The organism is Rhizobium sp. OAE497 (assembly GCF_040546565.1).
Taxonomy (GTDB): Bacteria; Pseudomonadota; Alphaproteobacteria; order Rhizobiales; family Rhizobiaceae; genus Rhizobium.
The window spans coordinates 729,972-785,329 of sequence record NZ_JBEPOA010000001.1 but is presented as its reverse complement, the minus strand read 5'-3'; the positions used below and the strand labels follow the sequence as shown (position 1 = coordinate 785,329).

The 55,358-nt window shown below is 63.4% G+C and carries 53 protein-coding genes (2 of these 53 cut by a window edge); 21 read left to right on the top strand and 32 right to left on the bottom strand.

Annotated features, from left to right (window positions below):
- The 3 genes in view from ABIE40_RS03960 to ABIE40_RS03950 are tightly spaced (at most 24 nt apart) and all read left to right on the top strand, a layout consistent with a single transcriptional unit that may run on beyond the window.
- A protein-coding gene (locus tag ABIE40_RS03960; protein ID WP_199626290.1) for an energy-coupling factor ABC transporter ATP-binding protein crosses the window boundary here: on the top strand, positions 1–580 show its 3' portion. 95 nt of this gene lie to the left of the window's left edge; only the last 580 of its 675 coding nucleotides appear in the window; its start codon lies beyond the left edge, outside the window; the stop codon is at positions 578–580.
- Positions 580–1,188: an energy-coupling factor transporter transmembrane component T family protein gene (locus ABIE40_RS03955; RefSeq protein WP_199626288.1), complete on the top strand. Its 609-nt coding sequence runs from the start codon at positions 580–582 to the stop codon at positions 1,186–1,188. Before ABIE40_RS03960 ends, ABIE40_RS03955 begins: the two co-directional genes overlap by 1 nt.
- A gap of 24 nt (positions 1,189–1,212) precedes the next feature.
- Positions 1,213–1,776: a biotin transporter BioY gene (locus tag ABIE40_RS03950; protein WP_199626287.1), complete on the top strand. Its 564-nt coding sequence runs from the start codon at positions 1,213–1,215 to the stop codon at positions 1,774–1,776.
- Here ABIE40_RS03950 and ABIE40_RS03945 read toward each other — a convergent pair.
- Positions 1,773–2,174 carry an acyl-CoA thioesterase gene (locus ABIE40_RS03945; RefSeq protein WP_199626285.1) on the bottom strand — a complete coding sequence of 134 codons (402 nt, stop codon included), beginning with the start codon at positions 2,172–2,174 and terminating at the stop codon, positions 1,773–1,775. The genes ABIE40_RS03950 and ABIE40_RS03945 overlap by 4 nt on opposite strands.
- Positions 2,175–2,336: 162 nt before the next feature.
- On the opposite strand from ABIE40_RS03945, the gene ABIE40_RS03940 reads away from it, so the two are divergent.
- Both ABIE40_RS03940 and ABIE40_RS03935 read left to right on the top strand, forming a co-directional pair.
- The gene (locus tag ABIE40_RS03940) at positions 2,337–3,272 is read left to right on the top strand and encodes a histone deacetylase family protein (protein ID WP_112712951.1); all 936 of its coding nucleotides are present in this window, start codon (positions 2,337–2,339) and stop codon (positions 3,270–3,272) included.
- 2 nt (positions 3,273–3,274) lie between these two features.
- Positions 3,275–3,526 (top strand): exodeoxyribonuclease VII small subunit, encoded by a 252-nt coding sequence (locus ABIE40_RS03935; protein ID WP_025582353.1) that lies wholly within the window; start codon positions 3,275–3,277, stop codon positions 3,524–3,526.
- Positions 3,527–3,531: 5 nt separating this feature from the next.
- Here the strand turns inward: ABIE40_RS03935 and ABIE40_RS03930 are convergent, their stop codons facing one another.
- Entirely contained in the window at positions 3,532–3,882 is a 351-nt protein-coding gene (locus ABIE40_RS03930; protein WP_130278932.1) for an HVO_A0114 family putative DNA-binding protein, read from the bottom strand.
- Positions 3,879–4,169, bottom strand: coding sequence for a toxin-antitoxin system TumE family protein (locus ABIE40_RS03925; protein WP_199626282.1), 291 nt, complete (start codon positions 4,167–4,169; stop codon positions 3,879–3,881). Before ABIE40_RS03925 ends, ABIE40_RS03930 begins: the two co-directional genes overlap by 4 nt.
- Before the next feature lie 112 nt (positions 4,170–4,281).
- On the opposite strand from ABIE40_RS03925, the gene ABIE40_RS03920 reads away from it, so the two are divergent.
- Both ABIE40_RS03920 and dxs read left to right on the top strand, forming a co-directional pair.
- Positions 4,282–5,205 carry a pirin family protein gene (locus tag ABIE40_RS03920; protein ID WP_199626281.1) on the top strand — a complete coding sequence of 308 codons (924 nt, stop codon included), beginning with the start codon at positions 4,282–4,284 and terminating at the stop codon, positions 5,203–5,205.
- A 103-nt stretch (positions 5,206–5,308) separates the two neighbouring features.
- Positions 5,309–7,225: a 1-deoxy-D-xylulose-5-phosphate synthase gene (gene dxs, locus ABIE40_RS03915; protein ID WP_199626280.1), complete on the top strand. Its 1,917-nt coding sequence runs from the start codon at positions 5,309–5,311 to the stop codon at positions 7,223–7,225.
- Positions 7,226–7,389: 164 nt separating this feature from the next.
- On the opposite strand, the gene ABIE40_RS03910 is transcribed toward dxs, so the two are convergent.
- Positions 7,390–7,716, bottom strand: a complete 327-nt coding sequence (locus tag ABIE40_RS03910; RefSeq protein ID WP_199626279.1) for an Atu4866 domain-containing protein — start codon at positions 7,714–7,716, stop codon at positions 7,390–7,392.
- 2 nt (positions 7,717–7,718) lie between these two features.
- Positions 7,719–8,456: an SDR family oxidoreductase gene (locus tag ABIE40_RS03905; protein ID WP_199626278.1), complete on the bottom strand. Its 738-nt coding sequence runs from the start codon at positions 8,454–8,456 to the stop codon at positions 7,719–7,721.
- A gap of 169 nt (positions 8,457–8,625) precedes the next feature.
- Here ABIE40_RS03905 and ABIE40_RS03900 point away from each other — a divergent pair, with 169 nt between their 5' ends.
- A complete protein-coding gene (locus tag ABIE40_RS03900) occupies positions 8,626–9,501 on the top strand; it encodes an AraC family transcriptional regulator (protein WP_199626277.1) in 876 nt (291 codons plus the stop codon).
- 202 nt (positions 9,502–9,703) lie between these two features.
- Here ABIE40_RS03900 and ABIE40_RS03895 read toward each other — a convergent pair whose 3' ends face one another.
- Together ABIE40_RS03895 and ABIE40_RS03890 are read right to left on the bottom strand one after the other, a co-directional pair.
- Positions 9,704–11,647, bottom strand: coding sequence for a methyl-accepting chemotaxis protein (locus ABIE40_RS03895; RefSeq protein WP_354540963.1), 1,944 nt, complete (start codon positions 11,645–11,647; stop codon positions 9,704–9,706).
- A 214-nt stretch (positions 11,648–11,861) separates the two neighbouring features.
- Entirely contained in the window at positions 11,862–12,863 is a 1,002-nt protein-coding gene (locus ABIE40_RS03890; RefSeq protein WP_502944798.1) for a DUF4424 domain-containing protein, read from the bottom strand.
- A 128-nt stretch (positions 12,864–12,991) separates the two neighbouring features.
- Here ABIE40_RS03890 and ABIE40_RS03885 point away from each other — a divergent pair, with 128 nt between their 5' ends.
- Positions 12,992–13,738, top strand: a complete 747-nt coding sequence (locus ABIE40_RS03885) for a TlyA family RNA methyltransferase (protein ID WP_199626275.1) — start codon at positions 12,992–12,994, stop codon at positions 13,736–13,738.
- Positions 13,735–14,985, top strand: a complete 1,251-nt coding sequence (locus tag ABIE40_RS03880) for a class I SAM-dependent RNA methyltransferase (RefSeq protein ID WP_199626274.1) — start codon at positions 13,735–13,737, stop codon at positions 14,983–14,985. Before ABIE40_RS03885 ends, ABIE40_RS03880 begins: the two co-directional genes overlap by 4 nt.
- Before the next feature lie 400 nt (positions 14,986–15,385).
- On the opposite strand, the gene ABIE40_RS03875 is transcribed toward ABIE40_RS03880, so the two are convergent.
- From ABIE40_RS03875 to ABIE40_RS03855, 5 genes are all read right to left on the bottom strand, one after another.
- A complete protein-coding gene (locus ABIE40_RS03875) occupies positions 15,386–15,856 on the bottom strand; it encodes an SRPBCC family protein (RefSeq protein WP_199626273.1) in 471 nt (156 codons plus the stop codon).
- 4 nt (positions 15,857–15,860) lie between these two features.
- Positions 15,861–16,208: an ArsR/SmtB family transcription factor gene (locus tag ABIE40_RS03870; RefSeq protein WP_199626272.1), complete on the bottom strand. Its 348-nt coding sequence runs from the start codon at positions 16,206–16,208 to the stop codon at positions 15,861–15,863.
- 120 nt (positions 16,209–16,328) lie between these two features.
- Positions 16,329–18,398, bottom strand: coding sequence for a methyl-accepting chemotaxis protein McpU (gene mcpU / locus ABIE40_RS03865; RefSeq protein WP_199626271.1), 2,070 nt, complete (start codon positions 18,396–18,398; stop codon positions 16,329–16,331).
- Between the two features lie 214 nt (positions 18,399–18,612).
- Positions 18,613–19,365, bottom strand: a complete 753-nt coding sequence (locus ABIE40_RS03860) for a crotonase/enoyl-CoA hydratase family protein (RefSeq protein WP_199626270.1) — start codon at positions 19,363–19,365, stop codon at positions 18,613–18,615.
- 7 nt (positions 19,366–19,372) lie between these two features.
- Complete coding sequence (locus ABIE40_RS03855) at positions 19,373–21,151, bottom strand: acyl-CoA dehydrogenase family protein (protein WP_199626269.1); 1,779 nt, start codon at positions 21,149–21,151, stop codon at positions 19,373–19,375.
- A 216-nt stretch (positions 21,152–21,367) separates the two neighbouring features.
- Between ABIE40_RS03855 and ABIE40_RS03850 the strand changes: the two genes are divergently transcribed.
- The gene (locus tag ABIE40_RS03850) at positions 21,368–22,363 is read left to right on the top strand and encodes a transporter (protein WP_130278947.1); all 996 of its coding nucleotides are present in this window, start codon (positions 21,368–21,370) and stop codon (positions 22,361–22,363) included.
- Between the two features lie 53 nt (positions 22,364–22,416).
- On the opposite strand, the gene ABIE40_RS03845 is transcribed toward ABIE40_RS03850, so the two are convergent.
- Both ABIE40_RS03845 and ABIE40_RS03840 read right to left on the bottom strand, forming a co-directional pair.
- On the bottom strand, positions 22,417–22,866 hold the full coding sequence (locus ABIE40_RS03845; protein ID WP_112712983.1) for a BA14K family protein: 450 nt from the start codon (positions 22,864–22,866) through the stop codon (positions 22,417–22,419).
- A 161-nt stretch (positions 22,867–23,027) separates the two neighbouring features.
- The gene (locus ABIE40_RS03840) at positions 23,028–24,272 is read right to left on the bottom strand and encodes an aromatic ring-hydroxylating oxygenase subunit alpha (protein WP_130278948.1); all 1,245 of its coding nucleotides are present in this window, start codon (positions 24,270–24,272) and stop codon (positions 23,028–23,030) included.
- Between the two features lie 401 nt (positions 24,273–24,673).
- Between ABIE40_RS03840 and ABIE40_RS03835 the strand changes: the two genes are divergently transcribed.
- The 3 genes from ABIE40_RS03835 (at position 24,674) to ABIE40_RS03825 (ending at position 27,781) form a co-directional block, all read left to right on the top strand.
- Positions 24,674–25,279: a DUF6656 family protein gene (locus ABIE40_RS03835; protein WP_112712987.1), complete on the top strand. Its 606-nt coding sequence runs from the start codon at positions 24,674–24,676 to the stop codon at positions 25,277–25,279.
- Between the two features lie 77 nt (positions 25,280–25,356).
- Positions 25,357–26,331: an L-threonylcarbamoyladenylate synthase gene (locus tag ABIE40_RS03830; protein ID WP_199626268.1), complete on the top strand. Its 975-nt coding sequence runs from the start codon at positions 25,357–25,359 to the stop codon at positions 26,329–26,331.
- Positions 26,332–26,350: 19 nt separating this feature from the next.
- Positions 26,351–27,781, top strand: coding sequence for an FAD-binding oxidoreductase (locus ABIE40_RS03825; protein WP_199626267.1), 1,431 nt, complete (start codon positions 26,351–26,353; stop codon positions 27,779–27,781).
- Here the strand turns inward: ABIE40_RS03825 and ABIE40_RS03820 are convergent.
- The gene (locus ABIE40_RS03820) at positions 27,778–30,609 is read right to left on the bottom strand and encodes a DUF1217 domain-containing protein (RefSeq protein ID WP_199626266.1); all 2,832 of its coding nucleotides are present in this window, start codon (positions 30,607–30,609) and stop codon (positions 27,778–27,780) included. The genes ABIE40_RS03825 and ABIE40_RS03820 overlap by 4 nt on opposite strands.
- Before the next feature lie 312 nt (positions 30,610–30,921).
- Here ABIE40_RS03820 and ABIE40_RS03815 point away from each other — a divergent pair, with 312 nt between their 5' ends.
- Positions 30,922–31,488 carry a DUF6101 family protein gene (locus ABIE40_RS03815; protein ID WP_112714342.1) on the top strand — a complete coding sequence of 189 codons (567 nt, stop codon included), beginning with the start codon at positions 30,922–30,924 and terminating at the stop codon, positions 31,486–31,488.
- A gap of 71 nt (positions 31,489–31,559) precedes the next feature.
- Here ABIE40_RS03815 and ubiA read toward each other — a convergent pair whose 3' ends face one another.
- The 7 genes from ubiA to ABIE40_RS03780 form a co-directional block, all read right to left on the bottom strand.
- Positions 31,560–32,519 carry a 4-hydroxybenzoate octaprenyltransferase gene (gene ubiA / locus ABIE40_RS03810; RefSeq protein WP_199626265.1) on the bottom strand — a complete coding sequence of 320 codons (960 nt, stop codon included), beginning with the start codon at positions 32,517–32,519 and terminating at the stop codon, positions 31,560–31,562.
- 101 nt (positions 32,520–32,620) lie between these two features.
- Positions 32,621–33,217, bottom strand: coding sequence for a GNAT family N-acetyltransferase (locus ABIE40_RS03805; protein ID WP_354540962.1), 597 nt, complete (start codon positions 33,215–33,217; stop codon positions 32,621–32,623).
- Positions 33,218–33,230: 13 nt separating this feature from the next.
- On the bottom strand, positions 33,231–33,950 hold the full coding sequence (locus ABIE40_RS03800) for an HAD family hydrolase (protein ID WP_130278954.1): 720 nt from the start codon (positions 33,948–33,950) through the stop codon (positions 33,231–33,233).
- A 23-nt stretch (positions 33,951–33,973) separates the two neighbouring features.
- Complete coding sequence (waaA, locus tag ABIE40_RS03795) at positions 33,974–35,290, bottom strand: lipid IV(A) 3-deoxy-D-manno-octulosonic acid transferase (RefSeq protein ID WP_112712999.1); 1,317 nt, start codon at positions 35,288–35,290, stop codon at positions 33,974–33,976.
- 175 nt (positions 35,291–35,465) lie between these two features.
- Positions 35,466–35,714 carry a DUF4170 domain-containing protein gene (locus tag ABIE40_RS03790; RefSeq protein ID WP_112713001.1) on the bottom strand — a complete coding sequence of 83 codons (249 nt, stop codon included), beginning with the start codon at positions 35,712–35,714 and terminating at the stop codon, positions 35,466–35,468.
- Positions 35,715–35,775: 61 nt separating this feature from the next.
- Complete coding sequence (locus ABIE40_RS03785; protein WP_130278956.1) at positions 35,776–36,585, bottom strand: 3'(2'),5'-bisphosphate nucleotidase CysQ; 810 nt, start codon at positions 36,583–36,585, stop codon at positions 35,776–35,778.
- A gap of 14 nt (positions 36,586–36,599) precedes the next feature.
- Complete coding sequence (locus ABIE40_RS03780) at positions 36,600–37,946, bottom strand: TldD/PmbA family protein (RefSeq protein WP_199626264.1); 1,347 nt, start codon at positions 37,944–37,946, stop codon at positions 36,600–36,602.
- A gap of 106 nt (positions 37,947–38,052) precedes the next feature.
- Between ABIE40_RS03780 and ABIE40_RS03775 the strand changes: the two genes are divergently transcribed.
- Positions 38,053–39,867 (top strand): monovalent cation:proton antiporter-2 (CPA2) family protein, encoded by a 1,815-nt coding sequence (locus ABIE40_RS03775; protein ID WP_199626263.1) that lies wholly within the window; start codon positions 38,053–38,055, stop codon positions 39,865–39,867.
- Here ABIE40_RS03775 and ABIE40_RS03770 read toward each other — a convergent pair whose 3' ends face one another.
- The 3 genes from ABIE40_RS03770 to ABIE40_RS03760 all read right to left on the bottom strand — a co-directional run bounded on the left by ABIE40_RS03770 (position 39,868) and on the right by ABIE40_RS03760 (position 43,353).
- Positions 39,868–40,701: a patatin-like phospholipase family protein gene (locus ABIE40_RS03770; protein WP_502944797.1), complete on the bottom strand. Its 834-nt coding sequence runs from the start codon at positions 40,699–40,701 to the stop codon at positions 39,868–39,870.
- Between the two features lie 92 nt (positions 40,702–40,793).
- On the bottom strand, positions 40,794–41,354 hold the full coding sequence (gene rsmD / locus ABIE40_RS03765; protein WP_130278959.1) for a 16S rRNA (guanine(966)-N(2))-methyltransferase RsmD: 561 nt from the start codon (positions 41,352–41,354) through the stop codon (positions 40,794–40,796).
- A complete protein-coding gene (locus ABIE40_RS03760; protein WP_199626262.1) occupies positions 41,335–43,353 on the bottom strand; it encodes a pseudouridine synthase in 2,019 nt (672 codons plus the stop codon). The genes rsmD and ABIE40_RS03760 overlap by 20 nt, the downstream gene beginning before the upstream one ends.
- A 91-nt stretch (positions 43,354–43,444) precedes the next feature.
- Between ABIE40_RS03760 and ABIE40_RS03755 the strand changes: the two genes are divergently transcribed.
- Positions 43,445–43,882, top strand: a complete 438-nt coding sequence (locus ABIE40_RS03755; protein ID WP_199626785.1) for a nucleoside deaminase — start codon at positions 43,445–43,447, stop codon at positions 43,880–43,882.
- Positions 43,879–44,172 (top strand): SdpI family protein, encoded by a 294-nt coding sequence (locus ABIE40_RS03750; RefSeq protein ID WP_199626261.1) that lies wholly within the window; start codon positions 43,879–43,881, stop codon positions 44,170–44,172. The genes ABIE40_RS03755 and ABIE40_RS03750 overlap by 4 nt, the downstream gene beginning before the upstream one ends.
- 8 nt (positions 44,173–44,180) lie before the next feature.
- Here the strand turns inward: ABIE40_RS03750 and ABIE40_RS03745 are convergent, their stop codons facing one another.
- Both ABIE40_RS03745 and ileS read right to left on the bottom strand, forming a co-directional pair.
- A complete protein-coding gene (locus ABIE40_RS03745; protein ID WP_199626260.1) occupies positions 44,181–44,810 on the bottom strand; it encodes a hypothetical protein in 630 nt (209 codons plus the stop codon).
- Positions 44,811–44,950: 140 nt separating this feature from the next.
- The gene (ileS, locus tag ABIE40_RS03740) at positions 44,951–47,851 is read right to left on the bottom strand and encodes an isoleucine--tRNA ligase (RefSeq protein WP_199626259.1); all 2,901 of its coding nucleotides are present in this window, start codon (positions 47,849–47,851) and stop codon (positions 44,951–44,953) included.
- Positions 47,852–48,130: 279 nt separating this feature from the next.
- Here ileS and ABIE40_RS03735 point away from each other — a divergent pair, with 279 nt between their 5' ends.
- On the top strand, positions 48,131–48,541 hold the full coding sequence (locus tag ABIE40_RS03735) for an Xre family toxin-antitoxin system antitoxin (RefSeq protein ID WP_112713023.1): 411 nt from the start codon (positions 48,131–48,133) through the stop codon (positions 48,539–48,541).
- Between the two features lie 2 nt (positions 48,542–48,543).
- Positions 48,544–48,978: an RES family NAD+ phosphorylase gene (locus ABIE40_RS03730; protein ID WP_199626258.1), complete on the top strand. Its 435-nt coding sequence runs from the start codon at positions 48,544–48,546 to the stop codon at positions 48,976–48,978.
- A 31-nt stretch (positions 48,979–49,009) separates the two neighbouring features.
- Here ABIE40_RS03730 and mctP read toward each other — a convergent pair whose 3' ends face one another.
- Positions 49,010–50,485, bottom strand: a complete 1,476-nt coding sequence (mctP, locus tag ABIE40_RS03725; RefSeq protein WP_199626257.1) for a monocarboxylate uptake permease MctP — start codon at positions 50,483–50,485, stop codon at positions 49,010–49,012.
- Positions 50,475–50,672: a DUF3311 domain-containing protein gene (locus ABIE40_RS03720; RefSeq protein WP_112713029.1), complete on the bottom strand. Its 198-nt coding sequence runs from the start codon at positions 50,670–50,672 to the stop codon at positions 50,475–50,477. Before ABIE40_RS03720 ends, mctP begins: the two co-directional genes overlap by 11 nt.
- Positions 50,673–50,916: 244 nt before the next feature.
- Here ABIE40_RS03720 and ABIE40_RS03715 point away from each other — a divergent pair, with 244 nt between their 5' ends.
- The gene (locus ABIE40_RS03715; RefSeq protein ID WP_199626256.1) at positions 50,917–52,128 is read left to right on the top strand and encodes an MFS transporter; all 1,212 of its coding nucleotides are present in this window, start codon (positions 50,917–50,919) and stop codon (positions 52,126–52,128) included.
- A 98-nt stretch (positions 52,129–52,226) separates the two neighbouring features.
- Here ABIE40_RS03715 and ABIE40_RS03710 read toward each other — a convergent pair whose 3' ends face one another.
- The 3 genes from ABIE40_RS03710 to chrA all read right to left on the bottom strand — a co-directional run.
- A complete protein-coding gene (locus ABIE40_RS03710) occupies positions 52,227–53,210 on the bottom strand; it encodes a bifunctional riboflavin kinase/FAD synthetase (protein WP_199626255.1) in 984 nt (327 codons plus the stop codon).
- A gap of 15 nt (positions 53,211–53,225) precedes the next feature.
- Entirely contained in the window at positions 53,226–54,074 is an 849-nt protein-coding gene (locus ABIE40_RS03705) for a TIGR01459 family HAD-type hydrolase (RefSeq protein ID WP_112713035.1), read from the bottom strand.
- Positions 54,075–54,175: 101 nt separating this feature from the next.
- Positions 54,176–55,358 carry the 3' portion of a chromate efflux transporter gene (gene chrA, locus ABIE40_RS03700; RefSeq protein WP_199626783.1) on the bottom strand. The gene runs 200 nt beyond the window's last position, so the window shows 1,183 of its 1,383 coding nt (coding positions 201–1,383); its start codon lies beyond the right edge, outside the window; the stop codon is at positions 54,176–54,178.

Here is a 55,358-nt window from a genome sequence, read left to right as displayed (position 1 = left end):
CATCGGCCTGAACGGCTCCGGCAAGACCACCTTCGCACGGCTGATCAACGGCTTGGCGAAGCCGACGGCCGGACGCGTTCTCGTCAATGGCCGCGATACGGCGGGCGAGCGCGGCGCGCTTTCCGATGTCGGCTTCATCTTCCAGCAGCCGCAGAACCAGATCATCCTGCCTGTTGTGAAGGACGACATCGCCTTCGGGCTGAAGAGCCGCGGCGTTGCGAAGGGCGAGATCGAGGCGAAGGTCGAAGCCGTCCTCTCACGTTTCGGCGCCGCGCATCTGGCGCCCCGCCGGGCGCATGAACTTTCCGGCGGCGAGTTGCAGATTGCGGCTCTGGCAGCGGTGCTGGTCACCGGGCCTGATATTCTCATACTCGACGAGCCGACCAACCAGCTCGACCTCAAGAACCGGGCGCTGGTGCAGCGGCTGATCGAGGGGCTGCCGGAAAATGCGCTCGTCATTACCCATGATCTCGAGCTTATCGCCGATTTCGGCCGGGTGCTGGTCTTCCACGAGGGCACGCTCGCCGCCGATGCGCCAGCCGCGGAGGCAATCGCGCGCTACAGGGAGATCGCCGGCTGATGCAGTCGCTCTATGTCGAGGGAGAGAGCTTCATGCACCGCCTGCCGGCGCGCGCCAAGCTCGCGGTGCTCGCGATCCTCGGCGTCATCCTGTTCACGACGCGCGACATACCGCTGCTGTCGCTGGCGGTGCTGGCGACGGCGGCGATCTATTTCCGGCTCGGCATTCCGCTTGCGCAGGCGCTCGACCGGCTGAAGCCGGTATTGCTGACGATCGCCATCGTCGCGCTCTTCAGCCTTGCCTTCAATCCCTGGCATGGCGCCGTCGTGGCGCTGCTGCGGCTGACATCGCTGATGTTCTTTGCGGCGGCCGTGACCGCCACGACGACGATTGCCGAGTTCATCGACGAGATTACCCTGCTGGCGCGGCCGCTCGAGCGGATCGGGCTGGTGCAGGCCAATGATGTCGGTCTCGCCGTCGGGCTGGTGGTGCGTTTCGTGCCTGAGATCCTCGGCCGCTATCAGGCGATCAAGGAAGCGCATGCGGCACGCGGCATCAAGGTGCGGCCGGTGACGCTGCTGGCGCCGCTGATCATCCTCACCCTCAGAGATGCGGATAACATTGCCGCGGCGATTGACGCGCGGGGCATTCGGCGGCATGTCAGTTAACCGATCGTAAACACGGAGCCCATAATGAGCACCCGCGACCTCGTCTTGTCTGCCCTTTTTGCCGCGATCATCGTGGCGCTCGGCATTCTGCCGCCGATCACCCTCGGCTTCATTCCGGTGCCGATCACCGCGCAGTCGATGGGCGTGATGATGGCCGGTGTCGTGCTCGGCGCGCGCCGCGGCTCCATCGCCGTGCTCATCGTCTGGGTGCTCGTCGCCATCGGCCTGCCGGTTCTTTCGGGCGGCCGCGGCGGACTTGCCGCCTTTGCGGCGCCGACCACCGGCTTCCTGATCGGCTGGCTGTTTGCCGCCTTCACGACCGGCTATCTCAGCGAGCGTCTCGTCAAGGCCGAACAGTCCGGTCTCGTCCAGACTGTCGGCTTCTTCCTGTCGGCGATGATCGGCGGGATCGTCGTTCTCTATGCCTTCGGGATCATCTATCTGGCGATTGCCGGTGGTATCAGCCTCGAGCAGGCCTTTGTCGGCTCCATGGCCTTCGTGCCCGGCGATGTGGCCAAGGCCTTCGTCGCAGCCCTCGTCGGCCGTGCCGTCATGGTCGGCTATCCGCTGTTGCCGGTTCGCGCCTAATCGAGAAACGTGTAGAGCCAGTCGCGCGTCTCTTCAGGCAGCGAGACTGGCTCGCCGATCTCGCGGCTGCGGGCCTGCCAGGTGACCTCCACCTCAGCGGCACGCTCTCCATCCGCATCGACGGCGACCACGAAGCCGACGGACCTCAGGCCGATCTTGTCGACGGCCGCGGTGAAGACCGCGTCCTCTTCGTATCGCAGCGGGCGGTGCAGCGTGCAGGAGACCTTGCAGGCAATGTAGAGCGGCTCATCGGCGAGTTCCGGCCGCATCGACCAGAAACCGGCGAGCGCGGATTCGGCATAGGAAATGTATGAGGCGAGAAACATCTGCCCGTTCATGTCCACGTCACGGAACGGAATGCGGATTTGCTCTCTGTTCGAGCGCGCTGCCTTCACCATCGTCTGCCGGCTCCCCTGCCATCACGAGCAAGACTAGGCCCGGCCCGAGGTGAAGTAAACGCTTGCCGTGACGTGGTTGCGACAGCATGTGTCTGTTGAAATAGCCCGCCCCAGCACCATCTGCTGTGGATCATGACAGGGCCAGAGGATAAGTATTTCGCCATGAGCACCCGTCTTTACGAACATCCGATCTTCCTCGAACATGTGACACCGGAGGGCCATCCGGAACGGCCGGACCGCATGCGCGCCATCAATGTCGCGCTCGGCCATCCGAATTTCGAGCGGCTGGACCGCAAGGAGGCGCCGCAGGCCAATGAGGACGCGGTGCTGCTGGCGCATCCCGAAGAGCACCTCTTCGCCGTGATGCGGCAGATCCCGGAAGAAGAAGGCGAGATCAACCAGCTGGAAGCCGACACCTATGCCAGCGCCAAGAGCCTGCAGGCGGTCTTGACCGGCGTCGGCGGGGCGATGGCTGCCGTCGACGACGTCTTCACCGGCAAGGCCGACAATGTCTTCGTCGCCGCTCGCCCGCCCGGTCACCACGCCGAGAAGAACAAGGCGATGGGCTTCTGCTTCTTCAACAATGCCGCGATTGCCGCCCGCCATGCGCAGAAGCGCTACGGCGCCGAGCGCGTCGCGATCGTCGACTGGGACGTGCATCACGGCAATGGCACGCAGGACATCTTCTGGGACGATCCCTCGGTGCTGTTCTGCTCGACGCACCAGATGCCGCTCTATCCGGGCTCCGGCGCCAAGGACGAAAGCGGCAAGCACGGGACGATCGTCAATGCGCCGCTCTCGCCGAATGTCGGCAGCGATCATTTCCGCGAGGCCTTCAAGTCCCGCGTGCTGCCGGCGCTCAACGACTTCCGCCCGGACCTGATCATCATCTCCGCCGGCTTCGACGCCCATCACCGCGATCCCCTGGCGCAGATCAATCTCGTCGGCGAGGATTTCGACTGGGCGACCGGAAGATTGCTGGAGATAGCCGACAAAAGCGCCTCCAACCGGGTCGTCAGCCTGCTGGAAGGCGGCTATGATCTCGAAGGCTTGGCCGAATCGGCTGGGCTACATGTGCTTCGATTGATGAAGGGTTGAGTATGACTGACAGCGCCAAGCCTGAGGTATCAGGTCTTTCCTTCGAAAAGGCCGTGGCCGAACTCGAAAGCATCGTCGCGCGCCTGGAACGCGGCGACGTGGCGCTGGATGAATCCATCGAGATCTACGAGCGCGGCGAAGCGCTGAAGAAGCATTGCGAAACCCTGCTCTCGGCAGCTGAAAACCGCATCGAGAAAATCCGCCTCGACCGCTCGGGCAAGCCGCAGGGCGTGGAGCCTCTCGACGGGGCTTGATTGGCCTAGAGGGCGATCACCGTTCTGATTTCGTCATAGCCGGTGCGCAGACCGTTTCCGTCCCGCTCGATCAATCCGGCTTCGGAGAGAATTTCGACATCCTCGTGCACCCGGCGATAATCGCGCTTCAGGCTTTTCGCCAGTGCCGAAATGCTCGTCTGCGGATGCCGGTGGAGGTGACGCAGCAACTCCAGCCGCTTGGCCGTCATCGTGCGCGAGAAGGCGTCCCAGCCAACGAAGGTGAGATGATCCTCGGAGACCGTCTCGCCTGCTTCGGCTCGATGCCAGGCATCGGCGACGCGCTTGGCCGCGTCCGCGAAGGAGCCGCCGATATGCAGTTCGATATCCTTGTTCATATCCGTTCTCCTCTCAGCCTTTCGACGTCGGCCTGAAAATCCAGAAGCGTCTGCTCGATCGAGACGAAGGTGTAAGCCTCCTCGCGCTCGCCATAATGGCGATGGTCGCCCTTGCCGCGCTCGTTGTCATAGCCAATCAGCCGCTCGCCTGGGCTGCCATAGAAAAGCGAGTATTTCAGCATGTGCCTGGAGCCGGGCACCTGCACGGGAACACGCCAGACCTTCATTTCGAGTATCGCGCCGTCACCGAAAACGATGCGTTCGCGAATGACGCGCTCGGCTTTCATCGTATAAATATGTCATCATGTGACATATGTCGTCAAGCGACATAGAAACTTTCGCTACCACCGCCTCGCCGAACTGTTTAGGTTGGCGGCAAATCCCGCTTGGAGAACCGCCATGTCCTTCTTCCCCGGTAAAGATCCCCTGCCCGGCGATGCCTTTGCCTGTGATGCGATCGAGAATCTGATCATTCCGCGCACCAGCGATATCGGCGGATTCCAGGTGCGTCGCGCGCTGCCGACCAGGCAGCGGCGGCTGGTGGGGCCGTTCATCTTCTTCGACCGGATGGGGCCGGCGATCCTCAGGCCCGACGAGGCGCTGGATGTGAAGCCGCATCCGCATATCGGGCTTTCGACGGTGACCTATCTCTTCGACGGCGAGATCCGCCATCTCGACAGCCTCGGCACCGAGAAGGTGATCCGCCCCGGTGATATCAACCTGATGACCGCGGGGCGCGGCATCGTGCATTCGGAGCGCACTCCAGACAATCTGCGCGGACATCCGCTGGCGATGTCCGGGCTGCAGACCTGGCTGGCGCTGCCCGATGAAAAGGAAGAGATGAACCCGGAGTTCACCCATACCGAAAAGGGCGACATGCCTGTTATCGACGATGGCGGGGTGACCGGGCGCGTGGTGATCGGCTCCTTCGAGGGGCTGAAGTCGCCGGTGAAGGTTTTCACCGATACGCTCTATGCCGATATCAGCCTGCAGCCGGGATCGAAATTCCCCTTCGGTGCTGCGCATGAAGAGCGCGCCGTCTATGTTCTCTCCGGCGAGGTGATGATTGCCGGCGACCGGTTTGCGCCCGATCAGCTGCTGGTCTTCCGGCCCGGCGATGCGATCACGCTCGAAGGGGGCGAACAGGGCTGTCACCTGATGCTCTTCGGCGGCGCGGCGCTGAATTCCAAGCGCTATATCTGGTGGAACTTCGTTTCGTCGTCGAAAGAGCGGATCGAGAAGGCCAAGGAAGAATGGCGCACCGGCCGTTTCGACATCGTTCCGGGGGATGAAGAGGAATTCGTGCCTTTGCCTGAAGGCTGAACTTCTCTAGAATGGAGCGGTTGCGGTTCTTGAAACGCACTTGTTTCGCCGCAATTTAATCGGAATAAGCATCTCCGAGAATGATAAGAAAGAGCGCCCGCCCGTGACACAACCGCCGAAGACACCGCTGCTCGATCAGGTCAAGCTTCCAGCCGACCTGCGCAAGCTCGATGACCGCGAGCTGCCACAGCTCGCACGCGAGGTTCGCGACGAGATGATCGACGCCGTGTCGCGCACTGGCGGACATCTGGGTGCAGGGCTTGGCGTCGTCGAGCTGACGATCGCCATCCACAGCGTTTTCAACACGCCCGACGACCGGCTGATCTTCGATGTCGGCCACCAGTGTTATCCGCACAAGATCCTGACCGGCCGCCGCGACCGCATTCGCACGCTGCGCCAGGAGAACGGCCTCTCCGGCTTCACCCGCCGTGCCGAGAGCGAGTACGACCCCTTCGGCGCCGCACATTCCTCGACCTCGATTTCCGCCGGTCTCGGCATGGCCGTCGCCGCCGAGCTCGACCAGACCGACAAGCGCGTGATCGCCGTCATCGGCGACGGCGCGATGTCGGCCGGCATGGCCTATGAGGCGCTGAACAACGCCGGCGCTCTCGACGCCCGGCTGATCGTCATCCTCAACGACAACGACATGTCGATTGCTCCGCCGACCGGCGCGATGAGCGCCTATCTGGCGCGTCTCGCGTCCGGGCGCACCTATATGGGCTTCCGCGACTTCGGCAAGAAACTGACGGCCTATCTAGGCAAGAAGGTCGACCGGGCGATTACCCGCGCCGTCGAGCATGCCCGGGGCTATGTGACCGGCGGCACGATGTTCGAGGAGATGGGCTTCTACCATATCGGCCCGATCGACGGCCACTCCTTCGAGCATCTCCTGCCGGTGCTGCGCAATGTGCGCGACCATGCCGAAGGCCCGGTGCTAATCCATGTGGTGACCCAGAAGGGCAAGGGCTATCCGCCGGCCGAAGCCGCTGCAGACAAGTATCACGGCGTCAACAAGTTCGATGTCATCACCGGCGCGCAGGCGAAGGTGAAACCGAATGCGCCGAGCTATACGAGCGTCTTCGCCGAAGCGCTGGTGCAGGAAGCCGAGCTCGACGACAAGATCGTCGGTATCACCGCAGCCATGCCGAACGGTACCGGCCTCGACAAGCTGGCGAGCCTCTATCCGGCACGCTGTTTCGATGTCGGCATCGCCGAGCAGCATGCGGTGACCTTCGCTGCCGGCCTCGCCGCCGAAGGCTACAAGCCGTTCGCCGCACTTTATTCCACCTTCCTGCAGCGCGCCTATGACCAGGTCGTCCACGACGTGGCAATCCAGGGCCTGCCGGTGCGCTTCCCGATCGACCGTGCCGGTTTCGTCGGCGCTGACGGGCCGACGCATGCCGGATCCTTCGACACGACCTTCCTTGCGGCACTGCCGGGCTTCGTCGTCATGGCGGCGGCCGACGAGGCGGAGCTGAAGCATATGGTGCGCACGGCCGCTGCCTATGATGCCGGTCCGATCTCGTTCCGCTATCCGCGCGGCGAAGGTGTCGGCGTAGAAATGCCCGTTCGCGGTGAAATCCTGCAGATCGGCAAGGGCCGGATCGTCAAGGAAGGCACCAAGGTCGCTCTCCTCTCCTTCGGCACGCGCCTTGCGGACAGCCTGCTCGCCGCCGAAGATCTCGATGCGGCCGGTCTTTCGACGACGGTCGCCGATGCGCGCTTTGCCAAGCCGCTCGATCACGACCTGATCCGCCAGCTCGCCGCCCACCACGAGATTCTGATCACCATCGAGGAAGGTTCCGTCGGCGGCTTCGGCAGCCACGTCATGCAGTTCCTGGCGATGGAAGGCCTGCTCGACAACGGGCTGAAGGTTCGCTCGCTTGTGATGCCCGATATCTGGATGGAGCAGGCGAAGCCCGAGGCGATGAATGCCCATGCAGGGCTCGATCGCGCCGGGATCGTTTCGACGGTGTTCCGGGCGCTTGGCCGCACAGTTGCGGTTGGGGTTGCTGGGTAAGTCTGAAACTCCCTACCCGGAGCCCCCTCATCCGCTCTTCGGGCACCTTCTCCCCGAGGGGAGAAGGGAATTGCCGCAACGTCTCCGATCCCTTCTCCCCCGCGGGGAGAAGGTGGCCCATAGGGCCGGATGAGGGGGCCGCGGGCACCACCTCCGCTTGAGAACTATTCCACCTTCCCATCCCGATAAAACACCATCCCGCCATGGTGCAGTACGCCGTCGATGAAGTCGCCGTCGGCGGTGAAGCCGGTGTCGTCCCAGTATTCGATATGGTCGCCGTCTACCTCGTAGCGTCCCTGATAGGCGCTCTTGCGGGTGCCGCGAGCCTCGTCGTAGCGGCCGTTCGGCAGGAGTTCCTGGCGGATATGGCCGTCGGCGGTGATCCACGTGCCGATATAGGGATGGGTCTGCATTGTCGTCTCCTGGTCATTGGCGAAGGCAAGGGTGGCGCCGCAGAGAGCGGCGCCCGTTATCAGAGAGAGCCCGCGCATGGTCAGATCGCCGCGTTGGCGGTGGGGCGGATGGTGATCTCGTTGGTATCGACATCGCCGGGCTGCTCGATCGCGAAGCGGATGGCGCGGGCGATCGCATCGCCCTTCAGCGCGATGGCGCGGTAGGTGGCCATGGCATCCTTCGCGAAGGGCTCAGTGATGGTGCCGGCGAGCTCGGATTCGACGACGCCGGGATTGATGCAGGTGACGCGGAGTCTTCGGTTCTCCTGGCGCAGGCCGTCCGAGATCGCCCGCACCGCGAATTTGGTGGCGCAATAGACCGCGGCGGTCGGCGACACCGCGAGGCCGCCGATCGAGGAAACGTTGATGATCTGGCCGCTTTCCTGCGCATTCATGACGGGCAAGACGGCCGCGATGCCATAGAGCACGCCCTTGATATTGACGTCGATCATCCGGTCCCATTCCTCGACCTTCAGCGACGACATCAGCGACAGCGGCATGACGCCGGCATTGTTGACGAGGACGTCGATGCGGCCGAAGGCATCGATCGCCGCCCTGGCGAAAGCCTCCATATCGGCGCGGTCGGTAACGTCGAGGGCGCGGAATTCGACAGTGCCGCCCTCATTGCGGATCTCGGTTGCCAGCGCCTCCAGCCGGTCGGTGCGCCTTGCGCCGATGACGAGCCTGGCGCCGGCTGCGCCGAGTTCGCGGGCGGTTGCCGCGCCGATGCCGCTGCTGGCGCCAGTGATCAGAACTGTCTTGCCTTGGATGCCGGTCATGTCTTCTTCCTCATGCTGTGACTGTGACGGCCGCCGATCGCGGCCCCGGCAGAAGATGGTTGCTTGATCGCACCGGCCGGTAGCAGGCTTCTCCGGATTTCTTGCACGATCTTCCGGAAGCGGTGCATCACGGCTTGGCATTTGCGCCGCTGCCGTTCATGCTGTTCCCATGGAAAAGATTGCCCAGCTTGCAGAATTGATCGATCGCCATGCCGGAACTGATGGCAGCTTCGACACCGCCCTGCCGCGCGTCGGGATCATACGATCCTCGGCGAAAACAGAGCCGATCCACACGATGTACGAGCCCTCCTGCTGCATCGTCGCGCAGGGGCGGAAGCGCGCGGTGGTCGGCGACCGGGTGCATGTCTATGACAGCGCCCACTATCTCGTCGTCGGCGTCGACCTGCCCGTGATCGGCGCCGTCGTCGAGGCGAGCGCCGACCGCCCCTATCTCTGCATGCGGGTGCAGCTCGATCGCGGCATGCTGGCGGAGCTGATGCCCGCGGCGGAGAACAAGGCGAACGAAAGTGCGGCAGCCGGCGTCAGCGCTTCGACGCCGGAGCTGCTCGATGCTGCCGTGCGGATGCTGCAGCTGCTGGATGCGCCCGAGGATGCTGGTATCTTGGCGCCGATGATCGAGCGCGAGATGCTCTACCGCCTGATCCGCGGCCCGCAGGCGCCGCTGCTGAGGCAGATCGCCAATCGCGAAAGCCGGCTGAACCAGATCGGCCGTGCCGTCGATTTCATCCGCAAGAATTTCAGCGAGCCCTTCGCGATCGAGCATCTCGCCTCGGTGGCGGGCATGAGCGCCTCGACCTTCTACGAGCATTTCAAATCGGTGATGGCGATGAGCCCGCTGCAGTTTCGCACGCAGCTGAGATTGCAGGAGGCGCGGCGGCTGATGGTGACCGAGGGGCTGACGGCAGCGGAGGCGGGCTTTCGGGTAGGCTATGATAGCCCTTCGCAGTTCAGCCGGGATTATGTGCGGGTCCACAACGTGCCGCCGCGGCGGGATGTGGAGCGGATGCGGGTGGTGGCGGGGTAGGCCTCGGTAGTTACTTTCGCGCCCCGGAGCCCCTCACCCTGCCCACCGGGGTCGAGCCAACGGTCTCGACCCGTCCTTCGGACCCCCTCGGGGAGAAGGTGGCGGCAGCCGGATGAGGGGGCCACACCCGCAAACGCCCAAAACAAAAAAAGGGCCCCCGAAGTTCCCTTCGGAGGCCCCGTCTCAGACAATCAGGCTAGTCTCAAAACTCTTCCCAATCTTCCTGCACAACAGCAGCGGCCGTTGCAGCGCGGCCGCCAAAGGCGCTGGCGACGCGGTTGTTGAGCGCGCGGGCCGGCGAGGCGACCGGGCGGGAGGCCGGCTGGGCGATGACGGCGCGCGGGGCGACGGCAACGGCTGCGGCGGCACCGAGCCTGAACTGGTGCAGGAGGGCATCGAGCGATGCGGCTTCCTGGGCCAGCGAGTGGCTGGCGGCCGTCTGTTCCTCGACCATGGCGGCGTTCTGCTGGGTGCCCTGGTCCATGTTGTTGACCGCAGTGTTGATCTCCTGCAGGCCGACGGACTGTTCGCGGGTGGCGGTGACGATCGCGCCGACGTGGCGGTTGATCTCCTGGACCTCGGTAACGATCTCGGCCAGCGCCTTGCCGGTCTGGTCGACCAGCGAAACGCCGGTGCTGACCTGCTCGCCTGAGGTGTTGATCAGCGCCTTGATTTCCTTCGCGGCGTTTGCGGAACGCTGGGCGAGTTCGCGGACTTCCTGGGCAACGACGGCAAAGCCCTTGCCGGCTTCACCGGCACGCGCGGCTTCGACACCGGCGTTCAGCGCAAGCAGGTTGGTCTGGAAGGCGATGTCGTCGATGACGCCGATGATGTTGCCGATCTCGCCCGAAGACTTCTCGATCTGCTCCATGGCGGTGACGGCCTTGCGGACGACGTCGCCGGAGCGCTCGGCGCCGAGGCGGGCGCGCTCGACAAGCTGGCCGACATCTTCGGCGCGCTTGGCGCTGTCGCGAACGGTGGTGGTGACCTGTTCGAGAGCTGCTGCGGTCTCTTCGACGGCTGCGGCCTGCTGCTCGGTGCGGCGGGCGAGATCATCGGCTGCCGAACGGATTTCACCGGCGCCGGCATTGATCGCCGAAGCGTTGCGGCCAACCGACTGCAGGGTCGCCTGCAGCTTGCCGGCGGCATTGTTGAAGTCGGTGCGCAGACCGTCGAACTGGGCGGAGAACGGCGTGGTGATGCGGCTTGCGACATCGCCGTTTGCGAGGTTCGAGAGGCCGGTTGCCAGGCCATCGACGACGAAGCGGATGTCGGCGGCTTCGCGGGCCTTCTCCTCGTCGGAGAACTGGCGCTGACGCTCGGCATCGCTGCGCATGCGATCGGTTTCGCCAGCGAGGCGGAGCTTTTCGGCAGCCGCATCCTTGAAGACCAGAACCGACTGGGCCATGCGGCCGACTTCGTCGCGGCGGTCGAGGGCGGGAACGTCGACATTGTGATGGCCATCGGCAAGGCGGCTCATCGCCGTGGTCATGCCGATGATCGGCTGGACGATGGCGCGCGACAGGAGCCATGCGAGAACGGCAGCGGCGAGCGAGGCGCCGATACCGCCGAAGAGCAGCGTGTTATTGAGGTCGCTGTCGGCATCGGCCTGGATGGCGGCGAGCTCAGCGGACTTGTCGCGGGCGGCGGCCTTGATCTTGGCGGAAGCCTGACGGAAGCCGTCGAGCTGGCCCTTGGTGGCGTTGACGCCGATCTTGACGACATCGGCGATCGGGGTTTCGGTTTCCTTGCGGGCCTTGGCCTGCGGCTCAGCTAGCTCATGGAAATAGAGATCGGCGGCCTTCTGCATGCCGTCGATCATCTCGAGCACGGCAGGCTCGCCGGATGCGGTTTCCTTGGCGGCGGCAATGGCCTTCAGCATGCGCTCGCGGTTGGCGAAGATATCGCCATAGGTGCTGTCGGAGCGGAAGAGGATGAAACCGCGCAGGTTGACGGCCTGCTCAAGCATGGCCTGCAGCGCGTCGTCGATCTGGTTGACGAGCAGTTCGGACTTTTCCTGCTGGGCGGCAGCGTCCGACGAAGCGTTGGCCTTCACGTAAACATAAGACGAGACGGCAACGAAGATGACGATGAGGGCTGCGAACGTGGCCGCAAGCTTCCCCTTGAGTGAGATATTGGCGAACACCGGTAATTCTCCTGGCAAATAATCGGCGCGGCAAAAACGCGGCCGCTGGGAGGTACGGCCACATGTTTTGGAAATCGAGACAACATGAACTGCGGGCAGGGAAATGCGTGCCATCATGGCGGAAGCGATTCAGGCGAACCGCTGCAATCGGCCCGAACCTAGTGGCCGCCACTTTAAAATTGCTTAAGTTTGCGCCGCACAAATAGGGGTGGCGCTATTCTTCCGGCGCATTGAGGATGAGGATATCTAGGTCGCGCTCCGGCCAGAAATCGGTGGCCGTCATCTCGAAGGTCGTCGGGCCGGTCTTCTTCACTCCGGTACCGCAGAAGCTGATGAGGTTCTTCGCATTGCCCTTATCCAACGTCAGCTTGAAGCTTTTGATCGGGCCGTTCCAGTTGGCGCCGGTCTTCAGGATGTAGGAAATCCAGCTTTCGGTATAGTTCGCGCCGCCATTCGTCTCAGCCTTCGCAAGTTTCTGCGCCGTTTTGACGAAGCCTCCGTCCATGCAGTAGCGGCTGCTATATTCGACGAAGCGATCGCCCTTGGCCTGGCCATCCTCCAGGAAGCTGATCGCCACGGTGCCGCCGACGCTCGGCGTGTAGCGATGCGAGACTGTCACCTTCGCCCTTGCCGGAAAGACGGTCTTCCACCAGTAGGTGGAGCGCAGCGTCCAGAGCGGTGTCATGTGATGCTTCATGCCGCTGCCGTCATTGTCATAGACGTCGTCGTAGAGCAGGCCGCGGGAGAGCCAGTCCTGCTTGACCGCGTCGGGCAGCTTTTCGAGCGCTGCGGCCGTGCCTTCGGCATAAGGGAGCGGCGGAATGTTCTGCGCCTTCAGGTCATCGGTGACGTCGATGCTGGCGGCGATCGCCCGCTGCTGCAACGTCGGCGAAATCGGCTTGCCATCCTGCGTCACCGTGAAATCGAGGAAATTGTCCTTGCCGGAATCGGCAATGGCGATATCGCTCTCCACATGGCCCGGCAGATCCGGCATCGGGAAGGCGACAAGCGTCTCGACATCCTTGTCGGCGCTGTTTTCGAAGACGTAATCGACGCGCACTTCCTTGGCCGAGATGAACAGCGCCTCGCTCTCCATGCTGACGTCAGGGGATTCGATGAAGGTCAGGCCGCCGGTCTTCAGCTCGGCCATCGTATCGTTGGCGAGCGCCGGGGCAGCGTTCAGGACGGCGGCGATCACAGCCACGCTTCTCGATATCGGCATGCCGTCTCACTCCCCTACCCCATGACCGGAGCCGGAATTATCGCCGGGTTCCGGCGGGCGTCAACGGCGGCGGCGCAAACAAAAGGCTTGCAAGCGCGGGTTTTGCCAGTCATGGACTGCCAATGTCCGATCAGAACCCACAACGTCTCGACCAGCTGCTCGTCAGCCTCGGTCTTTTTGCCAGCCGCTCGCGGGCGCGCGATGCGATCGACCGCGGCACCGTGAAGGTGGGCGGCAAGATCGTCACCAAGCCGGGCGCGCTGTTTGCCGAAACGGCCGAGATCGAAATCGACGATCCGGCCCAGGATTACGTCTCGCGCGCCGCACTGAAGCTGACGGCGGCGCTCGATCACTTCCGGCTCGATCCGGCCGGCCATCACTGTCTTGACGTCGGCGCATCGACCGGCGGCTTTACGGAAGTGCTGCTGGAGCGCGGTGCCACGCATGTGACGGCGATCGATGTCGGCCACGGGCAGATGCATCCGCGCATTTCGGCCGATCCGCGCGTGACGAATATAGAGGGGCTGAACGCCCGCAATCTGACGGGCGACGATATCGGCCATGCCGTGACCTTCCTGGTTTCCGACGTCTCGTTCATTTCGCTGAAGCTGGCGCTTGCCCCGGCACTCGACATCGCCGAGCCGGGCGCCAAGGCGGCCCTTCTGGTCAAGCCTCAGTTCGAAGCCGGGCGCGAGGCGATCGGCAAGGGCGGCCTGTTGAAAGACCCCTCCTCCGCGCCGTCAGTGGCTGCCGAGCTGGAGCGCTGGTTTACCGAAGACATGGGCTGGAAGAGCCTCGGCCTCATCGCCTCGCCGATTGCAGGCGGCGACGGCAATCAGGAATATCTACTTGCAGGAATAAAGCCGTGAGCACCGAAACAGTCACGATCAAGAAACTCGGCGGACAGGGCGACGGCATTGCCGAAGGCAGGGATGGCGCGATCTACGTGCCTTTCGCACTGCCGGGCGAGGAGGTCGCGATTGCGCGCGTCAAGAACCAGGGCACGATCATGTCGATCGCCAAGGCCTCGCCCGACCGGCAGGAGCCGGCCTGCCGCCATTTCGGCCCCGACGGCGTCAACGGCACCTGCGGCGGCTGCACACTGCAGCATCTTTCAGACGCGCCCTACCGCGCCTTCAAGCGGCAGCTGGTGGTCAACGCGCTGAAATCGCAGGGGATCGATGCCGAAGTCGGCGAACTCGTTGCTGCCCATCCCGGCGAGCGCCGCCGCGTCGTCTTCGCGGCGCGCAAGACCGAGAAGGACATGCTGATCGGTTTCAACCAGGCCGAAAGCCACCACATCGTCTCGATCGAGGAATGTCCGATCTCGTCGGCAGGGATCATGGCCCGGCTGCCGGCGATCAAGGCGATCGGCGCGGCGATGGCAACGAATGCCGAAGCCTTCCGTATCTCGGTGCTGGAGACGCTGTCGGGTCTCGATCTCGCCGTCGACGGCATCAAGAAGCTTCCCGACCAGCAGCGCCGCAAGGCCGTCGAGACCGTGCTCGGCATGCGCGGCATCGCCCGCGTCTCGCTGAACGGCGAAATCCTCGTGGAGCCGCAGAAGCCGGTCGTCGATTTCGGCGGCGTGCAGGTCTCGCCTCCGGCCGGCGGCTTCACCCAGGCGACGAAACCTGCCGAAGAGGCGATGGCGGAGCTCGTCGTTGCCCATGTCGGCAAGGCAAAGCGCATTGCCGATCTCTTCGCCGGTTCCGGCACCTTCTCGCTCCGGCTCGCCCGCATCGGCCGCGTCCATGCTGTCGAAGGCGACGACAAGGCGCTCGCCGCCCTCGATCACGCCGCCCGCAAGGCGCAGGGGCTGAAGCCGGTGAGCGTCGAGAAGCGCGACCTCTTCCGCCGCCCGCTGATGACCGCGGAATTCAAGCATTACGACGCCGTTGTCTTCGACCCGCCGCGCGCAGGCGCCGAATTTCAATCGCAGGAACTTGCGCGCTCGGCGGTCAAGAAAGTCGTCGCCGTCAGCTGCAATCCGCTGACGCTGGCGCGCGACCTCGCGATCCTGATCGAAGGCGGCTACCGCATCACCAGCGTCACGCCGATCGACCAGTTCCTCTGGACGGCGCATGTCGAAGTGGTGGCGACGCTGGAGAAGTAATTCTCCGCCTCCCTCATTCCTGTGCTTGTCACAGGAATCCAGCCACGGCGCGTCTGCGCCGTGAATGACTCGGCAGACATTTGACGCTGGGATTAGTCTCTCGCGCCCCAAGACTGGGGCGCACTGGATCCCTGTGACAAGCACAGGGATGAGGGAGATGTTGTGTGTGCGGCCCCCTCATCCCCGGCGCAACAAGTTGCGCCTGAAACCTTCGGGCCACCTTCTCCCCGAGGGGAGAAGGGAACGCCGCGTCCGCCGCTTACGCCAACTTCCCCTATCCCCCCGGGGGAGAGGGTAGGGTGAGGGGGCTCCGGGCGCGGCAGATTTTCAGCAACGGCCTGGATGGAAGACGAAAATGCCCGCCTCCCCGCAGGCATCTTCAACTCGTGGACAGCCCTCATCAAGCCACCGGCCGGCCCGCCAGGAATACTCCGAGCTGGTCGAGCTGGCCCGCGATCCCCGCCTGGCGGTATTCCACCTTGTCGCCGCCGTCGAGGATGGTGATCTGTTCGGTGAGCACGACATGGGTGCCCTCGGCGACCGGCGTCAGGCTGATCGTCGTCAGCGACGAGGAAATGCGGCGTTCGTTGTGGGACATCGTATAAGCGTAGACGATGCGGCGGTCCTTGACGATATCCTCGTAGCGGGCGTCGGCGACGTATTGGTCGCTCTTGCCGAAATCGAACTTGCTGACATCGCGGCCGCCGACGCGGAAGTCGTTCTGCGTATAAGTGGTGGTGAAGTTGTCGCCGATTGCTTCCCATTGCAGTCTGGCCTTCGGATCCGACCATGCGGCGAAGACGCGGGCGGGCGAGGCTTGGTAGGTGCGTTCGACGGAGAAGGTGGAATGGACGGTGCTGTATTCAGACATGCGCTTACTCCTCTACCTCTGGCATTTCCGGGTTGGCTTTCAGATATTCTCCCAGCCTGTCGAGGCTGCGCTCCCAATGGATGCGGCGCTCGTTGATCCAGCTTTCGGCCGAGCGCAGCGCCGATGGCTCGATGCGGCAGGTCCGCACGCGGCCGAGTTTTTCCGATTTCACCAGGCCGCTCGCTTCCAGCATCTGCAGGTGCTGCAGGACCGAAGGCAGGGCCATGGTGAGCGGCTCCGCCAGTTCCTTGACGGAGGCCGGCCCCTTGCACAGGCGATCGACCATGCTGCGCCGCGCCGGATCGGCCAGCGCCTGAAACATCAGATCGAGTGCATGTGATTGGTTAGGCATACACCTAACTATATGCATCCGCGGCTGCCTGTCAATAATAGTTAGGCAAATACCTATCTATCTATTTAAACAAAAATGCCCGCTTCTCCGCGGGCATCTTCAATTCAGGGACAGACCGTATCAGGCGACGCGGCGGTGAGCCGAAGAGGAGGCGCCGTGGCCGGTGCCGAGGTTGAACTGCGAGAGCAGCTGCATCAGCTTGGCGGCTTCCGCCGCAAGACCGTGGCTGGCAGCCGTCTGCTCCTCGACCATGGCGGCGTTCTGCTGCGTGCCCTGGTCCATGGTGTTGACGGCCGTGTTGATCTCGTGGAGACCGGTCGACTGTTCGCGGGTGGCGGTGACGATCGCGCCGACATGGCGGCTGATCTCCTGGACCTGCGCGACGATCGCTTCCAGCGACTTGCCGGTTTCGCCGACCAGCGTCACGCCGGAGCGGACCTGGGCGTTCGATGCGGTGATCAGCGCCTCGATCTCCTTGGCGGCCTTTGCAGAACGCTGGGCGAGCTCGCGGACTTCCTGGGCGACGACGGCGAAGCCCTTGCCGGCTTCACCGGCACGGGCTGCCTCGACGCCTGCATTGAGAGCGAGCAGGTTGGTCTGGAAGGCGATGTCGTCGATGACGCTGATGATGCTGGAGATCTGCTCCGAGGAGTGCTCGATGCCGGTCATGGCATCGACGGCCTTGCGGACGATCTCGCCGGACTGCTCGGCACCGTTGCGGGTGCGATCAACCAGATTGCCGGCTTCCTCGGCACGGCGGGCCGTGTCCTTGACCGTCGTGGTGATCTCTTCGAGCGCAGCTGCGGTTTCCTCGACGGAGGCTGCCTGCTGCTCGGTGCGGCGGGCGAGACCATCGGCGGCGGTGCGGATTTCGGCGGCACCGGCGTCGATCGCATTGGCATTGCTGCCGACCGTCTGGAGAGCGCCATGCAGCTTGCCGACAGCGCTGTTATAGTCGTTGCGCAAGCGGTCGAGATGGGCGGCGAAGGGCGTCTCGATGCGGTGAGCGAGGTTACCGTCCGAGAGAGCACCGAGAGCGCCGCCAAGGGCATCGACGGCGGTGCGGATTTCGGCGGCTTCACGGGCCTTCTGCTGTTCGCGGTCCTGGCGCTCGCGCTCGGTCAGCGAACGGCCCTCTTCGGCCTCGCCTTCCAGACGCTGGCGGTCGATCGCATTGGCCTTGAAGACCGCGACGGCTTCGGCCATAGAGCCGATCTGGTCGCGGCGCTCCTCGCCCGGAATGGCGACCGAGAAATCACCGGCGGCGAGCTTCTGCATGGCGGCGGTCATGGCGGTGACCGGCTGAACGACGAGGCCGTGCAGCAGCCAGGCCATGGCAGCGATCATCAGGCCGACGGCGAGAAGCGTTGCGATGGTGGCGGCGATGCGGAACTCGTTCAGCGAAGCGAAAGCCTTGTCGCTATCGACGACGAAGGCGAGATACCATTCGACGGTCGGCAGGCCGGTGACCGGCATGAAGCTGACGAGAACCGGCTTGCCGCCGAATTCCGTGGCGACGAGGCCGGAGCCGATCTTCGGCGTTTGCGCCGGGAAGGCATCGGCGAGCGTCTTGGTGACCAGCTTGGCATCCGGGTGGATGAGGATCTGGCCGCTCTTGTTGACGAGGAAGGCCGTGCCCTGGCCGCCGAGATCGATCTCCTTGATCATCTTGACCATGGTTTCGAGCGAGAAGTCGCTGCCGACGACGCCGGCGAGCTTGCCATCGCGCTGGACCGGAACGGCCGCGCTGATGATCAGGTCGCCGCTGGAGGCATCGACATAGGGCTCGGTCATGACGCTGGCAACGGCCTTGACGGCATCCTGGTACCACGGGCGCTTGCGCGGGTCGTAGCCATCGGGCATCGGCAGCTTCGGCCACATGGTGAAGACGCCCTGCTCATCGCCGAAATAGGTGCTGACGAACTGGCTGGTGAGGATATCGTTCTGCAGGACGTTGAGCGTGCCGGCCTGATCGGCGGCGCGGCCGATGGCGTTGGCGACCATGGCGGTCAGCGTCACGCGGCCGTTCATCCAGTTGGCGAGGCTGTGGGCAGCCTGCTCGCCCGACGACTGGATGTTGGCCTCGATCGAAGCCGTCGTCACGTCGCGCTGAACGGAGTTGATGTAATAGGAAAAGGCGGCAAAGGCCGCCAGAACCACGGCTGACGCGGCGACGAGGATGCGCGTCATCAAATTCGTCTTCTTCAAGTGCGTTCTTTCGAAGTATTCCACCGTCTCGTTTGCGCGGATGGACTGCGCGGCAACGCGGATCGGGCGAATGGGGTTGGGCAAAGCTCAGCAAAGCGCGTCATGCGCCCGGACGAATGGGCAATTCGTCACCCTTTGATTAGTAGGCTCGAATTAAAACACGCTTAAAATTTAGCTAAAACCCTATGTTTTTATATTAGCGTCGCATGAAGGCTTCGAAGGCTTTTCTTGCTTCATCGCTTTTCAACTGTGCGGTGAAGTGGTGCGCTTCTTCATCTATACGTGCAATAATCTCTTCGCGCGGGCCGCGGACGAGATCGCGGGCAATCCGCAGCGCGGAAGCGGGCTTGGCGGCGAGCTTGGCGGCGGTTGCCAGCGTCAGATGCTCGACCTCACCCGGCGCGCAGACCTTCCAGATCAATCCGGCATCGCGCGCGTCGGCCGCCGAGAAGTCCTCACCTGCAGCCAGGAGAGCGAAGGCGCGTTGATGGCCCATGATGCGGGGGGCAAGCAGGCTGGAGGCAGCTTCGGGCACCAGCGCCAGATCGACGAAGGGGGTGCGGAACTGGCTGCGGAGGGAGGCGATGGTCAGGTCGCAATGCATGTGCATCGTCGTGCCGATGCCGATCGCCAGGCCATCGACACCGGAGATCAGCGGCTTGCGGGAGTTCACCAGCGCATAGAGGAAATCGAGGAGTTCATGGCCGAGGCTGCCGCCCATCGCAGCCGCGAGGAAATCGGTGATGTCGTTGCCGGCCGAAAACGCTCCGTCGGTGCCGAGGAAGGCGGTGGCGCGGATGGCATCATCGGCATCGGCGGCCTTCAGCGCTTCCGTCATCCGCACATACATGGCGCGGGTGATGGCGTTCTTCTTTTCCGGCCGGTTGAAGCGGATGATCTGGACGCCGGGATGCTCGGCGGATTGCTCGACGATGATGTGATCGGTCATGATGTCCTCAGGCCAGGATGGCGCGGGCTGCGGCAAGGCTCGCGGCACCATTGACGGTGCGGTCCTTCAGGGCAGCGGCTTCGGAAAGCAGGTTTTCGGCGGCGAAGCGGCAGAGCGCGATCCGGCCCTCTTCGGCGCCGTCGCCGGTCTTGGCGAGGCCGCCCTTGGCGAGATAGCCGCTCATCAACACCAAGCCGAACAGGCGCTGGTAGGGCGTGGCACCCGAGAGCGCTTCGGCGATCCTGCCATCGGCCTGCGCCTTCATCAGCCAATCCGTGGCTTCCGTCAGGTCGGCGATCGCGGCATCGAGCCGGGCGGCGGTTTCGCCGAAGGAAGCGAGGTTCGAGCCGCGCACGGCGTCGGCAATGGCAGAGAGCTCGGCGATGAAACCCTTCACATGCTCGCCGTTCGAGAGCGGCAGCTTGCGGGTGACGAGGTCGATCGCCTGGATGCCGTTGGTGCCCTCGTAGATCGGCGCGATGCGGGCGTCGCGCAGGAAGCGGGCGGCACCGGTTTCCTCGATGAAGCCCATGCCGCCATGAACCTGGATGCCGAGCGAGGCGACATCGACACCGGCGTCGGTGGCGAAGGATTTGGCGATCGGGGTCAGCAGGGCGGCGCGCTCCTGCCAGTGCCTGCTATCGCCGCTCCCCTGATGCGACATGTCGATGGCGTGGGCGCAGGAATAGGAGATGGCGCGCGCACCCTGCGTCAGCGCCTTCATCGTCAGCAGCATCCTGATGACATCGGGATGCTCGATGATCGGGCTCATGCCGGAGCCGGTCCAACCGGGCGCCTTGCCCTGGGTGCGTTCCTTGGCGAAGGCGATCGCCTTCTGGGTCGCCGCCTCGGCGATCGCCACGCCCTGCATGCCGACCGTCAGGCGGGCATTGTTCATCATCGTGAACATGCAGTTGAGACCCTTGTTCTCCTCGCCGATCAGCCAGCCGATCGCGCCCTTCTCATCGCCGAACTTGCCGTCGCCATAGATCATCGTGCAGGTCGGCGAGCCGTGGATGCCCATCTTGTGTTCGAGCGAGTGGACGAAGACATCGTTGCGGGCGCCGAGCGAACCATCGGCATTCACGAGAAACTTCGGGACGAGGAAAAGCGAGATGCCGCGCGTTCCGGCCGGCGCATCCGGCAGGCGGGCGAGGACGAGATGGATGATGTTGTCGGTGGCGTCGTGCTCGCCCCAGGTGATGAAGATCTTCTGGCCGAAGATGCGGTAGGTGCCGTCATCGCGGCGTTCGGCGCGGCTTTTCAGCGCTCCCACATCCGAACCGGCATGCGGCTCGGTGAGGTTCATGGTGCCGGTCCATTCGCCGGAGACCAGCTTCGGCAAATAGGCATTCTGCAATTCAGGCGAGCCATGGGCGCTGAGCGCCTCGACGGCGCCCATCGTCAGCGTCGGGCAGAGTGCGAAGGCGGTGGCGCCGGAATTCCACATTTCGAGGGCCGCGACATTGAGCAGGACGGGCAGCCCCTGCCCGCCGAATTCTTCTGGCCCGGTCAGGCTGTTCCAGCCGCCGGCGATCCATTCCTGATAGAGCTTCGCCCAGCCATCCGGGGTCTTCACCTCGCCATCGATCAGGCGCGAACCCTGCCTGTCGCCGATCTCGGCAAGCGGGGCAACTTCTTCCGTTGCGAAACGGCCGGCTTCGTTGAGGATCGCATCGACGAGGTCTTCGCCGAGATCGCCGAAGATGCCGCTATCCAGCGCATCCTTCAGACCAGCGACATGCTTCAGGGTGAAAGCGATATCCTCGACGGGCGCCTTGTACATCTTGTCTCCTCGCATCTCGGCCCTGCCCGCGGCAAAGGCCATCCTCCGCCGCCAGAGCTAATTGATTTTTACGTAAACGTCAATTTTGTTTTCCGATCTGCGCCATGATGTCCCGGCTCAAGTTTATTCGAGCCCTTGCACAAACTGGTGTCATGGAGAATCTCTAGAGCGGATTGCCAAAAAGAGAATGCCCGCGTCGAAGAGGATCCCACGCCGATGGATACATTGCCCGCCAATATTCCCGGCTTGATCTGGGCCTATCGATTTCCGGCAGGATCAAAGACGGCGATCCGGCTGGAAAACAGCGCGCAGGCAGCCGAGCTCACCGCGCAGGACGGCTTCTACTGGCTGCATCTCAATCTCGTCGATGCCCGCGTGCCGGCCCTGCTGGAGCAGCTTACCGGGCTGAACGAGGATGCACGGGCGGCGCTGACGACGCGCGATACGCATGCGGCGCTCACCGTCGACGAGCAGATGCTCTATGGAACGCTGGTCGACTGCCAGCGCGAATTCGATCAGGACACAGCCGATCTCGGCTGGCTGCATTTTGCGATCTCGGGCAAGTTCATCATCACCACGCGGCTGCAGCCGCTGCGCAGCGTCGATCGCGCCCGGATCATGATCGAGAAGAACCCGGCGAAGTTCGATCATCCGGCCGATATCTTCGAGCTCCTGGTCATCGAGTTCCAGCGCACGCTGATCTCCGTCGTCATGGACCTGACGGACGAGCTCAATCTGATCGAGGATTTCGTCTACGACAACACGCCGCGCGACGAGCGGCGGCGGCTGGCGCCTGTGCGCCGGACGATCGTGCGCCTCCACCGGCATCTGAGAAACGTGCTGACGCTGATGCGCCGGGCCTCCGCTTCAGACGAGGACGAGATGCCCTTCGGCTTCGAGGATATCGCCGGGCGGCTGACGAGCCGGCTGGAAGCTGTCGATCACGACATCTACGCCCTGCAGGAGCGCGCCCGCCTGCTGCACGAAGAAATCGACTCGAAGCTCTCCTCGGAGACCAACCGGCATCTCTACATCCTGTCGATCATGACGGCCTTCCTGCTGCCGCCGACGCTGGTGACCGGCTTCTTCGGCATGAACACCGCCAACCTGCCCTTCGCGCAGGGCACCGGCGGCACCGAATATGCGGTGGCGCTGATCCTCGCCTCGATCCTGTTCGCCTGGTGGCTCTTGAAGCGGGTCAACATTCTCTGACAGCAAAAAGCCCGGCATCTCTGCCGGGCTTTTGTCATTCCAATCGCGCGATATCAGTAGGGCGAATAGCACTGCTGACGCGGGCCGCCATAGGGCTGGAAGGTGTTGTCGTAGACGCGATACGAACGGTAGCGATTTTCGCACCAGCGGACATGCGCGGCCGTCAGGCGCGGCGCATAGGCCGGCGGCGGAGCGTAGTAGCGTGGCTGCGAAGCGATCGCGCCACCAATGATCGCACCGGCGCCGAAGGCAGCCAGCGGATACCAGTAACCGTTATAGTGACGGTAGCCACGGCGATAATACGGATAACCGCGATAGCCGCCATACCAGCCCGGACGGCCGTAATAGCGGCGGTACTGGACATCCTGAACGTTCGAAGCCTGCTCCTGCGGCGCGACCTGTGGCGCTGCCGGCAGCGGCATCGCTTCGGAGGGCAGGAAGCTCGTCAGGACAACGGCGGCGGACAGGACAGCGGCCGAAATCTTCTTACTGAGGCCAATCATCGTAGTTCTCCAATCCCAAGAGCAGAATTTGCCTGCCAGCAAACGCGCGAGGGTGGAAATTGTTCCAACTGGCGTTTTCTTCAAGCACGGGTTGAAGTTACGAAAGCGCCGATGAACCGGAGATTAACCGGGTCATCGGCGCTCGTCAGATCACGCGAATGTCAGGCGACGACGGAAAGCTTCGCCTGGTCGCCCTGCAGGCGGTTGACCATGAAGTTGGTGTACCACTCGAGGAACTGCATGACGCCGCCCTCGTGGAGCATCGAATAAGGACCGGGCTCGTAGGCCGGCGAATGGATGCCGAAGGCGTTCTCTTCGACGATGCGGCGGTCCTGATCGTTGGTCTCGGTCCAGACATGCGTCAACTCTTCGAGATCGTAGTCGACGCCTTCGACGGCATCCTTGTGAACGATCCACTTGGTGGTGACGGCCGTCTCGTTGGCGCTGAGCGGGATGACACGGAAGGAGATCGCGTGGTCGCCGAGCAGGTGGTTCCAGGTCGTCGGATAGTGGAAGAGCAGCATGGTGCCGATGCGGTCGATGGTGACGTCTTCCGACAGCTTGCGCTTGACGGCCGGGCGGCCGGACATGGTGTAGCTCTCGGCATCTTCGATCAGCGGCATGCGGGCGGCGCGGAACTGGCCGTCCGGCGAGATCTGGAACTTGCTCGGCAGGCCGGCGGCCTCGCAGCGCGCCCAGTGGCCGGCGATCTCCGGATCGTCGGCGCCGCCATCGGTACCGGTGACGCTCGGGGCTTCCGGATAGGTGCGGCAGAGTTCCGGGTGGTTTGCGGCGCAGTGGTAGCACTCGCGATTGTTTTCCCAGACAAGCTTCCAGTTGCCCTTCTCGATGATCGTGCTCTGGAAGGCGATCTTACCTTCGGCCAGGCGATGCGGCAGCATGTAGGGAGTGACCATGTCGCGAACCGGCTGGAAGTCCGGCGCCTTGTCGGCGAGGCAGATGAAGATATAGCCGCCGAAGCTTTCGCAATGGACCGGCTTCAGGCCGAAGCCGCTCTTGTCGAAATCGTCGCCCATGTGGCGGGCGAAGGCGAGCTTGCCGTCGAGATCGTAGGCCCACTGGTGATAGGGACAGACGAGACGGACCGACGAGCCGTGCTCCTTGGTGCAGACGCGCGAGCCGCGGTGACGGCAGGAATTGTGGAAGGCGCGGATGACATTGTCGCGGCCGCGGACGATGACGACGGGATACTGACCGATCTGCACGGTGAAATAAGCGCCGGCCTTCGGCAGTTCGCAATCGTGGCCCATAAAGAGCCAGTCGCGGTAGTAGATCATTTCCATATCGAGCTTGAAGTAGTCCTCGTCGATATAGAAGGGCTGCTCAAGGCTGAAGCCTTCGCGCCGGTTTTTGAGCTGCCGCAAAACGTTGCTGCGAATGTCCATTTGCATATCCTCGTGCAATCGGCTCAGCCATCAAAGGCATGGCTTTCGGAAGCGTCTGGCTTCCCTCCCTCTCGGGAGCATTGGTCATGGGGGCATTTAAGCACCGGGCATCCCCGGGTCTTGGTTGTAAAGCGACATCGGCTTCGAAATTGACGACAGGATGACGCGTGGCTGCGAAAATCGAGGCCCTGACGGATTTTCCACTCTTTTCCTTCGATTGCGACATTGCGAAAGCCACCGTGCAGACCCGTGCTCCGCTTGCCTTCCCCCGACATTATCCCAAATACGACACCGGGGTACTGCAAGTTTTCAGGGGTTGGCGCGGCTCGCGGCCTTAAGAGCACATTAAGCATGAACTCCTATTCTTGGGCCAAGGGACAAACGCTTACGGAATACGCGCCATGGCGAAACTTCGCTATTTCGACGTCAGGGACGAGACCAAACCGGAGGAGCCGCCAGCGGCGCCGCATTCCGAATTTCTGCGCACCGGGAAGATCACCCGGGAGCGGGCACACTGGCTGGCCGAAGAGCGCCGTTACCTCTCGCATCAGGAAGTCGCCGAAAAGACCGGCCGCAAGCTGCAATCGGCCGGCACCCAGGCGCACCAGCAGATCAACGGCTTTCACCGGGCGATCCAGTTTCCGAAGATGGTGTTTCACCGCACGCTGGCCGACAGCCCGCATCTCGGCTATTGCCATGTGACGGCGTCGCGGACGAAATTCGCCCGCTACGAGGAAGTCAGCTGGGCCTTCTACATCGCCAATTTCTATGCCGATATCGGCGATAACGACAATTTCTTCCACAAGATCAACATGCAGTATTCGCGCATGTATTTCGCCGTGGCGATCAAGCCGGGCGAACATACCGCGGAGAAGATGACAATCGACCGCACGGTGCGCGGCAACGGCGTGCTGTTCCGGACCGACGATCCGCAGGTGGCAATCAAGAACGTGCTGCTGCTCGGCGCACGCAACGAGCAGCTGCGCGAAATCATTCGTCAACTCTGATCGGGATCATTCGCCAGCTCTGATATTGATCGCAGACGCTCAAGGGCCTATGGACTGCCTGACATCAAAGGCGGCCCATGGCACGGATCATCGACATTGCAGAACACAAAGAGGAAGCGCTGAGCGCGGCCTCGGCCGTTCTCGGCGATGGTCATCCTGTCGCGATCCCGACGGAAACGGTCTACGGCCTTGCCGCCGACGCCACCAACCCGGCCGCCATCACACGCATCTACGAGACCAAGGGACGGCCGCAGTTCAATCCGCTGATCTGCCATATGGCCGATCTTGCCATGGCCGAGCGTTACGCGGTGTTCGATCCGCTGTCGCGGGCGCTCGCCCAGGCTTTCTGGCCGGGGCCGCTGACGCTGGTGCTGCCGCTGAAGCCCGAAAGTGGGATCCATGCGCTGGCGACTGCCGGCCTCGATACTGTCGGCATCCGCATTCCCAAGGGTTTTGCCGGTGACCTGATCCGCGCCTTTGACCGCCCGCTGGCCGCGCCGAGCGCCAATACCTCGGGCAAGATCAGCGCCACGAGCGCCGCGCATGTCGATGACGACCTCGGCGGCAAGATCCGGCTGATCCTCGATGCCGGCGCCAGCAAGGTCGGCGTCGAGTCGACAATCGTGAAGGTCGAGAATGGCGAGCTGACGCTGCTTCGCCCGGGCGGTCTTGCCGCTGCCGAAATCGAGCGCGTCGCCGGCAAGCGGCTGCGCCGCCAGAAGAAGGCATCCGCCGCGATCGAGGCGCCGGGTATGCTGGCCTCGCATTATGCGCCGGGCGCCGCCGTGCGCCTGGACGCCAGCACGATCGCTGCAGGCGAGGCGGCGATCCTGTTCGGGCCGCGGGACATCGAAGGCATGGAGAAGGCAGCGATGCGGCTGAACCTCAGCCCGGCAGGCGACCTTACCGAGGCCGCTGCCAATCTTTTCGACTATATGAAGAAAGCCGACGCCAGTGGCGCGGCGACGATCGCCTTTGCGCCGATCCCCGACGAGGGGCTGGGCGAAGCGATCAATGACCGGCTAAGGCGGGCCGCCGCCCCGCGCGAATGACGAACAAGGATCAGGGCCAATGAGTGCTGCCGTTTCTGCCGAACTGCTCGACCGCTTTACCGCCATTGTCGGCGAGAAACACGCGCTGCGCAGCGAGGCCGACCTGGCGCCGCACCTGATCGAGAATCGCGGCCTCTATCACGGCTCCTCCCCTCTCCTCCTGAAGCCCGGCAATGTCGAGGAAGTCTCGGCGATCATGAAGCTTGCGAGCGAGACCGGCACGGCCGTCGTGCCGCAGACCGGCAATACCGGGCTCGTCGGCGGGCAGACGCCACGCGAGGGCAAATCCGACATCATCATTTCGCTCGAGCGGATGAACAGGATCCGCGACGTCGATCCGGTCGCCAATATTCTGGTTGCCGATGGCGGCGCGATCCTGGCCGATGTGCAAAAGGCCGCCGAAGCGCATGGCAGGCTCTTTCCGCTGTCGCTCGGCTCGGAAGGGTCCTGCCGCATCGGCGGCAATCTCTCCACCAATGCCGGCGGCACCGCCGTGCTTGCCTATGGCAACATGCGCCAGCTCTGCCTCGGCCTCGAAGTGGTGCTGCCGACCGGCGAGATCTGGGATGGCCTGCGCCGCCTGAAGAAGGACAATACCGGCTACGACCTGCGCGATCTCTTCATCGGCGCCGAGGGCACGCTCGGGATCATCACCGGCGCCGTGCTGAAGCTCTTACCGCAGCCGCTCGGCAGGCAGGTGGCCTTTGCCGGACTTCAGAGCGTCGAGGATGCGCTCGCCTTCTTCAATCTGGCCGGCAGCCTCTGCGGGACATCGCTGACCGGTTTCGAGCTTATGCCGCGCTTCGGCGTCGAGATCACCAGCAAGCATATCGAGGGCGTGCGCGACCCGCTGGAAAACCCGCATCCTTGGTATGTGCTGATCGACATCTCGACCTCGGATTCAGCCGAGACCGCGGAGCGGATGATGAATGCGCTCCTGGAGAAAGGCTTCGAGGAAGGGTTGGTGCAGGACGCCACCATCGCCGCGTCGGTCGCCCAGCAGCAGGCGCTGTGGCACATGCGCGAGAGCATGTCGGACGCGCAGAAGCCGGAAGGCGGCTCGATCAAGCACGATGTCTCGGTGCCGGTGTCGAAAATCCCGCATTTCATGGCGGAGGCGAGCGAGGCGGTGCTGGCGGCGATGCCGGGCGCACGCATCTGCGCCTTCGGCCACATGGGCGACGGGAATATTCACTACAACATCTCGCAACCGGTCGGTGCCGACAAGGCGGCCTTTATCGGCCGCTGGCGCGAGATGAACAAGATCGTTCACGGTCTGGTGCGTGCCCATGGCGGCTCTATTTCGGCCGAGCATGGCATCGGTCAGCTGAAGCGAGACGAGCTCGCTTCGATCCGTTCCGATATCGAGATGGAGCTGATGCGCCGCATCAAGCACGCTTTCGACCCCGCCGGGATCATGAACCCCGGCAAGGTGGTCAGCCTCGATTAGCCGAGGATGCCGGCCGCCTTGGTGGTTCCGCCATTCGTCAGGATCTGAAGGGCCGGCGCCTGCGTCGTGCTGTTCTGGATGTCGTACATCGCCGTGAAGCGCTTGACGAGCTTGTCGACCTTCGTGGGATCGCCGAGATCCTTGAGATCGATGAATTTCTGCAGCATCGACACCTGCTTGTCGACATCCATGCTGGACATCTGTGTCGGCAGGCTGAAGGCCGTCTGGACGACCTGGAACAGCGCCTTGTCGCCAAGGATCGTGTAGAGCGAGGTGATGTTGGGAGCCTGACGCGCAAAGTAGAGCGCCAGGCGGGTGCCGTCGTTGCTCTGACCCTGCTGGGTTTCCAGCTGCTGCGCGACATAGGCCGACTGGGTGCGGTCGAGCGCGCCCGCGTCCTGAACCGTGCCGAGCTTCGACCGGGTCATGTTGCCGTCCTTGTCGAAGTTGAAGTCGGCGACGATGTCCTTGAACTTGCTGTCGGCCTTGGTGTTCAGATAGCTCTTCTTGTCCTCGGGGTCCGAGGTGAAGATCTTCTTCAGCGTATCCTTGTCGTAGTCCTTCGGATCGAGACCGACGGACTTCAGGATGAAGTCGGTGAGCTTGCTGTTGCCGAGGAAGTCGTCAAGCGACTTCACATCGGCCATGCCCTTGGCGAAGTTGTCGACATCGGTCGTGGCATCCTTGGATGCCTTGTCCTTGAGCGGACCGTCGGCCATGTACATGGTCGCATGCGACTTGTAGTTCGTGGCGTACTTGGCCATCGAAGCGTCCGACAGCGGCGCCAGAGAGGGGCCGATCTTGCCGTCAGCGCCGAAGTTGAAGGCGCGGGCGAAATTGGTGATGCGATCGTCCTTCAGCGAGGCGACATAGCCCTTCGGATCGTAGGCATCGCTTGTCAGCACCTTGCGGGCCATCGACTTCGGAAGATCGGCTTCCGTTAGGCCGTAGGCCTGCAGCGCGACATGGTAGAGGTCCGGCAGGTCATCGTTCTTCTTGTCGAAGTCGATCTGCTTGTTGTCGCGAAGGAAGTCGTTGATATCCTTGATATCCGAGAATGTGCCGGTGCCAACGCTCGAGGTGATCAACTTCTTATAGTTGGAGGTGATATCGTCGATGAAGTCCTTCGCCTCATCATCGTAGCGTGCCATGTACTGCTTCGAGACCTGCGCGGTATTGGCTGCGCTCTGGGCGCCATCGGGCGAAGTGACCGTTCCATCCGCATTGAAATTGAAGGCATCGTGAAGATCCTTCAGGCCGAGCTGCGTCGCGAGACCGCCATTGACGAGCACCTGGCGCAAGCCGGTATTATCGAGGCCGTCGACGAGACCGCTGCCGTAACCATGCTTTCCAAGGCTGTAGGCGGCCTTGATATAGGAAGTCAGGCGGTCATCGGCCATCAGCTGATCGACGCTGGTGATCGTCTTGATGGTCTTTTCGAAATAGGCCTTGTTGAAATCGGCCGCCGCCGGCGTGACGTAATAAACGTCGTCGGGCTCGCCCGGCACGTCGTCATAGTCGACCACCTTCTGCAACGAATTCAGCGTGTATTTCTCGACGATGCCGTTCTTCTGGTCGGTCGTCTGGGCCGAGCCCACCATCGAGCCATCGGCGTTGAAATTGAAATCCGACGGGGCATCCGGGGCGCCGACGGACGCCGCGAAGGTAGGGTCGGTCAGCATCTTCGTGACGTCGTCATCCGACATGGTCAGCGGCACGCCGAAGGCGATCTTGACGTAGGACGACAGCGCGGGATCGGCGACGATATCGTCGGCGCCGGTAACGGTTTCCATGATCCGCTTGTAATAGGCCGTCGACTGGTCGAAGCGCGCGGTCGTGGCGGCAGTCTGGTCCGCGGTCTGCGCGCTGCCGCTGACACTGCCGTCGGCATTGAAGCCAAAGGCGGAGTTCAGCGTCTTGTAGCCGCTCGAGGCTGCCGTCGCCGGATCGGTCAGGTAGGTCTTGAGGTCGGCGTCGGAAACGGTGTTGCTGACATTATAGACGACGCGGACGAAGTTGTTCAGCTTCTGGTCGGACAGGAGGTCGTCGACATTGGCGACGGTGCCGATCGTCGAAGCGAAATAGTCCTTGCCGTTGGCGTTCGCGCGATCGACGAGATCGGCCTGCTGCGCCGCGCTCTGCGGCGGCTGCGGCGGCGTGCCGCCGGTCGTGCCATCGGCGGCAAAATTGAAATACTTGGCCATGTCCTGATATTTGGCATTGGCCTGCGTATTCACGAAGCTGTTGGGATCGTTGACGTCGCTGGTCAGAACGCTCTTCAGGAAGCTGCTCGACACATAGGTGCCGTCGATGCCAAAGGTCGTCAGCACGAAGGCCTTGAGGCGCGGATCGGCGACGAGGTCGGTGACATTGTCGACATCGCGCATCGCGGACTTGAAATAGTTGGATTCCGCGGCCGTATCCTGCCCGCTATCCTCGTAGGACGACGTGTAGAGGCCGATCGTATCGTCCTCCTGCGCCGATGTCTGGGCCTGCGGGGCCGGCGTGTGAAAGTTATAGGCGGCGGCGAATGTCTTGTAGCGGGAATCGGCAAGCTTGTTGGCAAAGCTGTTCGGATCGGTCAGATCGCTTTCCAGCACCTTCTTCATGAAGGCCTTGGCATAGGTCATGTCGCTGAGGCCATAGGCCGTCATCGCATAGCTATAGAGCTTATAGTTGCCGAGAAAATCGTCTACATCTTTGACTTTATTGATATTTTCCGCGTAATAGTCGGCATTCTGCTTGACGGTCGCCTGGGACGAGACGCGATCGAGGCTCGTCTTCATGTCTTTCGACAACATCGCGTAAGCAACAGAAGATGAAATCATCCGGGCGACCCTTTGCGGGAAAATATCTAAAAGAATAACAGGATATCCTGTGCCGATTTTGCCACTTAAAGCTTACCCGAGGCTTACCGCTGCGGGTACCGGAATGGCACATGTGCTTGTGAGACAACGTTCATATTCCAGAAACCCTGCCACATTCGATTTTGATAACCATCAGGAAAGGCAGCGTTTTCTTAACCGCAAATTTTAAGCGGTCCGGAAGAGCCGGCGCCTATTGTCGAGCCATAGAGGGCGAAAAGCCCCGAGGAGAAGACCGGAAACCGGCTCTCAGGTAAGACAAGGGTAGAAATGAACATGAACAACACCGTTATGAAGCCCGCATGGGCCGGTACGACTCTGCGCCTCGATCCGTCGCGCTTTCCCCAGCAGGTAAGCTACGCGATCCATGACGCCGCTGGCGACGTCAGCATAACGATCGACGAACGTGGCGCGATCCTGCGCAAGGTTCTCCCCTCCAGCGGCCTGCCGCTTTCTATCGCCCTGCCGAAGCGCGCCTTCAAGGGCGTTGCAGCCCGGGCGATCGACCATGGCAATGGCGAAGTCACCGTCACTCTCGAGCTTCATCACGAAGATCCCGATCTCTGCGTTCCGCTGCTCGTCGCCCATGATCTCGGCGACATCGCCGCCGACTGGCGCGGCTGGTCGGAAGCCTTCCGCATTCCGATGCTGATGGTGGAAGCCGATGGCGTTGCCCGCCCGCTCGAAGAACATCTCGGCGAATTGCGCACCAGCCACATGAAGCCGCGCCGCCGCCACTCCTATTTCGCCAACCGCCGCCCGCGCTTCCTGGTGCGCCGCACCACCGGCAAGCTTGGCGTTTCGATGAAGATCGAAGGCAAGGAAATTATCGCCCGCAACTGAGCCAACAACTGGGCTTGTGGCGAGATGCGTCAAACTGAAACCCGGCCTTGCGCCGGGTTTTTTCGTTTCGGTCAGGGAAGTGTGACGAGCAGCGAGACGAACAGGCCGGCAAAGATGATCAGCCCGACGCGGTTGTTCGACTTGAAAAGGTAAAGGCACTGGTCGCCATCGTTGATATCGAGCTTGACGATCTGCCAGGCAAACATGCCGGCTGCAATCAGCAGGCCGAGATAGGCGAGCGGGCCGACGCCCGCGAGCACGAAGGCGAGCAGCATCAGGGCGAGCGTCAGGCCATAGAGCCCAATCAGCCACTGGCGGGTGCGGTCGCCGAAGAGACGCGCGGTGGAGCGGACGCCGATCAGCTCGTCGTCCTCCTTGTCCTGATGCGCATAGATCGTGTCATAGCCGATCGTCCAGACGACGGAGGCGATGTAGAGCGAGACGGCGGCGAAGGACAGCGTGCCGAAGGTCCCGGCCCAGCCCATCAGCGCGCCCCAGGAGAAAGCAAGGCCGAGGAAGAATTGCGGCCAGTCGGTGAAGCGCTTGGCGAAGGGATAGAGCGCGACGATGCCGAGCGACAGGATGCCGAGGATGACGGCAAACCAGTTGAACTGCAGAAGCACGGCGAGGCCGACAAGCGCCTGGAGAACGATGAAGATCTTCGTCTGTGTGCGGGTGACGCGGCCGGAGGGCAGCGGGCGCGAGCGGGTGCGCGCCACTTCCATATCGATCTTGTGATCGACGAGATCGTTATAGGCGCAGCCGGCGCCGCGCATGGCGACGGATCCGAGAAAATAGAGGATCAGATGATAGATCGTCTGCCCGCCGGAAAAGCTGCCCGCGGCCGCCGCGGCATTGGCCGCCAACGCCACCGACCAGAAGCACGGCCACATCAGAAGCTGCCAACCGATCGGCCGGTCCCAGCGCGCCAGCTGCGCATAGGGCCAGAGCCAGGGCGGCAGGATCCGGTAAACCCAATTGTCGGAAGGCGCGTCGGCGACTCGCCCGTTCAGTCCGTCGATCTTTTGCATGCGGCCATGTAGCGACGCGTAATGCGGCGGGTCAAGCGGGCATGGTGGCGCGGGTGATCGGGTCGGCGGGAAAGCGCGAGCCTTGAACGCAGCCTCCCGTCTCAGGCGGAAGCGAGCCGCGCTTTCAGCTGATCCTTCACCTGCGGCCATTCCGTATCGATGATGCTGAAGCGCACCGAGTTGCGCTTGCGTCCATCAGGCATGATGCGCTCGTTGCGGATGATGCCTTCCTCGACCGCGCCGAGCCTGACGATCGCCCTGCGCGATCGCTCGTTCAATTCATCGGTGGTGAATTGGACCCGGATGCAGTCCAGCACCTCGAACGCATATTCCAGCATCAGGAACTTCGCCTCGGTATTGACGAAGCTGCGCTGCCATGAGGCGCCGATCCAGGTATGCCCGATCTCGATATTGCGGTTGACGCGGTCGAGCTTCCAGAAGCGCGTGCTGCCGACGACCTGATCCCCGGCGACCGTCACGAAAGGAATGATCGTCCCGGCTTCACGGCCGGCGACCGCAGTTTCGATATAGGTGTCGATCGTCTCGGCGCTCGGGACGGCGGTGACCTTCAAGTCCCAGAGATTGCCGTCAGCGGCTGCGGCCAGGAGCACGTCCCGATGCTGCTTCTCCAACGGAACGAGCGTCAGGCGCTCACCACGCAAGGTCGGCTTCATGGCTGATTGGGGATCGAATGTCATATGGTGGCCTGGACTAGGCCGGCTGGAGGCCGGGCAGCAGGGTTTCGAGCTCGGTGATGTCGTTGAGGCAGTAGTCGGATGCGGCGGAGAGGGATTCGCGGGAACCGGTGCCTGTCAGCACCGCGACCTTGAGGCCGGCATTGGCGTTGTGGCCCATATGCAGGTCGTGATTGTTGTCACCGACGACGGCAATTTCGGAGGGGGCCAGGCCCGTGGCCTTGCAGAAGCCGAGCACCATTCCGGCTTCCGGCTTGCTGCCGAAGCCGCTGTCGTAGCCGGCGATGTAATCGACATACTGGGCGAAGCCGAAGCGCTGGGCCGTCTGGCGGATCGAGCGTTCGTTGTCGCTGGAGGCGATGCCGAGCTTGAAGCCGCGGGCATGGAGACGGGCGAAGAAGCCGGCGAGATCGGTGACCGGTACCGAAAACTCGGCGGCGTTGGAAAACAGCGTGTCGAGCTTGATGGTGAGCTCGGTGACCTCGACCCTGGAGCCGGCAGCGACGAGGCCCTCGGCGATCTGGCGGGTGTTGCCGGCGGCGAGCAGGCTGTCGGGGACGATATGGCCGCTGACGGGGTCCATGCCGGTTTCGCGCAGCAGGTGATCGGCGAGCGCGGCATCGTCCTGCGAGGCGATGCGGGCAAGCTCGCGGTTCACCGGCAGCCAGCTCTCGTCGTAATCGAGGAGCGTGCCGTCCTTGTCGAAGAGAATGCCCCTGATACCGTCGAGTGCCATCGTATCCCTCAGCCTTGTATCCCTCAGCCTTGCGCCGATTTCGGCAGCAGCCTTGCCTTCACCGTCAGCGGATTGATGTAGGGCTCGAGCGCCTTCACCGTTGCCGTCAGTGCTCCGCGCATTTCTTGCACGGCGGCGATGCCGGCCTCGATCATATTGCGGCGTGCTTCGTCGTTGATGAGCAGATAATGCACGCCCTTGGCCAGCATCTCGGTATCGCGCACCATGCGGGCGCTGCCGCGGCGGGCGAGCTTCTGGTAGGCCTCGCGGAAATTCTGGACGTTGCTGCCCGAGAGAACGGCGCAGCCGAGCATGGCCGGTTCCAGCGGGTTCTGGCCGCCTTCGGCATAGAGCGAGCGGCCGACGAAGACCACTTCGGTGAGCCTGAGATACAGCCCCATCTCGCCGATCGTATCGCCGAGGAAGATATCGACATCGGGCGAAATGACGTCGTTGCGGGTGCGGCGCGCCACCTTCAGGCCCTGGGCGACCAGCATCTGCTCGATCTCGTCGGAGCGCTCGGGATGGCGCGGCACGATGATCGTCAGCTGGTTGTTGCGGTCCTTCAGGGTGCGGTGGACGACCGCTGCGGCATTTTCCTCGCCATCGAAGGTGGAGACGGCGGCCCAGGTCTTGCGATCGCCGATCTGCTGCTTGTAGCGGGCAAAGAGATTGGCGTCATAGGGCGGCGCGTCGGTATCGACCTTCAGGTTGCCCGAGGTCATCACATGCCGGGCGCCGAGATCGCGGAAGCGTTCGGAATCGACATCGGACTGGGCGATGACCAGCGCAAGGTTCTCGAACAGCGCCTCGGCGATCGACGGGCGCCGCTGCCAGCGAGCGAAGGAGCGATCCGACATGCGGGCATTGACGAGGATCTGCGGAATGCGGCGGCGGCCGAGCTCCATCATCGTCGCCGGCCAGATTTCGGACTCGGCGATGATGGCGCAATCGGGCTGCCAGTATTCGAGGAAACGGCTGACGGCCGGCTTCAGGTCGAGCGGCACATATTGGTGGATCGCATCGCCGCCCAGGCGGTCCGCGGCGACCTTGGCCGAGGTGATCGTTCCCGTCGTCAGGATGACGTGGATATCGCGGCGGCGGATTTCGCGGATCAGCGGAATGACGGCATTGGTTTCGCCTACGCTTGCGGCATGGAACCAGACGAGCGGGCCCTGGGGCCGGTTGGCGCTCGCATAGCCGAAACGTTCCGTCCGGCGCGCGCGCTCTTCCTTGCCCTTGGCGGTGCGGTAGGCGAGATAGGCGCCGACCAAAGGCGTCGCCATGACACCCGCGGTCCTGTAGACGCCCAGCGCGAAACGCGCTCCCGGCGAACTCATGTAAAATGCCTCCGATCAGCAATGATCGACATCAAACCCATTCCCCAATTATTGTTGCGGCCGCAATGGCCGATTAATTTGTTCAGAATGCGTCATTCGACGGCAGCGGGCGCAATACCCGGGCATGAAACGGCGCCGCCGCGAGGGCGGCTACCATGCTGAAAAGCCTATAAAATCAGTTGCTGCCGGCCTTATCCTGCGGATCGAGCAGGCGGTGCATGTGGACGATGAAGTAACGCATATGTGCGTTATCAACGGTCGACTGTGCCTTGGCCTTCCACGCGGTCAGCGCGGATGCGTAATCCGGGAAAATGCCAACGATATCGAGATCCTTGAGATCGCGGAACTGAACGTCCGTCAGGCTTTCCAATTCGCCGCCAAAAACGAGGTGCAGGAGCTGCTTCTTACCGCCGGATTCCGTCATTTTCTTCTCTTTCTTTTCTGGTCTCCTCCGCGCTTTCATCTGCGGGATTTTGACGAAAACGTCAACTGCTTCGTATCGAAGCCAGTCCTTCCAGAAACTCAGCCATGCGGGGTGCCGCCGCGCCGCACAGTGCCCCATGGCTGACCTCGGCGCGATTGTAGCGCACGGGCACGCCGTCGAGGCCGGTGAGCTCGCCGCCGGCGCGCGCGAGGATGAGGTCGGCGGCGGCGAGATCCCAGTCATGCGAGGTCGGCTTGACGAAGGTGCCTTCTAGGCGGCCATCGGCGACCATGGCGATACGATAGGCGAGCGAGGGCACATGCCGGACGCGCTCGATGCGGCTGCGGAAGGGCGCCGGGAAGGCCTTCAGCAGATCCTCGCCGACGGCAAAGCGGCTCACCGTGTCCGGGCCGCGGGCGGAGACCGAAATCGGCTCGCCATTCTTCAGCGCCGGGCCGCCTTCGACGGCTTCGAACAGTTCGTCGAGCGCCGGGGCATAGAGGACACCGGCGACCGGGCGGCCGCGATGAACGACGGCAACGCTGACGCACCAGAGAGCCTGACCGCCGAGGAAGGCGCGGGTGCCGTCGATCGGGTCGATGATGAAGACGGTTTCGCTGGCAAGGCGCGCGGCGCTGTCCTCGGTCTCTTCCGAGAGCCAGCCGTAAGTTGGGCGGGCAGCACGCAGGATCTTCTCAAGGGTCTCGTTGGCGGCGAAATCGGCGGCGCTGACCGGCGAGCGGCCCTCGTTCTTCCACCAGACCTCGGGCGACTGATTGAAATAGCCGAGCGCCACTTCACCCGCCTGCTTTGCGGCATCGGCGATCAGCGCGAGATCGCTCTGCCAGCGGGCGTTTACGGCGTCAGTCATCTGTCTTCCAATCTTCAGCGCCCTGCGAGCGTCATGCCCTCGATGGCGAGCGTCGGGGCTGCGACGCCATATTTGCGGTCGATATCGTTTGCGGGGGTGACGCGCATGAACATCTCCTTGAGGTTCGAGGCAATCGTCACCTCGGAGACCGCAAAGGTCAGCTCGCCATTCTCGATCCAGAAGCCGGTGGCGCCGCGGCTGTATTCGCCGGTAATCATGTTGACGCCCTGGCCGATCAGCTCCGTCACGTAGAAGCCGTCGCCGACGCTGCGGATCAGCTCCTCGGGCGAGATATCGCCGGGTTCGAGCGCCAGGTTGGTGGAAGCCGGCGTCACCGAATTCCCGCCGCGCACGCCGCGGCCGTTGGTTTCCATGCCGATCTCGCGGCCGGTCGACGTCGACAGGAACCAGTGGTTCAGCACGCCGTTTTCGATCATCACCAGCTTTTCGCCCGAGATCCCCTCGCCGTCGAAGGGGCGCGAGGCCGGGCCACGGACGATCAGCGGATCGTCGGTGATCGACAGGCCGGATTTGAGGACCTGCTGGCCCATCTTGTCGCGCAGGAAGCTGGTCTTGCGGGCAACCGAGGCGCCGTTGATGGCGCCAGCGATATGGCCGACGAAGCCGCGGGCAATGCGCGGGTCGAAGATGACGGTGACGTCCTTGCCTGTCGGCACCTGGCGCGGGTTGATGCGCTTGACGGTGCGCTCGCCGGCACGGCGGCCGATCTCTTCGGGGGCGTCGAGCTCGTTGTAGTAGATGCGGCTGTCGAAATCGTAGTCGCGCTCCATGCCGGTGCCTTCACCGGCGATGACGCTGACCGAGCGGCCGAAGCGCGAGCCCATATAGCTGCCTTCGAAGCCATGCGAGGTGACGAGAACCATGCCGCCCATGCCGCCGGAGGCACTGCCGCCGGAGGAATTGCTGACGCCCTTGACGGCAAGTGCGGCCGCTTCCGTCGCCAGCGCCGCTTCGCGCAGCATGTCCGACGTCACTTCGGTGCGGTCGAACAGCTGCAGATCGGGATAGGACTTGGCGAGGTTCTTCTCGTCTGCCAGGCAGGCGAAGGGATCTTCGGGCGACACCTTGGCCATGGCGACGGCCCGCTCGGCGAGTGCCGTCAGGTCGAAACCGGGATTGGCGGAAACGCTGGCAACCTTCTTGCCGACGAAGACGCGCAGCGAGAAGTCGTCGCTCTCGGAAGACTCCATGCCCTCCACCTTGCCGAGCCGGACGCTGACGGATTGCGACCGCGAGCGGACGACCACCGCGTCTGCGGCATCGGCACCGGCTTTCTTGGCAAGATCGATCAGCTGGCTGGCACGGGAAAGAAGTGTCGAGGAATCAATTTCTGAGGACATGATTTGGCCTTTCCTTCCGGTTCCATTTATTGTGCAGTTCGGAAAGCATCAAGGCCGCGGCCGCCGATTCTTTTTCCCGCCCCATCACCGAACGAGTTTCCGACGCATGTCTGCCCCTAATGCCTTTTTCTCCGAAACGATCCTGCTGCTCGGCGGCGCCGTCGTCGCGGCCCCGATCTTCAAGAAGCTCGGGCTCGGCACCGTGCTTGGCTATCTCGCCGCCGGCGTGGTGATCGGGCCGGTTTTCCACGGCATTACCGATGGCGAGCAGATCCTTGGCGTCGCCGAACTCGGCGTCGTCTTCCTGCTGTTCATCATTGGCCTGGAGCTGAAGCCATCACGCCTCTGGCAGATGCGCCGCGACATTTTCGGCCTCGGCACCGCGCAGGTGCTGCTGACGGGGCTGGCGCTGACAGCGCTTGCCTATCTTTCCGGCGTGCTGGAATGGCGCGGCAGCATCGTTGCCGGCTTCGGTCTGGCGCTGTCCTCGACCGCCTTCGCCATGCAGATCCTCGAGGGTACCGGCGAGGTGAATACCAAATACGGGCAGCGCTCGTTCTCGGTGCTCTTGCTGCAGGATCTGGCAATCGTGCCACTGCTGGCACTGATCACCGTTCTCGGTGGTGGCGGCAGCGAGGGCGGCGATCAGCCGTTCCTGGATTTCGGGATCGCAATCGGCGCGGTCGTGGCGATGATCGTCATGGGGCGCTATCTGCTGACGCCGCTGTTCCAGGTGATTGCCCGCACCGGCGCCCGCGAAGCGATGATTGCCGCCGCGCTCTTCGTCGTCATGGGTTCGGCGACGCTGATGCAGTTTGCGGGTCTCTCCATGGCGATGGGCGCCTTCCTCTCCGGCATCATGCTGGCGGAATCCTCCTACCGGCATGAGCTTGAGGCGGATATCGAGCCTTTCCGCGGCGTGCTGCTCGCTATCTTCTTTATCGCCGTCGGGCTCTCGCTGGAGCTCGAGGTGCTGGTCGACAATGCGCTGTTCATCGTCGCCGCCGTGCCCGTCATCATGGCGGTGAAGGCTGCCGTCATCTATGGGCTCTGCCGCGCTTCCGGCTCGCCGCATAACGACGCGATCCGTATCGCCTTCCTGCTGCCGCAGGGTGGCGAGTTCGGCTTCGTGCTGTTTACCGCCGCGGCGACCGCGGGCCTGATGCCCTCCAGCACTGCCTCGCTGCTGGTCGCCATCGTGACGCTGACGATGGCGCTGACGCCGATCGGCTCGGCGCTTTCGAGGCGCCTGTTGACGGGCGACGAGCATGAGGAGCTGGACGAGGATTTCGTCGGCGCCGGGGCCGATGTGCTGATGGTCGGCTTCTCGCGTTTCGGCCAGATCGCCGCGCAGATCCTGCTTGCCGGTGGCCGCGACGTGACGGTCATCGACTTCTCCGCCGACCGCATCCGCCAGGCATCGTCCTTCGGCTTCCGCATCTATTTCGGCGACGGCACGCGCAAGGATGTGCTGCGCTCGGCGGGCATCGACAAGGCAAAGATCGTCGTCGTCTGTACGCAGAAGCGGGAGATCACCGACAAGGTGGTGGAACTCGTTCAGGCCGATTATCCGCACGCAAAACTTTTCGTGCGCTCCTACGACCGCATCCACTCGATCGCGCTGCGCAACATGAATGTCGACTACGAGCTGCGCGAAACGCTGGAATCCGGTCTGCTCTTCGGCCGCCGGACGCTGGAGGCTCTCGGTGTCGGCGAAGCGGAAGCCTATGAGATCGGCGAGGATATCCGCCGCCGCGACGAGGAGCGGCTGGTGCTGCAGGTCTCGGAAGGATTGCAGGCCGGGCGCGACATGCTGTTTTCGCATCCAGTCCGGCCGGAGCCGCTGGTCAAGCCGAAGCGCGCGATGGAGATGGACGAGGATCCCTTGGCGGGGCCGGCCGATGTTACTGCCGACGCTTAGCTAAGCTTTCAAACGCGCTTCGAACTGACGGTCGAGCTCGCGCTTCAGGTCGTCCTTGACGCCTGCGGACATGGCGAGCACTTCGCGGGCCTTGAGGAAATCCATGACGCCGGTGCGGCCGACCGTGGGGCGCAGGAAGATGTGCGGCGGCTGGATCTTCAGCTTCAGCGTGATCGCCGTCTGCATCATCAGCTGGCCGGAGCCGAAGATGCTTTCCATGCGGTTCGGGATATGGGTGCCGTCGCCTTCGGGGGCGCCGACGACATCGATGCCGATGACGATATCGGCGACATCCATCAGGCATTCATAAGGAACGGGATTGCTGATGCCGCCGTCGATCATGACGCGGTCGTTCATGCGCACGGGCATGAAGACCGCGGGGATCGAGGAGGACGCAGCAAGTGCCGGGAAGAGCTGGCCGTGATCGATGATGACTTCGCTCTGGCCGTAATAATCGGTGGTGATCACCTGCATGGGGACGAGCAGGTCTTCGAAGCGATCCGGCAGGTCTGCGGGCAGGAAAGCCTTGAGGATGCGCTCCAGATTGAACTGGCCGATGCGGATGCCCTTGGCGACGGCATCGCGCACCGTCTGCGGGCGCAGGCCCCAGATGCGGCTGACGACGGCGGTCTTGTTGCCGACGGTCATTAGCGCGTGTTCGCGGATCGCCTCGCCGGTCATCCCGGCCGCCATGCCGGCGCCCATGATGGCGCCGATCGACGAGCCCGAGATCGCCACGGGGCGAATGCCGAGCTCATCCAGCGCTTCGATGACATGGATATGGGCAAGGCCGCGGGCACCGCCGCCGCCGAAGGCGACTGCGACGGTCGGCATGCCGCTGACGGGCGTCAGGCCATCCGTGGCAGGTATCACGCTATTCACAATACCTGCCTGCTGCACTGAACGCTCCCGGTTTTCCGCCCGGCCTAAAGCGGCTGGTAGCGGAAGAAATGGACCTTGGTGTCGCCAAAAATCCTGTCTTCGAGGAAGACATAGGAAGGATCGACCGAAACGGCAACATCGGAGCGCTCTTCGAGAACGGCGATGGCGCCCGGCACCAGCCAGCCGCCCTTGGCGGCCGCTTCCATGGCCTTTTCGCCCAGACCCTTGCCATAGGGCGGGTCGGCGAAGAGCATGTTGAAGGGCTCGAGATTGCCGACCGTGCCGAGGTCCGTGGCATCACGCCGCAGGATGCGCGTGCGGCCATGCAGGCCGAGCGCATCGATATTTTCCCAGAGCAGGCCCCTGCCCTCGACGCTGTTTTCGACGAACAGCGCATGACGGCAGCCGCGCGAGACGGCTTCGAGACCGACGGCGCCGGTACCGGCAAAAAGATCGAGTATCCGGGTGCCATCGACGCATTCCGGATAGGCATGGCTCAGGATGTTGAACAGGCTCTCACGCGTCCGGTCGGCAGTCGGCCGGATGTCGTTGGATTTAGGTACGGCGAGCGACCGTCCGCGAAACTCACCGCCGACGATCCGCACCGCGCGTCATTCCCTTTCCTTTTGGTCCACCACGCGACGGCCCGCCCGAAGGCTTGCCTCCGCCATCCGGCCGGTCGCCTCTCGGCTTGCCGGAGAAATTCTTGGCACCGCCCGGCTTTGCGCCGAAGCTCTTGCCGCGCGGCTTGTCACCCTGCGGCTTGTCGCCGAACGGACGATCGCCGCGGGGACGCTCCGAGCGGGCTTCGCCGGAAGCGCTGCGGGCGGGACGCGGACGGTCACCGAAGGACCGGGGACGCTCGTCACCCTCTTCGCGCGGACGGCGGTCGCCGCGCGGCTTGCCGCCGAAAGGACGGTCGCCACGAGCGGGACGGTCACCGGCAGGACGCTCGCCGCGAGCCGGACGATCGCCATAGGGCCTGTCGCTGCGGGCCGGACGGTCGCCGAAGGAGCGCGTACGCTCGCCATCTTCACGGGGCTTTCGGTCGCCACGCGGCTTGTCGCCGAACGGGCGGTCGCCGCGAGCAGGACGGTCACCGCGAGCGGGACGGTCACCACGGGCAGGACGATCACCGGCGGGGCGTTCACCGCGTTCGAAGCGCTCACCGCGGGCCGGGCGATCACCACGCGCCGGACGGTCGCCGAAACCACGATCGGGACGGTCGCCGAAGGAGCGCTTGCGGCCGAAGCCTTCGCGATCATCCTTGCCACCAGCCGGGGTTTCGCTCGAGCGGATCCATTCGCCCTCTTCGTCGTGAGCGCGGTTGATCACCGTGCGCGGACGGTCGTTGTCGTAGCTCGATGCCTGCGGCTTGCCGGCATCGGGCCCCTCGCCACGGCGGCGGGCAGTCTTTTCGTTCTTGGCAGCCTTGGCCGCAGCCTTCTCGCCGAGCGGACGGGCGCCGGGCGCCATCCAGACATTGGCGTTGCGGCGGCTTCCAAGCGCCGGGCGCTTCGGACGGTCGTCATCCTTGCGTCCGCCTTCGCGGCCACCGTCACGACGATCATCGCGGCGGTCGTCACGGCGATCGTCACGCTTGGTATCGAGGCGGCTCAGCGCGCGCTCGCGCTTGTCCTCGGGCTTCCAGGTGCGCTCGCGGCGTTCCGGCTTGGCGGGCGCCTCTTCCTCTTCTTCTGCAACAGCGGGGCTGTTGTTGTAGAGCGGCGCGTCGAAATTCGCCTTGGCGTCTTCGATCAGGCGCGGGCCGAGCTGATCGCGCAGCGTGCGGCCGCGCACTTCGATCACATGGCCTTCCGGCAGGTCGCCGAGCTGGAACGGACCGTAGGAGATGCGGATCAGGCGGTTGACGTCGAGACCGAGCGCGCCGAGGACGTTCTTGATTTCGCGATTCTTGCCCTCGCGCAGTCCCATGGTGATCCAGACGTTGGAACCCTGGGTGCGGTCGAGCGTCGCGTCGATCGAGCCATAGAGCACGCCATCGACGGCAATGCCTTCCTTCAGCTTGTCGAGCGCATCCTGATCGATCTCGCCGTGGGCGCGCACGCGGTAGCGGCGCAGCCAGCCGGTCGTCGGCAGCTCGAGCGAACGGGCGAGACCGCCATCGTTCGTCAGCAGCAGCAGGCCTTCGGTATTGATATCGAGGCGGCCGATCGACATGACGCGCGGAAGCTCATCCGGCAGATTGTCGAATACGGTGGGGCGCCCTTCCGGATCGGAATTGGTGGTCACCAGGCCAGCCGGCTTGTGATAGAGCCAGAGGCGCGTGCGCTCGATGCCACGGATCGGGATGCCGTCGACCTCGATCTTGTCCGTCAGCGTGACGTTGACGACGGGCGTTTCGAGCAGCTTGCCGTTCAGCGTGACGCGGCCTTCCATGATCATGCGCTCGATATCGCGGCGCGAGGCAACGCCTGCGCGCGCCATGACCTTGGAAATGCGTTCGGCCTTGGCGTCGCCTTCGGTTGCCGCAGCCTCTGCCTTCGGCGCGGCATTGCGTGCCGGCTTGCCTTCGGTTTTCGGACGCGTATCACGCGCTGCGGGCTTGCCACCCGGCCGTTTTGGCTTGTCTTTGAATGTCATTTGTTGTTTGCCTGCCTTTTGGGGCTTCTCTATCAGGTCGTGCCCCTGCGGTTAAGTGGGAATTTGCCGGATCGTGAAGACAAATCGGTTTATGGAGATGGCGCTCGAGGAAGCGCGCGCTGCCGGCGGGCGTGGCGAGGTGCCGATCGGCGCCGTCGTGGTGCTTGATGGCGTCGTCGTTGGCCGCTCCGGAAACCGCACCCGCGAGCGCAACGACGTCACCGCCCATGCCGAGATTGCGGCGATCCGCATGGCCTGCGAGGAGCTTGGACAGGAGCGCCTGACCGGGGCCGATCTTTATGTTTCGCTGGAGCCCTGCACGATGTGCGCGGCGGCGATCTCCTTTGCCCGCATCCGGCGCCTCTATTACGGCGCCGAGGATCCGAAGGGCGGCGCAGTCGACAACGGCGTGCGCTTCTATGCGCAACCGACCTGCCATCATGCACCGGAGGTCTATTCGGGTTTGAACGAAACGGAGGCTGCGGATATCCTCAGGACGTTCTTTGCTGGAAAACGGGAGACGCCATGAGCCTTGTCATTCTCGCCGTCATGATCGCGATCGGCGGCTTCGCCTATCTGCGCATCGCGCCAGGTACGAGCGCCATTCCAATGCAATGGTCCTTGCGGGGAGAGGTCAACTGGTCGGCGCCGCGGGCGGCCGCTTTCGCCTTCGTGCCGGGTCTTTCGATCGTCATCTGCGCGATCTTTGCGGCCAGCGGGATGATCGCGCTATTCGCGATCACCGGCTCAGTTCTTCTGATCTGCCAGATCATCCACATTCTGCTTGTGCGCCGCTGGGCAGCGGCGCGGCAGATGTAAGCATCCGCTTACTGCAGCAGGTTCCACCACTGCTTGCCGGTGCCGGCGACAGCCGCATCCTTCTTGCGCTTCTTTTCCTTCTTGGCTTCCGGCTCACCAAGATCATCCAGCTTGGAAGGATCGTCAGCCTGACGGTATTCGGTCGGCGGATCGGAGATGGAGCGGCGCTCAGTCACGGCGCCGCCGCCCTTCTGGGCGGCGCGGGCTTCGCGGAATGCCTGGGCCTGTTCGGCTGCGGTTTTCCGGCCGCCTTCGATGCCGTTCTTGGCAAGCGGCGAGACATAGGTCGAGCTGTCGGAATTCTCGTCAGCTTCCTTGACGAGACGGGCGCGGGTTTCCTCAGGGGATTCCGGCCACTGCGGATTGTCCTTGGTGGCGACGGTCTGCTGCGGCTCGACCAGGGTTTCCTTGGAAGCCTGTGCGGGCATGACCAGCGTCGGGCGCGGCTGATACTTGACGCCCTTGTTCTTCGGCTCCTGGGGAGCGAGCGATACGGACTGGCCGATATCGTCACCAAGCTGCGCCATTGCGCTCGTGCCGGTGCCGTAAGTGGGGCTCGTGCAGCCGGTAGCCATCGAGCCTGCCGCCATAACAACCGTGAGGCAGGCGCCTACACGGAACCAACGCGTCGCTAACATGAAAACCCTTCCAGCCATGCCGGTGCAATCATCGCCCAACCGGACGTCCGTCCCCCTGACGTAAAAATCCGGCCATTTTCAGGCAGCTTTTACCGGATGAACCGCCAAAGAGCAATTCACCCGGCAATTTTCTTCAGGCTTTACAGTCCAAGCTCGCGAAGCGCAGCGGCATCACGGGCGGAGACATCCGGATACTTCTCATCCGAGCCGACATCCTTGGTGATGCGCCAGGAACGGGCGCACTTGACGCCCTCTGCCAGCTTCGGCTCGACCGAAACGCCCGGAACTTCGGGCAGACGGAAGGCATCGGCAGAACCTTCGCCGCCATCGATCGCGATGTCGGAGGTGATGCAGATTTCCGAGAAATCCAGACCTTCGAGCGCAGCCTTCAGCTCCGCATCGGCGATATGAACGGCCGGGGCAGCTTCGAGCGACGAACCGATGCGCTTGTCCTTGCGCTCGATTTCGAGGGCGCCGGTGACGACCGAGCGGATGGCGCGGACCTTTTTCCACTTCTCGGCCAGCGCCTCGTTCTTCCAATCTGCCGGGATTGCCGGGAACTGTTCGAGGTGGACCGAGACGGCCGACGGATTGCGCGACAGCCAGGCCTCTTCAGTCGTGAACGGCAGCATCGGCGCCAGCCATGTCACCATGCAATCGAAGATCATGCGGATGACATAGAGTGCCGAACGGCGGCGCAGGCTCGACGGCGCATCGCAATAGAGCGCGTCCTTGCGGATGTCGAAGTAGAAGGCCGAGAGCTCGACATTCGAGAAGTCGATCAGCGCGCGGGCGATCTTCTTGAAATCGAAGGCATCGTAGTTTTCGCGGACGACCTGGTCGAGCTCGGCCAGGCGGTGCAGCATCAGCTGTTCCAGCTCCGGCAGATCGGCGAGCGCGATGGTCTCGCCCTTGTCATGCGCCAGCGTGCCGAGCATCCAGCGGATGGTGTTGCGCAGCTTTCGGTAGGCATCGACGTTGGTCTGGATGATGGTCTTGCCGACGCGCAGGTCGTCTGCATAGTCCGACGTCATGACCCAGAGGCGCAGGATATCGGCGCCGGCATCCTTCATGACTTCCTGCGGCGAGGTCACGTTGCCCTTCGACTTCGACATCTTCTCGCCCTTCTCGTCCATGGTAAAGCCATGGGTGAGAACGGCGTTGTAAGGCGCGCGGCCGCGGGTGGCAGCGGATTCCAGCAGCGAGGAATGGAACCAGCCGCGATGCTGGTCGGAGCCTTCGAGATAGAGATCGGCCGGCCACTTCAGGTCCGGGCGGTCTTCCAGCGTGAAGGTGTGGGTCGAGCCCGAGTCAAACCAGACGTCGAGGATGTCCATGACCTGCTTCCACTGGGCCGGATCATGCTCATTGCCGAGGAAACGCTCCTTGGCGCCTTCGGCGAACCAGGCATCGGCGCCTTCTGCATCGAAAGCATCGAGGATGCGCTGGTTGACGGCATCGTCCTTCAGCACTTCGCCCTGCTCGTCGACGAAGACGCAGATCGGAACGCCCCAGGCGCGCTGACGCGACAGGACCCAATCCGGGCGCTGCTCGATCATGGCGCGCAGGCGGTTCTGGCCGGCAGCCGGAACGAAGCGGGTGTCGTCGATCGCCTTCAGGGCGCGGGTGCGCAGCGTCGTGCCGTCCTTCAGGTCCTTGTCCATATAGACGAACCACTGCGGCGTGTTGCGGAAGATGACCGGCTTCTTGGAGCGCCAGGAATGCGGATACTGGTGCTTCAGGCGGCCGCGCGCAAACAGCGCGCTGCGCTCGATCAGCGCCTTGATGACGCGGTCGTTGGCATCGCCCTTCTTGCCGTTGTCGTCGATGACGCGGGCACCTTCGAAGCCGGGCGCATCGGCGGTGTAGAAGCCGCCATCATCGACCGGGAACGGGATCCGGGTATCGATGCCGCGGGCATCGAGCTCGCGGACCGACGAGGTCCAGACGTCAAAGTCCTCGCGGCCGTGGGACGGCGCGGTGTGGACGAAACCGGTACCGGCATCATCGGTGACGTGGTCGCCATCGAGCAGCGGGACACCGAATTCATAGCCGCCGCCCTGGCCCTTCAGCGGATGGGCGCAGGTGATGCCTGCGAGATCGGCAGCCGTCACATCCGAGAGGCGCTTGTACTGCAGCTTTGCCTTGGCGAAGGATTCCTCTGCGAGCTTGTCGGCGAAGACGAGCTTTTCGCCCGGCTGCGGTCCGAAATCGTTCTCGGCAGCGGTGACTTCGTAGAGGCCGTAGGAGACGCGCGCCGAATAGGCGATCGCCCGGTTGCCGGGGATCGTCCAGGGCGTGGTCGTCCAGATGACGACGAAGGCGTTATCGAGCGCAGCCGGACCCTTCACGACCGGGAATTTCACCCAGATCGTGTCGCTTTCGTAGTCGTGATACTCGACTTCGGCTTCCGCCAGCGCCGTGCGCTCGACGACCGACCACATGATCGGCTTGGAGCCGCGGTAGAGCTGGCCCGACTTGGCGATCTTCAGCAGTTCGCCAGCGATGCGGCTTTCCGCATGGAAGTTCATCGTCAGGTAGGGGTTTTCGAAATCGCCGATGATGCCGAGGCGTTGGAACTCGCTGCCCTGGATGCCGATCCACTTTTCGGCATAGGCGCGGCATTCGCGGCGGAACTCGATCATTGCGGCCGGCTCGGTCAGGTCAGGCTTGGCCTTCCCCTTGGCGCGGTAGTTCTCTTCCTCGATCTTCCACTCGATCGGCAGGCCGTGGCAGTCCCAGCCCGGAACATAGTTGGAGTCGAAACCGCGCATCTGGAACGAGCGGGTGATGACGTCCTTGAGGATCTTGTTCAGCGCGTGGCCGATATGGATGTTGCCGTTGGCATAGGGCGGGCCGTCGTGGAGCACGAACTTCTCGCGGCCGGCGGCCGAAGCGCGCAGCTTCTTGTAGAGGTTCATCTGCTGCCACTTGGCAACGATTTCCGGCTCCTTCTGCGGCAGACCGGCGCGCATCGGGAAGTCGGTTTCGGGCAGATAGAGGGTCTTCGAGTAGTCGATCTTTTCGGCTGTGTCGGTCATGTCTGGCAATCGTTTCTGGCGGCCTCAAAGGGCGCAACGGATGTGGAATTGTTGGTGACGGAAGCGCTTGCTCGGCAAGCGCCAAAAACCCGGACCTTCCGGCCGCTCAGCGCGCGCGGAAGGCCGGGCCGATAATTCGTATCGCAATCGCCAGCCGGAATTTACTCATCGGGCCGGTTCATAGGCGCTTTTGCGGGGAAAAGGAAGAGGCCGGATAGCGCGATTGAAGTTTTGGCCAAGTGCGCATATACTTGAGGGCACTTGGCGCGGAGCAGCATCATGGCCAGCATTTCATCAGCATCGAAAGATCATTCTGCGCAGGCTCTCGTGCAGACGGCGGCCGGCGGAACCTTGCCGCGGTTTGACGGCCGCTCGGTGGAAAGGCTGAAGGAGCGCGGCTTCTCGATGGACGAGATCTACCGCTTCGTTGCCCCTCGCCGCACGCTTGCGCGCCGGGTCGAGAAGGGCGAGCCGCTGACGCTGGCGGAAAACGACAGTGCCCAGCGTATCCTCCGCATCAGCGAGCTGGCCGACAAGGTTTTCGGCGAACACGAGAAAGCTCAGCGCTGGCTGCGTAAGGCCAATCGCTCGCTGAACGGTGTCGTGCCGATCGATCTTCTTGAATCGGAAACGGGCGCAAGGCTCGTAGAAGAAGCAATTCTGCGCATCGACCACGGGATTTATATCTGACCGTGTATCTCTGGCGGATCTCCAATCATGTGGATCTTAGCGGGCGCGGTGGGCTGCTGGCTTCCGGCCGGTGGCACAAGACAGGACATCCGGTTGTCTATTGCGCCGATCATCCGTCAACGGCGCTGCTGGAAATCCTCGTTCACGTGGATCTCGAAGATCTGCCGTCGCACTACAAGCTGCTGAAGATTGCCTATCCGGACGGGCTGCCATCGATGCGTATCGGCGACAATGACGTTGATACCGCCGATCTCGCGGCGACACAGGCGCTGGGCACGTCGCTGCTGGAGGCAGGAAATGCCTGTCTGATCGAGGTTCCGAGCGTGGTCATGCCGCAGGCACGCAATGTCCTGATCAACCCGAAACATCCGGCTGTCGACAGCATCGCTGTCGAGACAACCTTCGATTATCCCTTCGACAGCCGCCTTCTGCGATAGCAGGCGGCACGAGGCCGCCTGCATCGATTGTTCAAGCTCTCACAACCGCCTTCGCAGGCGTCACCACGTTCACCACGACAGCGACCAGGATATTCGCCACCAGGGCCAGCAAGCCGATGTAGATGGTGAAGGAGGTCTCTCCGAGCGTGATCGGCTGGAGTGGCTTCAGGCCGTTGATCCAGACGAGGAAGGTGCCGCCAAAGAAGCCAATGAACCAACCGGCGAGCAGGCCGGGGGCGCGGAACCAGTTGGTGTAGAGGCCGAAGACCAGCGCCGGGAGCGTCTGCAGGATCCAGATGCCGCCGAGGAGCTGCAGGTCGAGAGCGAACTGCGTCGGCAGGAAGAGGATGACGAGCAGAGCACCGATCTTGACGACCAGCGAGGTGATCTTGGCGACCTTCGCCTCGCCCGCATCGCTGACCTCTGGATTGACGTAGGCCTTCCAGAAATTGCGGGTGAAGAGGTTGGCGGCGCCGATGCTCATGACGGCCGCAGGCACGAGTGCGCCGATGGCGATCGCCGCGAAGGCAAAGCCTGCGAACCAGCTGGAAAACAGCGTCTCGAACAGCGCCGGGACGACGTCGTTCGGGCTTTCCAGCTGCAGGTTTGCGGCGTGGCCCATATAGCCGAGCAGCGCCAGCAGGCCGAGGAGCAAAGTATAGGCCGGCAGCAGCACTGCGTTCTTGCGGATGGTGTTGCCGCTGTTGGAGGCGAAGATGCCGGTCAGCGTGTGCGGATACATGAAGGCCGCGAGCGCCGAACCGAGCGCCAGCGTCGCATAGGCGACATACTGGTTGCCGCCGAGCAACAGGTTGCCGGAGCCCTTTGCCTGGAAGGCGGCGTCCGCCGAGGCGAAGACATTGGCATAGCCGCCGAGCTTCGAGGGGATGAGCGCAACGGCCGCGATCACCACGACATAGATCATGATGTCCTTGACGAAGGCGATCAGCGCCGGGGCGCGCAGACCCGCCGAGTACGTGTAGAGCGCCAGCACGATGAAGGCGATGGCGAGCGGCAGTTCGCCATGCAGGCCGAGCGCCTTCAAGACCGCGGTCATGCCGACGAGCTGCAGGGCGATATAGGGCATGGTGGCGATGACCCCGGTTGCGGCGACTGCGAGCTCGAGACCGCGCGAGCCATACTGGCCGTGAACGACGTCACCCGCCGTCACATAGCCGAAGTCCTTGGCACGCTTCCAGAGAACCGGCATCACCATGAAGACGAAGGGGTAGACGACGATCGTATAAGGCAGCGCGAAGAAGCCGTAGGCGCCGACCGTATAGACGAGTGCCGGAACGGCGATGACCGTGTAGGCGGTGTAGAAATCGCCGCCGACCAGGAACCAGGTGATCCAGGTGCCGAAGGAGCGGCCGCCGAGACCCCATTCGTCGATATGGGCAAGGGTTTCCGGCTTGCGCCAGCGGGCTGCGACAAAGCCCATGACCGTGACGAGGATGAAGAAGAAGATGAAGACGCTGAGCGCCGTACCGTTGATCTCAGTCGTCATTGCGCATGCTCCGATAGGCGATCCAGGTCAGGAACGCGGTGATCGGCACCCATGCGAGCTGGTACCAGTAGAAGAACGGAAAGCCGAAGAGAGCCGGCTCACGGAAATTGTAGAAGGGCACCCAGAGGAGCCCGATATAGGGAATGACGAGCAGCCAGCAGGCCGCTGTTCCAAACCTTTTATCCATTTTGAGATTGCCTTTCATTGCTGTGGGGGCGCAGCGAATCCGCGTCATATGACAGTTCAGACATATACCCCTCAGGCATCGGGACAAGCGTATTTGCCATGAAACCGCCATTTTTGGCGGAGGGCGGCGACAAGCAGAAATTATCGTGGCACTGTCGAAATGCCGACGGCTCGCACGTCCTTGGAGTGCAGCACGGGTTTTGCCGCGCTGGCATTCCATTCGATCCACAGGGAGTGAAGTGGATATGAGCAGTTCCTATCGTTGGGTCATCGTCGCCGCCGGCGCCCTGATGACATGCGTTGCGCTCGGCGCAATGTTTTCTCTCGCCATCTTTCAGACGCCGATCGCCACCGATACCGGCTGGTCGCATACCGGCATTGCCAGCGCCATGACGCTGAACTTCATCGTCATGGGCGTCGGCGGCTTCATGTGGGGCGCGCTGAGCGACCGCTTCGGGCCGCGCCCCGTCGTGCTGATCGGGGCGCTGCTGCTCGGGCTGGCATTGGTTCTCGCCAGCCGGGCGGGATCGCTGATGCAGTTTCAATTGACCTACGGCGTCCTCGTCGGGATTTCGGCGAGCGCCTTCTTCGCGCCGATGATCGCGTCGACGACCGAGTGGTTCGAGGAGAACCGCGGGCTGGCGGTGTCATTGGTTTCGGCGGGCATGGGCGTTGCGCCGATGACGATCTCGCCGCTCGCCCGGGCGCTGATCTCGGCATACGACTGGCGCACCGCGATGCTGATCATCGGCATCGGCGCCTGGGTCCTGCTGATCCCAGCCGCCCTTCTCGTTCGCCGCGCGCCCTCTCCGGCGAGCGACACAGGCATGGTGGAAGCAGCAGGCGGCGAGCGCCCGGCGCTCGGCAAGATCTTCCGCTCGCCGCAGTTCCTGGTGCTCGGCGGCACGTTCTTTGCCTGCTGCGCGGCCCATTCGGGACCGATCTTCCATATGGTGAGCTACGCGACGATCTGCGGCGTGGCGCCGATGGCGGCGGTCAGCATCTACAGCGTCGAGGGCCTTGCCGGTCTCGGCGGTCGCCTGCTCTACGGCAGCCTGGCGGACAAGTTCGGCGTCAAGCCGGTACTGGTTGCCGGGCTTCTGGTGCAGGCGGCGGCGCTGGCGACCTATCTGGCGGTGAGCGAGCTCGGGCAGTTCTACGCGCTCGCGGTGATCTTCGGCAGCGCCTATGGCGGGGTCATGCCGCTCTATGCGGTGCTGGCGCGCGAGTATTTCGGGCCGAAGGTGATCGGTACGGTGTTCGGGGCCGCGACGATGCTGTCGAGCATCGGCATGGCCTTCGGGCCGCTGATCGGCGGCTGGATCTTCGATACTTACCAGAACTATTCCTGGCTGTTCATCGGCTCGGCGCTGGTGGGGCTCGGCGCGGCGGCGATTGCGCTCGCCTTTCCGCCTCTGCCGCGCGGAAAGCAGGCGGCGGCGTTGGGGACTGCCTGAAGCCGACGCAGAGGGCTTGGCCCCCTCATCCGCCCTTCGGGCACCTTCTCCCCGAGGGGAGAAGGGAAGTGCAGCGCACGGGGCTACACGGTAAAGCGTCAGCCGAAGCAGATCAGCCGGTCGAGTTCGCCGAGTGGCTGCACGCCTGAGAGCAGTGCCCTCGCCTCTTCTTCGTCGCGCTTGATCTGGGCGACGAGCGGATCGAGGCCGTCGAATTTCAGTTCCGGCCGGAGATATCCGAAGAAGGAGACCGAACAGATCTGGCCGTAGAGATCGCCGCTGAAATCGAAGACGTAGGTTTCGAGCAGCGGCGCACCGTTTTCGGTCACCGTCGGGCGGCGGCCGTAGCTGGCGACCGCATCGTGGAGCGTGCCGTTCTGCAGCCGGAAGCGGACGGCGTAGATGCCGGAGGCGAGTTCGGCCTCGGGCGGCAACTGCATGTTGGCTGTCGGGAAGCCGAGCTGGCGGCCGAGCTTTTCGCCATCGATGATCTCGGCCTCAGCGGTATAGTGATAGCCGAGCAGACCCGCGGCCTCGCTGACATCGCCATCCTTCAGCAGGCCGCGGATGCGGCTCGAGGAGACAACATCGGCATTCTCGTCACGGAAGGCATCGATCAGGGTGACGCCGAAGCCGTATTTCTGGCCGGCATCCATCAGGAAGGCAGGGCCGCCTTCGCGGCCCTTGCCGAAATGGAAATCGACACCGGTGACGACCTCGGAGGCGCCGAGCCAATCCTTGAGAATGCCGTGGATGAAATCGTCAGGCGAGCGCTGCGAGAATTCGCGGTCGAAGGGATATTCGATGACGGCGCCGAAGCCGAGGGCTTCGAGGATACGGGCCTTGAGAGGTGCCGGCGTGATGCGGAAAACCGGGCTATCCGGCCGAAAGACCGTGCGCGGATGCGGCTCGAAGGTGAGCACCAGCGCCGGGACGCCGCGTGCCCTGGCGATCTCCAGCGCCCGCGTCAGCACCGACTGGTGGCCGCGATGGACGCCGTCGAAATTGCCGATGGCAATGACGCCGCCTCTCAGATGAGATGGCAGCGGTTCGCGGGTTTCATTGCGGTGAAAGACGGTCATCGGCAGGGCTTCTTCTTATGCGAGGCGTGGCATCCACCACTTCGGCGCGGCCTTCTCACGCTCCAAATAGGCGTGCAGGATGGCTTCATCCGTTTCGCCGTTCAGCGTGTATTCCTTCGCGTGGATACCGCCGCTGATATAGAGAAGGTCGAGGCCGTAATCGAGGGCGCCGCGCACATCCGTCGGCATTCCGTCGCCGATTGCGAGAATACGGCTCTTCGGGAAGTCGCCGCGCAGCTCCTTGGCCGTCTCGAGCACGGCGTCATAGATCGGCGTGTGCGGCTTGCCGGCAATGCGGGTCGCGCCGCCGAGCTGGTTGTAATAGGCAGCCATGGCGCCGGCGCAGGGGATCATCTTGTGACCGCGCTCGACGACCAGATCCGGATTGGCGCAGATCATCGGCACGTCGCGCGACTGAAATTCCTTGAGCATCTCCGTATAGTCTTCCGGCACTTCCTTCTCGTCATCGAAGAAGCCGGTACAGACGACGGACTCTGCTTCCTTGGCATCGACGCGCTCGACGCCAAGGCCTTCGATGATGGCGATGTCGCGCTCGGGGCCGAGCAGGAAGACCTTCTTCGGGCCTTCGGCGATCAGGCCGCGGGTGACGTCACCGGAGGTGATGATGCGGTCATAGGCGCCGTCCTGAATGCCGATATGGCGCAGCTGATCGACGACCAGCGGGGCGATGCGCGGGGAATTGGTGATGAGGACGACCGTCAGCCCCTCGCCGCGTGCGGCTTCCAGTGCGGCGGCTGCCTTCGGAAAGGGATCGACGCCATTGTGGAGCACGCCCCAGACATCGCAGAACACCGCGTCATACTGGCTGGTGATTTCCGCAAAACTTCCGATGCGCTTGGCCATTCCGATATCCCGTTTGCTTTTCAGTCAGGCGTGACATTGCAAAGGCCCGGCGGGATGGCAAGGTTTTTTCGGCCTCGCGGCGCAAAAACAGGAGCGCGCCGCTAGAGAAGCAGCTCGACGCCGCGCACGGCGAGACCGGCGACGGCGGCAAAGCCGAGAATGCTGACCATGCCGAGCTTGAAGCGGAAGAGCATGACGCAGGCGGCAACGAAAATCAGTGCTGCGGCGATGTTCAGCGTGCTCCAGACCGGCCAGGCGAGGCTGACGAGCGGAAGGCCGGTGGCGCGCGACAACAGCGCGATATTGCCGACATCGGCAAAGAGCACGTGCAGGCCGAACCAGAGCGCCAGATTGAGGATGACGCCGACGACGGCGGCGGTGATCGCCGAGAGCGCTGCCGACAAGATCTTGTTCTGGCGGAGCTTCTCGACGAAGGGCGCCCCGGCGAAGATCCAGACGAAGCTCGGCACGAAGGTTGCCCATGCCGCGAGGCTAGCGCCGATCACGCCGCCGAACAGCGGATCGATGCCGAGCGCATTGCGGAACCCGGCCATGAAGCCGACGAAACAGAGGACGAGGACCAGCGGCCCCGGCGTCGTTTCGGCAAGGGCAAGACCGTCAAGCATCTCGCCGGGGCGCAGCCAGGCATAATGCTCGACCGCTATCTGCGCGACATAGGAGAGCACAGCGTAGGCGCCGCCGAAGGTCACGACGGCCATCTTCGAGAAGAAGACGAAGACGGCGGCAAAGACGTTGGTCTCGCCGCTCAGCGCCTCGGCGATGAGATCGGATGGCGCATGCAATCCGCGAACGATAAGCAGCGGGAACTGCCACACGAGGACCCAGAAGGCGAGAATGAGGAACGGCCTGGCGATATGGCGGCTGGTCAGTCCCGACAGCATTCCCGCCGACGCCGGAGCCTCGACAGGCGCCACACCCTCCGCCTTTCGCCTGCGGCGCTCGACGACGAAGCCGGCGATGCCTGCGGCGAGAACCACGAGCGGGAATGGCAGATTAAGCAGGAAGAGCGCCACGAAGGAGGCGGCCGCCACATAATAATGAAAGCGCGATTTCAGCGCCCGGCCGGCGACCCGCATCAGCGCCTCGATGACAACAGCGAGCACGGCGGCCTTCAAGCCGAAAAACAGCGCCAGCAGCCATTCGGCATTCTGGAAATAGGCGTAGAGACCGGAGAGCACGAGGATGACGAGGAAACCCGGCATGATGAAGAGCAGGCCGGCAGCGATGCCGCCGCGAACGCCATGCATCAGCCAGCCGATATAG

Excerpts from the sequence above, each read along its gene's own strand:
- ABIE40_RS03735 (WP_112713023.1), top strand. The coding sequence starts at position 48,131 with ATGGCCAGCATTTCATCAGCATCGAAAGATCATTCTGCGCAGGCTCTC.
- ubiA (WP_199626265.1), bottom strand. The coding sequence starts at position 32,519 with ATGCAAAAGATCGACGGACTGAACGGGCGAGTCGCCGACGCGCCTTCC.
- ABIE40_RS03745 (WP_199626260.1), bottom strand. The coding sequence starts at position 44,810 with ATGTTAGCGACGCGTTGGTTCCGTGTAGGCGCCTGCCTCACGGTTGTT.
- ABIE40_RS03715 (WP_199626256.1), top strand. The coding sequence starts at position 50,917 with ATGAGCAGTTCCTATCGTTGGGTCATCGTCGCCGCCGGCGCCCTGATG.
- ABIE40_RS03835 (WP_112712987.1), top strand. The coding sequence starts at position 24,674 with ATGGCGAAACTTCGCTATTTCGACGTCAGGGACGAGACCAAACCGGAG.
- waaA (WP_112712999.1), bottom strand. The coding sequence starts at position 35,290 with ATGAGTTCGCCGGGAGCGCGTTTCGCGCTGGGCGTCTACAGGACCGCG.
- ABIE40_RS03815 (WP_112714342.1), top strand. The coding sequence starts at position 30,922 with ATGAACAACACCGTTATGAAGCCCGCATGGGCCGGTACGACTCTGCGC.
- ABIE40_RS03925 (WP_199626282.1), bottom strand. The coding sequence starts at position 4,169 with ATGAAAGCCGAGCGCGTCATTCGCGAACGCATCGTTTTCGGTGACGGC.
- ABIE40_RS03885 (WP_199626275.1), top strand. The coding sequence starts at position 12,992 with ATGTCCGATCAGAACCCACAACGTCTCGACCAGCTGCTCGTCAGCCTC.
- ABIE40_RS03720 (WP_112713029.1), bottom strand. The coding sequence starts at position 50,672 with ATGGATAAAAGGTTTGGAACAGCGGCCTGCTGGCTGCTCGTCATTCCC.
- ABIE40_RS03870 (WP_199626272.1), bottom strand. The coding sequence starts at position 16,208 with ATGCCTAACCAATCACATGCACTCGATCTGATGTTTCAGGCGCTGGCC.
- ABIE40_RS03875 (WP_199626273.1), bottom strand. The coding sequence starts at position 15,856 with ATGTCTGAATACAGCACCGTCCATTCCACCTTCTCCGTCGAACGCACC.
- ABIE40_RS03850 (WP_130278947.1), top strand. The coding sequence starts at position 21,368 with ATGGATACATTGCCCGCCAATATTCCCGGCTTGATCTGGGCCTATCGA.
- ABIE40_RS03780 (WP_199626264.1), bottom strand. The coding sequence starts at position 37,946 with ATGTCCTCAGAAATTGATTCCTCGACACTTCTTTCCCGTGCCAGCCAG.
- ABIE40_RS03775 (WP_199626263.1), top strand. The coding sequence starts at position 38,053 with ATGTCTGCCCCTAATGCCTTTTTCTCCGAAACGATCCTGCTGCTCGGC.
- ABIE40_RS03860 (WP_199626270.1), bottom strand. The coding sequence starts at position 19,365 with ATGACCGATCACATCATCGTCGAGCAATCCGCCGAGCATCCCGGCGTC.
- ABIE40_RS03710 (WP_199626255.1), bottom strand. The coding sequence starts at position 53,210 with ATGACCGTCTTTCACCGCAATGAAACCCGCGAACCGCTGCCATCTCAT.
- ileS (WP_199626259.1), bottom strand. The coding sequence starts at position 47,851 with ATGACCGACACAGCCGAAAAGATCGACTACTCGAAGACCCTCTATCTG.
- ABIE40_RS03955 (WP_199626288.1), top strand. The coding sequence starts at position 580 with ATGCAGTCGCTCTATGTCGAGGGAGAGAGCTTCATGCACCGCCTGCCG.
- ABIE40_RS03820 (WP_199626266.1), bottom strand. The coding sequence starts at position 30,609 with ATGATTTCATCTTCTGTTGCTTACGCGATGTTGTCGAAAGACATGAAG.
- ABIE40_RS03945 (WP_199626285.1), bottom strand. The coding sequence starts at position 2,174 with ATGGTGAAGGCAGCGCGCTCGAACAGAGAGCAAATCCGCATTCCGTTC.
- ABIE40_RS03825 (WP_199626267.1), top strand. The coding sequence starts at position 26,351 with ATGAGTGCTGCCGTTTCTGCCGAACTGCTCGACCGCTTTACCGCCATT.
- ABIE40_RS03760 (WP_199626262.1), bottom strand. The coding sequence starts at position 43,353 with ATGACATTCAAAGACAAGCCAAAACGGCCGGGTGGCAAGCCCGCAGCG.
- ABIE40_RS03770 (WP_502944797.1), bottom strand. The coding sequence starts at position 40,701 with ATGCCGACCGTCGCAGTCGCCTTCGGCGGCGGCGGTGCCCGCGGCCTT.
- ABIE40_RS03910 (WP_199626279.1), bottom strand. The coding sequence starts at position 7,716 with ATGCGCGGGCTCTCTCTGATAACGGGCGCCGCTCTCTGCGGCGCCACC.
- ABIE40_RS03920 (WP_199626281.1), top strand. The coding sequence starts at position 4,282 with ATGTCCTTCTTCCCCGGTAAAGATCCCCTGCCCGGCGATGCCTTTGCC.
- ABIE40_RS03855 (WP_199626269.1), bottom strand. The coding sequence starts at position 21,151 with ATGTACAAGGCGCCCGTCGAGGATATCGCTTTCACCCTGAAGCATGTC.
- ABIE40_RS03930 (WP_130278932.1), bottom strand. The coding sequence starts at position 3,882 with ATGAACAAGGATATCGAACTGCATATCGGCGGCTCCTTCGCGGACGCG.
- ABIE40_RS03845 (WP_112712983.1), bottom strand. The coding sequence starts at position 22,866 with ATGATTGGCCTCAGTAAGAAGATTTCGGCCGCTGTCCTGTCCGCCGCC.
- ABIE40_RS03905 (WP_199626278.1), bottom strand. The coding sequence starts at position 8,456 with ATGACCGGCATCCAAGGCAAGACAGTTCTGATCACTGGCGCCAGCAGC.
- ABIE40_RS03790 (WP_112713001.1), bottom strand. The coding sequence starts at position 35,714 with ATGACGGAATCCGGCGGTAAGAAGCAGCTCCTGCACCTCGTTTTTGGC.
- ABIE40_RS03805 (WP_354540962.1), bottom strand. The coding sequence starts at position 33,217 with ATGACATTCGATCCCCAATCAGCCATGAAGCCGACCTTGCGTGGTGAG.
- ABIE40_RS03950 (WP_199626287.1), top strand. The coding sequence starts at position 1,213 with ATGAGCACCCGCGACCTCGTCTTGTCTGCCCTTTTTGCCGCGATCATC.
- mcpU (WP_199626271.1), bottom strand. The coding sequence starts at position 18,398 with ATGACGCGCATCCTCGTCGCCGCGTCAGCCGTGGTTCTGGCGGCCTTT.
- ABIE40_RS03800 (WP_130278954.1), bottom strand. The coding sequence starts at position 33,950 with ATGGCACTCGACGGTATCAGGGGCATTCTCTTCGACAAGGACGGCACG.
- ABIE40_RS03785 (WP_130278956.1), bottom strand. The coding sequence starts at position 36,585 with ATGACTGACGCCGTAAACGCCCGCTGGCAGAGCGATCTCGCGCTGATC.
- ABIE40_RS03900 (WP_199626277.1), top strand. The coding sequence starts at position 8,626 with ATGGAAAAGATTGCCCAGCTTGCAGAATTGATCGATCGCCATGCCGGA.
- ABIE40_RS03830 (WP_199626268.1), top strand. The coding sequence starts at position 25,357 with ATGGCACGGATCATCGACATTGCAGAACACAAAGAGGAAGCGCTGAGC.
- ABIE40_RS03935 (WP_025582353.1), top strand. The coding sequence starts at position 3,275 with ATGACTGACAGCGCCAAGCCTGAGGTATCAGGTCTTTCCTTCGAAAAG.
- ABIE40_RS03840 (WP_130278948.1), bottom strand. The coding sequence starts at position 24,272 with ATGGACATTCGCAGCAACGTTTTGCGGCAGCTCAAAAACCGGCGCGAA.
- ABIE40_RS03750 (WP_199626261.1), top strand. The coding sequence starts at position 43,879 with ATGAGCCTTGTCATTCTCGCCGTCATGATCGCGATCGGCGGCTTCGCC.
- ABIE40_RS03755 (WP_199626785.1), top strand. The coding sequence starts at position 43,445 with ATGGAGATGGCGCTCGAGGAAGCGCGCGCTGCCGGCGGGCGTGGCGAG.
- ABIE40_RS03940 (WP_112712951.1), top strand. The coding sequence starts at position 2,337 with ATGAGCACCCGTCTTTACGAACATCCGATCTTCCTCGAACATGTGACA.
- mctP (WP_199626257.1), bottom strand. The coding sequence starts at position 50,485 with ATGACGACTGAGATCAACGGTACGGCGCTCAGCGTCTTCATCTTCTTC.
- ABIE40_RS03705 (WP_112713035.1), bottom strand. The coding sequence starts at position 54,074 with ATGGCCAAGCGCATCGGAAGTTTTGCGGAAATCACCAGCCAGTATGAC.